The sequence below is a fragment of the Natronomonas sp. CBA1123 genome, assembly GCF_009741925.1.
Lineage (GTDB): Archaea > Halobacteriota > Halobacteria > Halobacteriales > Haloarculaceae > Natronomonas.
Map to the genome: position 1 here is coordinate 1 of NZ_WPCC01000026.1, position 46,856 is coordinate 46,856.

The 46,856-nt window shown below is 65.0% G+C and carries 52 protein-coding genes and 1 pseudogene; 33 read left to right on the plus strand and 20 right to left on the minus strand.

Features of this window, described 5'->3' with window-relative positions; genetic code table 11:
• A partial coding sequence (gene mvk / locus GJ631_RS11955; RefSeq protein ID WP_156709380.1) for a mevalonate kinase occupies nucleotides 1–883 on the plus strand: 883 nt, incomplete at its 5' end.
• Nucleotides 880–1,608, plus strand: a complete 729-nt coding sequence (locus tag GJ631_RS11960; protein ID WP_156709381.1) for an isopentenyl phosphate kinase — start codon at nucleotides 880–882, stop codon at nucleotides 1,606–1,608. The genes mvk and GJ631_RS11960, both read left to right, overlap by 4 nt.
• Before the next feature lie 109 nt (nucleotides 1,609–1,717).
• Here the strand turns inward: GJ631_RS11960 and GJ631_RS11965 are convergent, their stop codons facing one another.
• Complete coding sequence (locus GJ631_RS11965) at nucleotides 1,718–3,217, minus strand: class I adenylate-forming enzyme family protein (protein ID WP_156709382.1); 1,500 nt, start codon at nucleotides 3,215–3,217, stop codon at nucleotides 1,718–1,720.
• An 83-nt stretch (nucleotides 3,218–3,300) separates the two neighbouring features.
• Here GJ631_RS11965 and GJ631_RS11970 point away from each other — a divergent pair, with 83 nt between their 5' ends.
• Nucleotides 3,301–4,206, plus strand: coding sequence for an MBL fold metallo-hydrolase (locus GJ631_RS11970; protein WP_156709383.1), 906 nt, complete (start codon nucleotides 3,301–3,303; stop codon nucleotides 4,204–4,206).
• Here GJ631_RS11970 and GJ631_RS11975 read toward each other — a convergent pair whose 3' ends face one another.
• Complete coding sequence (locus GJ631_RS11975) at nucleotides 4,207–5,343, minus strand: acyl-CoA dehydrogenase family protein (protein WP_156709384.1); 1,137 nt, start codon at nucleotides 5,341–5,343, stop codon at nucleotides 4,207–4,209. It abuts the gene before it with no gap.
• A 107-nt stretch (nucleotides 5,344–5,450) separates the two neighbouring features.
• On the opposite strand from GJ631_RS11975, the gene GJ631_RS11980 reads away from it, so the two are divergent.
• The 14 genes from GJ631_RS11980 to arsN2 all read left to right on the plus strand — a co-directional run bounded on the left by GJ631_RS11980 (nucleotide 5,451) and on the right by arsN2 (nucleotide 21,342).
• The gene (locus tag GJ631_RS11980; protein WP_156709385.1) at nucleotides 5,451–6,953 is read left to right on the plus strand and encodes a class I adenylate-forming enzyme family protein; all 1,503 of its coding nucleotides are present in this window, start codon (nucleotides 5,451–5,453) and stop codon (nucleotides 6,951–6,953) included.
• 68 nt (nucleotides 6,954–7,021) lie between these two features.
• The gene (locus GJ631_RS11985; protein ID WP_156709386.1) at nucleotides 7,022–7,831 is read left to right on the plus strand and encodes an SDR family oxidoreductase; all 810 of its coding nucleotides are present in this window, start codon (nucleotides 7,022–7,024) and stop codon (nucleotides 7,829–7,831) included.
• Nucleotides 7,832–7,890: 59 nt separating this feature from the next.
• Nucleotides 7,891–8,679: a GIDE domain-containing protein gene (locus GJ631_RS11990; protein ID WP_197425019.1), complete on the plus strand. Its 789-nt coding sequence runs from the start codon at nucleotides 7,891–7,893 to the stop codon at nucleotides 8,677–8,679.
• A gap of 296 nt (nucleotides 8,680–8,975) precedes the next feature.
• Nucleotides 8,976–10,322 carry a ribonuclease J gene (locus GJ631_RS11995; protein ID WP_156709388.1) on the plus strand — a complete coding sequence of 449 codons (1,347 nt, stop codon included), beginning with the start codon at nucleotides 8,976–8,978 and terminating at the stop codon, nucleotides 10,320–10,322.
• On the plus strand, nucleotides 10,319–11,344 hold the full coding sequence (gene idsA3 / locus GJ631_RS12000; protein WP_156709389.1) for a geranylfarnesyl diphosphate synthase: 1,026 nt from the start codon (nucleotides 10,319–10,321) through the stop codon (nucleotides 11,342–11,344). The genes GJ631_RS11995 and idsA3 overlap by 4 nt, the downstream gene beginning before the upstream one ends.
• 256 nt (nucleotides 11,345–11,600) lie before the next feature.
• The gene (locus GJ631_RS12005; RefSeq protein ID WP_156709390.1) at nucleotides 11,601–13,202 is read left to right on the plus strand and encodes a long-chain-fatty-acid--CoA ligase; all 1,602 of its coding nucleotides are present in this window, start codon (nucleotides 11,601–11,603) and stop codon (nucleotides 13,200–13,202) included.
• A 75-nt stretch (nucleotides 13,203–13,277) separates the two neighbouring features.
• Nucleotides 13,278–14,993: a glutamate--tRNA ligase gene (locus tag GJ631_RS12010; RefSeq protein ID WP_156709391.1), complete on the plus strand. Its 1,716-nt coding sequence runs from the start codon at nucleotides 13,278–13,280 to the stop codon at nucleotides 14,991–14,993.
• A 46-nt stretch (nucleotides 14,994–15,039) separates the two neighbouring features.
• The gene (locus GJ631_RS12015; protein ID WP_156709392.1) at nucleotides 15,040–15,369 is read left to right on the plus strand and encodes a ferredoxin family protein; all 330 of its coding nucleotides are present in this window, start codon (nucleotides 15,040–15,042) and stop codon (nucleotides 15,367–15,369) included.
• A gap of 123 nt (nucleotides 15,370–15,492) precedes the next feature.
• Nucleotides 15,493–16,347, plus strand: coding sequence for an electron transfer flavoprotein subunit beta/FixA family protein (locus tag GJ631_RS12020; protein WP_156709393.1), 855 nt, complete (start codon nucleotides 15,493–15,495; stop codon nucleotides 16,345–16,347).
• Between the two features lie 2 nt (nucleotides 16,348–16,349).
• Nucleotides 16,350–17,978, plus strand: coding sequence for an electron transfer flavoprotein subunit alpha/FixB family protein (locus GJ631_RS12025; protein WP_156709394.1), 1,629 nt, complete (start codon nucleotides 16,350–16,352; stop codon nucleotides 17,976–17,978).
• Nucleotides 17,971–19,632 (plus strand): FAD-dependent monooxygenase, encoded by a 1,662-nt coding sequence (locus GJ631_RS12030; protein WP_156709395.1) that lies wholly within the window; start codon nucleotides 17,971–17,973, stop codon nucleotides 19,630–19,632. The genes GJ631_RS12025 and GJ631_RS12030 overlap by 8 nt, the downstream gene beginning before the upstream one ends.
• Nucleotides 19,633–20,037 carry a hypothetical protein gene (locus tag GJ631_RS12035; protein WP_156709396.1) on the plus strand — a complete coding sequence of 135 codons (405 nt, stop codon included), beginning with the start codon at nucleotides 19,633–19,635 and terminating at the stop codon, nucleotides 20,035–20,037.
• Between the two features lie 52 nt (nucleotides 20,038–20,089).
• The gene (locus GJ631_RS12040; protein ID WP_156709397.1) at nucleotides 20,090–20,827 is read left to right on the plus strand and encodes a bifunctional helix-turn-helix transcriptional regulator/GNAT family N-acetyltransferase; all 738 of its coding nucleotides are present in this window, start codon (nucleotides 20,090–20,092) and stop codon (nucleotides 20,825–20,827) included.
• Nucleotides 20,828–20,898: 71 nt separating this feature from the next.
• A complete protein-coding gene (gene arsN2, locus GJ631_RS12045) occupies nucleotides 20,899–21,342 on the plus strand; it encodes an arsenic resistance N-acetyltransferase ArsN2 (RefSeq protein WP_156709398.1) in 444 nt (147 codons plus the stop codon).
• A 13-nt stretch (nucleotides 21,343–21,355) separates the two neighbouring features.
• Here arsN2 and GJ631_RS18625 read toward each other — a convergent pair whose 3' ends face one another.
• Genes GJ631_RS18625 through tmcA form a run of 4 tightly spaced genes read right to left on the minus strand, consistent with a single transcriptional unit; the run spans nucleotide 21,356 to nucleotide 24,783 of the window.
• Nucleotides 21,356–21,517 carry a hypothetical protein gene (locus tag GJ631_RS18625; protein WP_197425021.1) on the minus strand — a complete coding sequence of 54 codons (162 nt, stop codon included), beginning with the start codon at nucleotides 21,515–21,517 and terminating at the stop codon, nucleotides 21,356–21,358.
• Between the two features lie 37 nt (nucleotides 21,518–21,554).
• On the minus strand, nucleotides 21,555–22,034 hold the full coding sequence (locus tag GJ631_RS12050) for a DUF456 domain-containing protein (protein WP_370518652.1): 480 nt from the start codon (nucleotides 22,032–22,034) through the stop codon (nucleotides 21,555–21,557).
• A gap of 42 nt (nucleotides 22,035–22,076) precedes the next feature.
• Nucleotides 22,077–22,490: a VOC family protein gene (locus GJ631_RS12055; protein WP_156709399.1), complete on the minus strand. Its 414-nt coding sequence runs from the start codon at nucleotides 22,488–22,490 to the stop codon at nucleotides 22,077–22,079.
• Between the two features lie 31 nt (nucleotides 22,491–22,521).
• Nucleotides 22,522–24,783, minus strand: a complete 2,262-nt coding sequence (gene tmcA, locus GJ631_RS12060) for a tRNA(Met) cytidine acetyltransferase TmcA (RefSeq protein WP_156709400.1) — start codon at nucleotides 24,781–24,783, stop codon at nucleotides 22,522–22,524.
• Nucleotides 24,784–24,861: 78 nt separating this feature from the next.
• Between tmcA and GJ631_RS12065 the strand changes: the two genes are divergently transcribed.
• The 12 genes from GJ631_RS12065 (at nucleotide 24,862) to GJ631_RS12120 (ending at nucleotide 33,386) form a co-directional block, all read left to right on the plus strand.
• Complete coding sequence (locus GJ631_RS12065; RefSeq protein WP_156709401.1) at nucleotides 24,862–25,875, plus strand: NADP-dependent oxidoreductase; 1,014 nt, start codon at nucleotides 24,862–24,864, stop codon at nucleotides 25,873–25,875.
• Nucleotide 25,876: 1 nt separating this feature from the next.
• Nucleotides 25,877–26,485 (plus strand): bifunctional 2-polyprenyl-6-hydroxyphenol methylase/3-demethylubiquinol 3-O-methyltransferase UbiG, encoded by a 609-nt coding sequence (locus GJ631_RS12070; RefSeq protein ID WP_156709402.1) that lies wholly within the window; start codon nucleotides 25,877–25,879, stop codon nucleotides 26,483–26,485.
• Between the two features lie 65 nt (nucleotides 26,486–26,550).
• Nucleotides 26,551–26,733: an HVO_2753 family zinc finger protein gene (locus GJ631_RS12075; protein ID WP_156709403.1), complete on the plus strand. Its 183-nt coding sequence runs from the start codon at nucleotides 26,551–26,553 to the stop codon at nucleotides 26,731–26,733.
• Nucleotides 26,734–26,735: 2 nt separating this feature from the next.
• Nucleotides 26,736–27,002, plus strand: coding sequence for an elongation factor 1-beta (locus GJ631_RS12080; protein ID WP_156709404.1), 267 nt, complete (start codon nucleotides 26,736–26,738; stop codon nucleotides 27,000–27,002).
• A 120-nt stretch (nucleotides 27,003–27,122) separates the two neighbouring features.
• Nucleotides 27,123–27,416: a 50S ribosomal protein L21e gene (locus GJ631_RS12085; RefSeq protein WP_156709405.1), complete on the plus strand. Its 294-nt coding sequence runs from the start codon at nucleotides 27,123–27,125 to the stop codon at nucleotides 27,414–27,416.
• On the plus strand, nucleotides 27,413–27,769 hold the full coding sequence (locus GJ631_RS12090) for an RNA polymerase Rpb4 family protein (RefSeq protein WP_156709406.1): 357 nt from the start codon (nucleotides 27,413–27,415) through the stop codon (nucleotides 27,767–27,769). Before GJ631_RS12085 ends, GJ631_RS12090 begins: the two co-directional genes overlap by 4 nt.
• Before the next feature lie 46 nt (nucleotides 27,770–27,815).
• Complete coding sequence (locus GJ631_RS12095) at nucleotides 27,816–28,394, plus strand: DUF655 domain-containing protein (RefSeq protein WP_156709407.1); 579 nt, start codon at nucleotides 27,816–27,818, stop codon at nucleotides 28,392–28,394.
• 58 nt (nucleotides 28,395–28,452) lie between these two features.
• On the plus strand, nucleotides 28,453–29,289 hold the full coding sequence (locus tag GJ631_RS12100; protein ID WP_156709408.1) for a 16S ribosomal RNA methyltransferase A: 837 nt from the start codon (nucleotides 28,453–28,455) through the stop codon (nucleotides 29,287–29,289).
• Nucleotides 29,286–30,728: a mechanosensitive ion channel family protein gene (locus GJ631_RS12105; RefSeq protein ID WP_156709409.1), complete on the plus strand. Its 1,443-nt coding sequence runs from the start codon at nucleotides 29,286–29,288 to the stop codon at nucleotides 30,726–30,728. The genes GJ631_RS12100 and GJ631_RS12105 overlap by 4 nt, the downstream gene beginning before the upstream one ends.
• Nucleotides 30,725–31,306: a HemK2/MTQ2 family protein methyltransferase gene (locus tag GJ631_RS12110; RefSeq protein WP_156709410.1), complete on the plus strand. Its 582-nt coding sequence runs from the start codon at nucleotides 30,725–30,727 to the stop codon at nucleotides 31,304–31,306. Before GJ631_RS12105 ends, GJ631_RS12110 begins: the two co-directional genes overlap by 4 nt.
• A gap of 35 nt (nucleotides 31,307–31,341) precedes the next feature.
• The gene (locus GJ631_RS12115) at nucleotides 31,342–32,319 is read left to right on the plus strand and encodes a methionine synthase (RefSeq protein WP_156709411.1); all 978 of its coding nucleotides are present in this window, start codon (nucleotides 31,342–31,344) and stop codon (nucleotides 32,317–32,319) included.
• Entirely contained in the window at nucleotides 32,316–33,386 is a 1,071-nt protein-coding gene (locus tag GJ631_RS12120) for a methionine synthase (RefSeq protein ID WP_156709412.1), read from the plus strand. The genes GJ631_RS12115 and GJ631_RS12120 overlap by 4 nt, the downstream gene beginning before the upstream one ends.
• On the opposite strand, the gene GJ631_RS12125 is transcribed toward GJ631_RS12120, so the two are convergent.
• Nucleotides 33,383–33,565 (minus strand): hypothetical protein, encoded by a 183-nt coding sequence (locus GJ631_RS12125; RefSeq protein ID WP_156709413.1) that lies wholly within the window; start codon nucleotides 33,563–33,565, stop codon nucleotides 33,383–33,385. The two genes, GJ631_RS12120 and GJ631_RS12125, sit on opposite strands and share 4 nt — an antisense overlap.
• 77 nt (nucleotides 33,566–33,642) lie before the next feature.
• On the opposite strand from GJ631_RS12125, the gene GJ631_RS12130 reads away from it, so the two are divergent.
• Complete coding sequence (locus tag GJ631_RS12130) at nucleotides 33,643–34,044, plus strand: hypothetical protein (protein ID WP_156709414.1); 402 nt, start codon at nucleotides 33,643–33,645, stop codon at nucleotides 34,042–34,044.
• A 17-nt stretch (nucleotides 34,045–34,061) separates the two neighbouring features.
• Here GJ631_RS12130 and GJ631_RS12135 read toward each other — a convergent pair whose 3' ends face one another.
• The 4 genes and pseudogenes from GJ631_RS12135 to GJ631_RS12150 form a co-directional block, all read right to left on the minus strand.
• On the minus strand, nucleotides 34,062–35,075 hold the full coding sequence (locus GJ631_RS12135; RefSeq protein WP_156709415.1) for a cytochrome b/b6 domain-containing protein: 1,014 nt from the start codon (nucleotides 35,073–35,075) through the stop codon (nucleotides 34,062–34,064).
• A 34-nt stretch (nucleotides 35,076–35,109) separates the two neighbouring features.
• Complete coding sequence (locus GJ631_RS12140; RefSeq protein WP_231753972.1) at nucleotides 35,110–35,460, minus strand: hypothetical protein; 351 nt, start codon at nucleotides 35,458–35,460, stop codon at nucleotides 35,110–35,112.
• The gene (locus GJ631_RS12145; RefSeq protein WP_156709416.1) at nucleotides 35,457–36,113 is read right to left on the minus strand and encodes a 4Fe-4S dicluster domain-containing protein; all 657 of its coding nucleotides are present in this window, start codon (nucleotides 36,111–36,113) and stop codon (nucleotides 35,457–35,459) included. Before GJ631_RS12145 ends, GJ631_RS12140 begins: the two co-directional genes overlap by 4 nt.
• Before the next feature lie 11 nt (nucleotides 36,114–36,124).
• Nucleotides 36,125–39,513, minus strand: a pseudogene (locus GJ631_RS12150) (molybdopterin-dependent oxidoreductase).
• A 200-nt stretch (nucleotides 39,514–39,713) separates the two neighbouring features.
• On the opposite strand from GJ631_RS12150, the gene GJ631_RS12155 reads away from it, so the two are divergent.
• Together GJ631_RS12155 and GJ631_RS12160 are read left to right on the plus strand one after the other, a co-directional pair.
• Nucleotides 39,714–41,861 carry a 4Fe-4S dicluster domain-containing protein gene (locus tag GJ631_RS12155; protein ID WP_156709417.1) on the plus strand — a complete coding sequence of 716 codons (2,148 nt, stop codon included), beginning with the start codon at nucleotides 39,714–39,716 and terminating at the stop codon, nucleotides 41,859–41,861.
• Nucleotides 41,861–42,508 (plus strand): molecular chaperone, encoded by a 648-nt coding sequence (locus GJ631_RS12160; protein WP_156709418.1) that lies wholly within the window; start codon nucleotides 41,861–41,863, stop codon nucleotides 42,506–42,508. Before GJ631_RS12155 ends, GJ631_RS12160 begins: the two co-directional genes overlap by 1 nt.
• On the opposite strand, the gene GJ631_RS12165 is transcribed toward GJ631_RS12160, so the two are convergent.
• Genes GJ631_RS12165 through GJ631_RS19265 form a run of 3 tightly spaced genes read right to left on the minus strand, consistent with a single transcriptional unit; the run spans nucleotide 42,501 to nucleotide 43,121 of the window.
• Entirely contained in the window at nucleotides 42,501–42,710 is a 210-nt protein-coding gene (locus GJ631_RS12165; protein WP_156709419.1) for a hypothetical protein, read from the minus strand. The genes GJ631_RS12160 and GJ631_RS12165 overlap by 8 nt on opposite strands.
• A gap of 1 nt (nucleotide 42,711) precedes the next feature.
• Nucleotides 42,712–42,990, minus strand: coding sequence for a hypothetical protein (locus GJ631_RS12170; protein ID WP_156709420.1), 279 nt, complete (start codon nucleotides 42,988–42,990; stop codon nucleotides 42,712–42,714).
• A gap of 2 nt (nucleotides 42,991–42,992) precedes the next feature.
• The gene (locus tag GJ631_RS19265) at nucleotides 42,993–43,121 is read right to left on the minus strand and encodes a hypothetical protein (RefSeq protein WP_255453948.1); all 129 of its coding nucleotides are present in this window, start codon (nucleotides 43,119–43,121) and stop codon (nucleotides 42,993–42,995) included.
• A 124-nt stretch (nucleotides 43,122–43,245) separates the two neighbouring features.
• Between GJ631_RS19265 and GJ631_RS12175 the strand changes: the two genes are divergently transcribed.
• On the plus strand, nucleotides 43,246–44,478 hold the full coding sequence (locus GJ631_RS12175; protein WP_156709421.1) for a hypothetical protein: 1,233 nt from the start codon (nucleotides 43,246–43,248) through the stop codon (nucleotides 44,476–44,478).
• 3 nt (nucleotides 44,479–44,481) lie between these two features.
• Here GJ631_RS12175 and GJ631_RS18630 read toward each other — a convergent pair whose 3' ends face one another.
• From GJ631_RS18630 to GJ631_RS12195, 6 genes are all read right to left on the minus strand, one after another.
• Nucleotides 44,482–44,619: a hypothetical protein gene (locus tag GJ631_RS18630; RefSeq protein ID WP_197425023.1), complete on the minus strand. Its 138-nt coding sequence runs from the start codon at nucleotides 44,617–44,619 to the stop codon at nucleotides 44,482–44,484.
• A gap of 54 nt (nucleotides 44,620–44,673) precedes the next feature.
• Nucleotides 44,674–45,009, minus strand: a complete 336-nt coding sequence (locus GJ631_RS12180; RefSeq protein WP_156709422.1) for a hypothetical protein — start codon at nucleotides 45,007–45,009, stop codon at nucleotides 44,674–44,676.
• Nucleotides 45,006–45,152: a hypothetical protein gene (locus GJ631_RS18635; protein ID WP_178916949.1), complete on the minus strand. Its 147-nt coding sequence runs from the start codon at nucleotides 45,150–45,152 to the stop codon at nucleotides 45,006–45,008. The genes GJ631_RS12180 and GJ631_RS18635 overlap by 4 nt, the downstream gene beginning before the upstream one ends.
• The gene (locus GJ631_RS12185; protein ID WP_156709423.1) at nucleotides 45,149–45,403 is read right to left on the minus strand and encodes a hypothetical protein; all 255 of its coding nucleotides are present in this window, start codon (nucleotides 45,401–45,403) and stop codon (nucleotides 45,149–45,151) included. Before GJ631_RS12185 ends, GJ631_RS18635 begins: the two co-directional genes overlap by 4 nt.
• Before the next feature lie 43 nt (nucleotides 45,404–45,446).
• The gene (locus GJ631_RS12190) at nucleotides 45,447–46,088 is read right to left on the minus strand and encodes a hypothetical protein (protein WP_231753975.1); all 642 of its coding nucleotides are present in this window, start codon (nucleotides 46,086–46,088) and stop codon (nucleotides 45,447–45,449) included.
• Between the two features lie 56 nt (nucleotides 46,089–46,144).
• A partial coding sequence (locus GJ631_RS12195) for an aldehyde ferredoxin oxidoreductase C-terminal domain-containing protein (protein WP_197425024.1) occupies nucleotides 46,145–46,856 on the minus strand: 712 nt, incomplete at its 5' end.

The following is a 46,856-nucleotide window of genomic DNA, read 5'->3' on the forward strand; positions in this document are numbered from 1 at the left end:
CCCCCGCGACGACGACCGCCTCCGCGTGCAGGCCAAGGACCTGACGCTCGACGGCTTCACGGTGACGTGGGGCGGCGACGCCGACGACCGACCGGACGTGAACGTTCCGACGCCGCTCGTGGAGGCGGCGATGGGCTACATCGATGGCGCCGTCGAACAGGCCCGAGAGGTCGCCGACGCGCCCGAAACGGGCTTCGACATCACCGTCGAGAGCGACATTCCGCTCGGTGCCGGATTGGGGTCCTCTGCTGCCGTCGTCGTCGCCGGCATCGACGCTGCGACGCGGGCGCTGGGGACCGACCTCGCTCCCGAGGAACTGGCAGACCGTGCCTATCAAGTCGAACACGAGGTACAGGACGGCGAAGCCTCCCGTGCCGACACGTTCTGTTCGGCGATGGGCGGGGCCGTCCGCGTGCAGGGCGACGACTGCCGACGGCTGGAGGACCCACCCAATCTCCCCTTCGTCATCGGCTACGACGGCGGAACCGGTGACACCGGCGAACTCGTCGCCGGCGTCCGGGCCCTCAAAGAGGAGTACGGCTTCGCCGCCGACACGGTCGAGGCCATCGGCGACATCGTTCGGAACGGCGAGGGCGCGCTCCGGAACGGCGACATCGAGGAACTCGGTCGACTGATGGACTTCAACCACGGTCTACTGTCGGCACTCGGCGTCTCGGCACGGACGCTGGACACGATGGTGTGGGCCGCACGAGAGGCCGATGCTCTCGGAGCGAAACTCACGGGCGCCGGTGGCGGTGGCTGTATCGTTGCCCTGGACCGCACCGAACAGACCCACACCGCCCTCGAGTACACCCCTGGCTGTGAGGAGGCGTTCCGGGCGGAGTTGGACACCGAAGGTGTCAGAGCGGAACCCGAATCATGACCACGGTACTGAAACTCGGCGGGAGCGTCATCACCGAAAAGGACGGCACGGAAGCCGTCGACGTGGCGAACCTCGGCGTCGCCGTCGAGGCCCTCGCGGGACGGGAAGACATCGTCGTCGTCCACGGCGGGGGGAGTTTCGGCCACCATCACGCCGCCGAACACGGCGTCTCGACGACCGACGGGACGCACGACGACGAAGCGGTTCGAGCCATCCACGGGGCGATGAAGCGGCTGAACGCGGCCGTCGTGGAAGGTCTCTCGGGGGAGGGGACGCCCGCACTACCGGTACATCCGTTATCGGTCGCCTCACGGGACGCCAACGGGCGCCTTGATGCACCCACGGGCCACGTCGAAACGATGCTCGCGGAAGGGTTCGTCCCGGTTCTCCACGGCGATGTCATCGCCCATGACGAGAAAGGGGCGACCATCCTCTCGGGTGACGAACTGGTCGTCGCTCTTGCCTCTGCGCTCGATGCCGACCGCGTCGGCGTGTGTTCGGCGGTGCCGGGCGTCTACGACGAATCCGGCGAGGTCATCGCACACATCGACTCGTTCGAAGCCGTTGCCGACGCCCTCGGCGGGAGCGACGAGACGGACGTGACCGGCGGTATGGCCGGAAAAGTCCGCCAACTGCTCGAACTCGACGCCGAGGCCTACGTCTTCGGCATCGACGGTCTCGAGGCGTTCCTCGACGGACGGCAACCGGGCACTCGAATCGGCTGAAGGTTTTTATTCGAAGCCGGTACCAAACGCCCCGTGCCCGAGTGAACGGCCCCGGCGCCGTCGGATACCGTGCGGTGTGGCGTCGGGGAGCGGCGACACCGCCTGTTAGCTATCCAAACCGTTCGGCCAGTTCCGTCTTGTCGATTTTCTGGCTTCCGGTCCGCGGGAAGGAGTCGACGAACTCGATGCGTCGTGGCTTCTCGTAGCCGGCGAGTCCCGGGTGGTCGTCACAGAAGGACTCGACGGCGTCGGCTGTCAGTTCGTCGCCCCCGACGATTGCAGCGGTCACGGCTTCACCGAGGCGTTCGTCCGGCGTGCCTAACACGGCGACGGCGTCGATGGTGTCCATCTCGGAGAGGACGCTCTCGACGCGGGAGGGTGCGACCTTCTCCCCGCCCGAAAGGACGATATCGTCGAGACGGTCGACGAAGTACAGTGTCCCGTCTTCCCGTCGGACCACGTCGCCGGAGCGGAACCACTCGCCGTCGAAGGCCCGGTCGGTCCGGTTGGGAGCCTCCCAGTAGCGCGGCATGACGCTGTCGCCGCGGAGCCACAGCTCGCCGTCCTCGCCCTCGTCACAGTCCTCGCCGGTTTCGGGGTCGACCACCCGTGTCTCGACGGTCGGGACCGGCCGTCCGAGTGCGCCCTCTGTCCGAGGCGTCTCGGGTGTCCCTGCGACGGTCAGGCCCGCTGCCTCGGTCTGGCCGTAGTAGTTCAGCAGTTCGTCGACGCCGAAGGCCGACTCGAACTCTTGCAGCGTCGCTTCGGCGGCGGGGCTCCCGCCGTAGAAACACATCCGAAGCGACGAGGTGTCGTGTTCGCGGGCGGACTCGTCGCCGAGTGCGTCGACCATCATCGCCGGTACCAGCCCCGAGATGGTCGCTTCGCTTTCCGCGACGAGCCGTGCCCACTCGGCGGCGCCCCACGCCGGATGGATGACGACGGACCCACCGGTGAACAGCCCCATCAGCGTCGCGCCGTGGAACCCGCCGACGTGGAACAGCGGCACGGAGACGACGGCGGTGTCATCGGGCGTCACGTCGTACGTCGAGATGCCGGCGTCGACCTGCGCACCGACGTTGCGGTGGGTCTGGACGACGCCCTTCGGGTCGCCCGTCGTGCCCGAGGTGTGCATGACGATGGCGGTGTCGTCGTCCAGCCGCGTCGTCGGGTCGGGGGCGTCTTCGGGGGCACCGAACGCTTCGGAGCGGAACGCACCGGCGTGACCCTGCAGGACGGTCGGTTCGACGGTGGCGGCTTCCAGAGCGTCCTCGGCCGTGCTGGCGAAGACGGCGTCGTGGACGACGATTTCCGGAGCCACGTCGTCGAGGACGTACGCCACCTCCTCCGCCCCGAAGCGGTAGTTGGCCGGCGTGAACACACAGCCGGCGCGCCACGCTCCGAGCGCGACAGCGACGACCGTCGGATTGTCGAGCATGTAGGCTGCCACGCGGTCGCCGGGTTCCGTCCGACTATCGAGAAACGCGGCGACGGACTTGGCCCGTTCGTCGAGGGCAGCGTAGGTGATGTCCTCGCCGTCTGGGTCGACGACCGCGGAGACGTTGGGGTTGCTTCGTGCCTGTCGTGCGAAGCGCTCGTAGAGGTTCATAGCCGTTGCTGTGTGCGCCTCGGCATAAGTGTGGGTCCCGATACCAGAGAGCACTTTTCGGTCCCGGCGCCGTTGACCGGACGATGGAGTACGAACGCTTCGAGTTCACACAACCGCTGTACGGCGGGGTCAACGTCCTCCGAATCGGCAATACGCTCGTCGACACCGGCCACGTCGACCCCGTCTCGCGAGAGGCCGTCGTCGCCGCCCTCGACGACGAACTGGCCGGTATCGAGCGCGTGTTGATTACACATCCCCACATCGACCACGTCGGGGGCTCCCAGACCATCGACGCGCTGTCGGAGTTGCCTCACATAGTCCCCGAAGAGTCGGTCGATATCCTCCACGACTACGCCGGCTACCTGGAGCGTGCCCGCGAGGAGATGACGCGACTGCTCGGTGGATTCGATGCCGACGATTCGACGTGGGATGTGTACTTTCCAATCCGCGACGACTACGCTGAGGAACGGATTCGCGTCGAACGCCGACTGAGCGACGGCGACACGGTACGCTGTGGCGACTACGAACTGACGGCCGTCTCGACGCCGGGCCACGCCGACCCACACCTCGCCTTTCATCACGAGCCGAGCGGAACGCTGTTTTCGGGGGACCTCGTCGACCCCGACGGCCGCTTCCAGTACGGTCCGCTGTTGGGTGACGTAGGCGACTACAAGCAGTCGCTACGGCGGATTCGGGACCTCGACCCCGAAACGCTGGTGCCGATGCACGGCCCACCGATGGACGACCCGGTGGCGCGAATCGAAGCCTCGCTTTCGAACGCCGAGGCGACAGAACGCCGACTGCTCGATTTTCTCGACGGGCATGGCCCGTGTTACGCACGGGAGTTCGTCGCCCGAGAACTCGGTGTCGACGGGGCGCGGGCGCCGTTCTTGACGCTCGTCGTCTACGAGTACCTGCGACACCTGGAAGCGGAGGGACGAGTCAGTATCGACGTGACGGTGGAGGGAATCGAGATGTCTGCCGCGTGACTACAAGTCGAGCAGTTCCTTGGCGATGATGTTGCGCTGAATCTCGCTTGCACCCTCGCCGATTTGGTAGATTTTCGTGTGCCGATAGTGGCGTTCGACCGGATAGTCGGTCGTGTAGCCGTTGCCGCCGTGGAGTTGGATGGCGTCGCTGGCGACTTCTTCGGCGATTTCGCTGGCGTACAGTTTCGCCATCGAGGCGAGTTTGGTCGGCTTCTCGCCGTCGTCGACGCGCTGGGCGGCGTCGTAGACGAGCCGACGAGCGAGTTCGACTTTCATCCCCATGTCAGCGACCTTATGCTGGACGGCCTGGAACTCCCGGAGTTCGCGGTCGAACTGTTCGCGCTGGGAGACGTAATCGATGGTCTCCTCGAGACAGCCCTGTGCGATACCGAGGGCCTGTGCGGCGATGCCGACGCGCTCCTCCTCGAAGAATTCCATGAGTTGGTAGAACCCGGCGTCCTCGTAGCCGACGAGGTTCTCCTCTGGGACGCGCACGCCGTCGTAGCGGAGTTGCGCCGTCTCGCTCGCGTTCCAGCCGAGTTTGTGAATCTCGCTTTCGACCTCGAAACCGTCGCGGTCGGTCTCGACGATGAACGCCGAGATGCCGCCGTGGCTCTCACCACCAGTACGGGCCATCGTCAACACGTAGTCCGCGATGGTGCCGTGAGTGATGAACGTCTTCACGCCGTCGATGACGTACTCGTCTCCATCCTTCTCGGCGGTGGTTTCGATGCCGGCGGCGTTCGAGCCGTGGTTCGGTTCGGTGTTGCCGAGCGCGCCGATGAGGTCGCCCTCGGCGACGCCGCGGAGAATCCACTCCTTCTGCTCGTCGGTGCCGTACTCCCGAATCATCCGGGTGCCGAACTCCGTGCCGATGGCAGCGAGCATGCCCGCGTCGACGCGGCAAATCTCCTCCATGAACAGACACGTCTCGACCTGCGAGAGGCCGGCACCACCGTACTCCTCCGGGATGGTGCCACCGACGAGTCCCGCATCGACCGCCTTCTCCCAGACCTCCTCGGGCCACTCGCCGGTCTCCTCGTGGTGACGTGCGACGGGGGCAATCTCGTTCTCGGCGAACTCGCGGGCGGTCTGCCTGACGGCGCGTTCCTGTTCGGAAAAGCCGAAGTTAACCATGAAACTACCAACGAGTATTAGAGTTTAATCCTGCCGACGTTCGCAGGTACTGCCGGAAGATGTGGTGGCGTAACACTAATCAATAATGATGTATACTAGCACACAGCATGAATTTTGCCACCCACGTCGATGCGATAGCTCGCAGTGCACCCGACCGACTGGCGATGACCGACCACACGCGGGAAGTCACCTACGCGGAGTTGGCCGGAGAAACCAATGCCTTCGCGAACGCCTTAGAATCGCTCGGCGTCGAGGCGGGCGACCGGGTCGCGCTGTACCTGCCGAACAGTATCGGCTTCATGACCGCGTATCTGGGCGCGATGAAACGCGGTGCGATTCCGTTCCCCATCAACATGCGCTTTCAGGGCGAGGAGATACAGTACGTACTGGAGGATTCGGGGGCGGTCGCGGCGGTGACACACGGCCAGTTCGAGGACGTGCTCGCCGGATTGGACGTGCCGTCGCTGGAACACCTCATCGTCGCCGACGGCGAACAGGGTCACAGTTACCGCGAACTCGTCGGAGCCGCCGACACCGAGTACGACGCCTATCCGCGGAAGGAGGACGAACTCGCGGAGTTGATGTACACCAGCGGAACGACCGGTCGGCCGAAGGGCGTCAAACACACCCACCGGAACCTCGGAACGAACGCCCGCGGCCTCGTCGAGGCGATGGGGTGGTCGAAGGACACGACGACGCTGACGGTGTGTCCGCTGTTCCACGTCTCGGGGCTGAACGTCTCGACGACGCCGCTTTTGACCGTCGGCGCGGAGAACCACTTCCTGCCGGAGTGGGACCCCGACGCCGCCCTCGCGACGATGGCCGAACACGACGCCACCTACGCCTTCTTCATTCCGACGATGGTCATCGACTTACTGGAGCGGGACGTGTCCAACTACGACCTCTCTTCGCTGGAATTGATTGGCGTCGGCGGGTCGCCGATGCCGAAAGAGCGCATCGAGACCGTCGAGGAGACCTTCGGCGTGACGCTCTTGGAGGGGTACGGCATGACCGAAACGACACCGCTGGCAGCTATCAACCGACCCGGACAAGACGTTCGGAAAGCAGGCAGCATCGGCCCGCCGGCGACGGAGGTCGTCGACGTACGCATCGAGAACCCCGAGACGGGCGAGGCCGTCGGCACCGACGAGAAGGGCGAACTGCTGTGGCACGGCGACACCGTCACGCCGGGGTACTTCCGGATGCCCGAAAAGAACGAGGAGGCCTTCGTTCGGCGGGAGGGCAAACGGTGGCTCCGCTCGGGCGACATCGCCCGGATGGACGAGGACGGCCACCTCTTCGTCGAGGACCGCATCGACGACATGATTATCACCGGCGGCGAGAACGTCTATCCCCGCGAAATCGAGGACGTAATCTACGAACTCGACGGCGTCGTCGAGGTAGCCGTCATCGGGACGCCACACGACCGACTCGGCGAGACGGTCACCGCCGTCGTCGTCGGGGACGGACTCTCGGCCGACGATGTCGAAGAGCACTGTCGTGGCCGGTTGACCGACTACAAGGTCCCCCGCCGCATCGAGTTCGTCGAGGCGTTGCCGAAGACCTCCACGCGGAAAATCGACAAGGTGTCGCTTCGGGACGATTTCTGACGCCCGTATTAATCCCCCGGTAGTGGGAGACGACGGATTAATACTGGCTCCCTGCGGGGGTTGTTCGCATGCCGAACGATTGGCCGGAGACGCCACCGAGTACCGACATCTTCGCTGACGACTTGCTGGACGGAGAGACCGCGCTCATCACGGGCGGCGGAACCGGTATCGGCGAGGAGATGGCGCTGGCCTTCGCCGACCACGGCGCCGACGTGGCCGTCGCCTCTCGGGACATGGACCACCTCGAACCCGTCGCCGAAGCCGTCGAGGAGAAGGGCCAGAACGCCTGTGCGACGACCGTCGACATCCGCGAGAAAGACGAGGTCGACGCGATGCGTGATACGGTTCTCGACGAACTGGGCGACATCTCGATTCTCGTCAACAACGCCGGCGCGAACTTCCTGACGCCACTTGAGGACCTCTCGGCGAACGGGTGGCGGGCCGTCGTCGGCACCATCCTCGACGGGACGGCCTACTGTACGATGAGCGTCGGCGATTACATGATAGACAACGGCGGCGGCTCCATCATCGCGATGGGGGCGACGAACTCCGTCCACGGCGCGCCGTTCCACGGCCACTCCGGGGCCGGGAAGGCCGGCGTCCACAACCTGATGCAGACGGTCGCGAGCGAATGGGCGAAGTACAACGTCCGCGCGAACACCATCGCACCGGGTATCATCGAGACGGAGGGCGTCACCGAAGCGGCCGGCGGCGCGCTCCCGGAGCAGATACTCGACACCGTCCCGGCCGACCGCTTCGGGACCGCGGGCGACTGCGTACCGCTCGCGGTGTTCCTCGCGTCGGATGCCTCGGCGTACGTCACCGGCAGTTACTATGCCGTCGACGGCGGGCACCTGCTGTTGCCGTCGCCGTACTAGGGTTTGATTTCCCTCCCGCTCCGACCGCCATCTATGCCCTCCATCCGTGGTGGTTCGGCGTGAGCCTCGTCGTCGGTGTTCTCGGCTCGCTGTTGTTCGCCGTGGGCGTTCTCGGCGTCGGATACGGCTGGCGCCGGCGCCGACAGCGAAGCGTCATCGCGGGCACCGAGACGACGGACGTGTTGCGGTTGACTCCAGGGCCGGCCGAAGTGGTCGGGACTGCAGAACGGAGCGACGATGGCCCGCTCCCGGCACCGTTTTCCGAGGAATCGTGTCTCCTCGCCGAGTGGGAAATCGAGGAGTGGGACGAGTCGGGGAAACACTCCAGTTGGCGAACCGAGGGACAGGGGACCGTGACGACGCCCTTCTACGTCGACGACGGCACCGACCGCGTGTTGGTTCGACCGGGCGAGGCGACGGTCGAACTCTCCGGTCCTCGTGGGACAACTCACGTTGGCGTCGACGAGAATCCACCCGAGGCGATACAGCGGTTTCTCGACCTCGATTCGACGCCCGGTGACCCCGACGAGGCACTCATCAAGGCCCTCGACTGGGGAACGCAGGTCGGTGACCGAAAATATCATCAACGACTCCTGAACCCCGGCGACGAAGTGTACGTCCACGGAACTGCGACCCGAGTCGGCGCGGAGACGTTCGGAGCCAACGACTTCGAGTTGGTCGAGTCGGCCGACGACGGCCACCCCGACGCGGAGCTGTTCCTCGTCGCCGACAGCACCGAGTCGGAGCTCGTCGCGGATAGACGGGATTGGCTGCTGTACGCCGGGGCAGGCGGACTCGTCGCCCTCGTCGGTCTCGGAGTGGTGGCAGCGACGGCGCTTCCACCGTAATCGCCGGCGGAGAGACGCTACAGCGTGAGTTCGTCCGACCCACGTACTTTTTAACCCCAGAGATAGAAGCTTCGGATAACCGAGCAACGGTCGCCCCGGACACGTATGGGCGACCGGCAGACGCTGGCGGGAGACGGTCGACTGGGCAGGAACGTGGCGGCGTTGCCGCGACGGTTGCCTCGTCGGTTCCGACCGCCGGCCCACCGAATCGGTCGGTGTCGCGTCCGTCATAGACGGCCCTGCGGAAGCCGGTCGCTCGTTCGTGAGTCCGGAGAGCGGTCTCTCGGCTCTCAACTATGGAAGTAGAAATCGCGACAATCGGCGGCTACGAGGAAGTCGGACGACAGATGACGGCGGTACGGGCAGGCGACAACGTGGTCATCTTCGACATGGGTCTGAACCTCTCGAAGGTGCTCATCCACGACAACGTCGAGACCGAACGGATGCACAGTCTGGACCTCATCGACATGGGGGCCATCCCGGACGACCGCGTGATGAGCGACATCGAGGGCGACGTACAGGCCATTGTACCGACCCACGGCCACCTCGACCACATCGGCGCCATCTCGAAGCTCGCCCACCGCTACGACGCACCTATCGTCGCCACGCCGTTCACTATCGCACTGGTCGAACAGCAAATCGAGAGCGAGGAGAAGTTCGGCGTCCAGAACGACCTCGTCGAGATGGAAGCCGGCAGCACGATGTCCATCGGCGAGAAGTGCGAACTCGAGTTCGTCAACGTCACCCACTCCATCATCGACGCCATCAACCCCGTGCTCCACACGCCGGAGGGCGCGGTCGTCTACGGTCTCGACAAGCGGATGGACCACTCGCCCGTGTTGGGCGACCCCATCGACATGAAGCGGTTCCGGGAAATCGGTCGCGAGGGCGAGGGCGTCCTCTGTTACATCGAGGACTGTACCAACGCCGGCAAGAAGGGCAAGACGCCCTCCGAGTCCGTCGCCCGCGAGCAACTGAAGGACGTGCTGTACTCCCTCGAGGACTACGACGGCGGCATCGTCGCCACCACGTTCAGTTCCCACATCGCACGCGTGAAGTCCCTCGTCGAGTTCGCCGAGGACATCGGCCGCCAACCGGTTCTGTTGGGCCGCTCGATGGAGAAGTACTCCGGGACTGCCGAACGGCTGGACTTCGTGGACTTCCCGAGTGACCTCGGGATGTACGGCCACCGGAAGTCCGTCGACCGAACGTTCAAGCGCATCATGAACGAGGGCAAGGAGAACTACCTCCCCGTCGTGACGGGCCACCAGGGCGAACCACGAGCGATGCTCACCCGGATGGCCCGCGGCGAGACGCCGTACGAACTGGACAACGGCGACAAAGTCGTCTTCTCGGCACGGGTCATCCCCGAGCCGACCAACGAAGGCCAGCGCTACCAGGCCGAGAAACTGCTCGGCATGCAGGGCGCCCGCATCTACGACGACATCCACGTCTCCGGGCACCTCAACACCGAGGGCCACTTCCAGATGCTCGAAGCGCTCCAGCCCCAGAACATCATCCCGGCCCACCAAGACATGAAGGGCTTCTCGCCGTACGTCGACCTCGCGCGGAATCAGGGCTACAGCGTCGGTCGAGACCTCCACATCACCGAGAACGGGAACACGATTCAGCTGACGGAATGAGCTCTTCAGACCGCGTCGAATCGGCGATTGCGGAGCGACGAGAAATCGTCAACGAGGCGATTACCGAGCAGTTGCCGGTTCAAAAACCCGAGCGACTGTACGCCGCTTCCCGATACCTGCTGGACGCGGGCGGAAAGCGACTCCGGCCGACCATCTTACTGCTCACTGCTGAGGCCATCTCCGGCGTGGAACCGTTCGACGCCGAGTACCGCGAGTTCCCGTCGCCCGCCGGTGAGGAAGTGGACGTACTTTCAGCAGCCGTATCCATCGAGGTCATCCAGTCGTTCACCCTCATCCACGACGACATCATGGACGACGACGACCTTCGGCGCGGTGTCCCCGCGGTCCACCGCGAGTACGACCTCGAAACCGCAATCCTCGCCGGGGACACGCTGTATTCGAAGGCCTTCGAATACATGCTCGACACCGGTGCACCGGCCGAGCGGAGCGTCGAGGCGCTCGACGAACTCGCCACCACCTGTACCGAAATCTGTGAGGGGCAGGCGCTGGACGTTGACTTCGAGAACCGTGGGGACGTGACGACAGATGAGTACCTCGAGATGGTGGAGTTCAAAACCGCCGTCCTCTATGCGGCGGCGGCGTCGATACCCGCCATTCTGTTGGGTTCCGACGACGAGACTGTCGACGCGCTCCACGGCTACGGCCTCGACATCGGTCGGGCGTTCCAGATTCAGGACGACCTCCTCGATTTGACCGTCCCCAGCGACACGTTGGGGAAACAGCGTGGGTCGGACCTCATCGAGGGCAAGCGGACGATTATCACGCTGCACGCTCGCGACCAGGGCATCGACGTGGAGAGCCTCGTTTCCGAGGACCCGACCGAGGCCGAAATCGAAGCCGCCGTCGAGACGCTGGAAAACGCCGGCAGCATCGACTTCGCCCGCGATATGGCACAGGACCTCGTCGAGAGCGGCAAGGAGCGACTCGAAGTGCTTCCCGACGGTGAGTCCCGCGAACTGCTCGAATCCATCGCGGATTACCTCGTCGAGCGCGGGTACTAAGACCCCTTTTTCCACGGTTGCTCACCGACGGTGACTCTCGAACCACCTCGATGAAAAAGACACGCCGCCCGACTTTTTATAAAAGATAGCGCGACCAGAGGGCCCATGCCCTGACGATTCGCCGGCTATCCGCCGAGACGGGAGTGTGGAATACGGATAGTCGAAAGGGTGCGGTTCGTTCCGCCTGTTCGCCATCTGCTGACAGGTTCGTGACAAGAGCTTTGAGGTTCGTGATTGATATTGACCGACAAGGCTCATGAAGCGAGAGATGCGCACCACGGACTTCCTAGACCGGGCCGTCGACATCTACGACGACGTGACTGGAGTCGTCGCTCACGACGGGAGCGAATACACCTACGCGGAGGTCAACGACCGCGTCAACCGGTTGGCCCACGCCCTCGAGGAGCGCGGAGTCGAAAAGGGCGACCGTGTGGCGCTTTTGGCGCCGAACACCCACTACTTCATCGAGACGCTCTACGCGACGAACAAACTCGGCGGCGTCTTCGTCCCGATGAATTACCGGCTGACCGCCGGCGAACTGGAGTACATCCTCAACGACTGTGCGGCCGACGTCGTCATCGCGGATTACGACTTCGCCGAGGAGGTCGAACCCATCCGTGAGGACGTAGCCGCCGACCACTTCATCGGCTACGAGGCCGGCCGCATCGACGGGGAGTGGGACGACTACGAGGACCAACTCTCGGGGCAACCGACCGCCGAACCCGACCGCCCGGATATCGCCGAGGACGACGACGCGAGCATCAACTACACCTCGGGTACCACCGGCGACCCGAAGGGCGTCGTTCGGACCCACCGGACCGAACACTGGCATGCACTGGTCCTCAACCAGCACATGGAGATTCGCGACGACGACACCTACCTGTGGACGCTGCCGATGTTCCACTGCAACGGCTGGGGCCACACCTACGCCATCACGGGCACCGGCGGGACCCACGTCTGCCAGCGCACCTTCGACGCCGCCGACACCTTCCATCGCATCCAGGAGTACGACGTTAGCTTCCTCTGTGGGGCGCCGACGGTGCTGAACAACCTCATCCAGTTTCACGAGGACAACGACGGGGATGTCGTGACGACCGGTGACCGTGACGTGCGCATCGCGACGGCCGGGAGCGCCCCCGCGACGGCGACCATAGAGACCGTCGAAGACGAGTTCGGCTGGCGCATCATCCACATCTACGGCCTCACCGAGACCGCGCCCATCATCACGACCAGCAACTCGCCCCGACGGCTGGCCGAACGCGGTCGTGACCTGAAGGTCAAACAGGGCTCGGAGACCCTCTGTACCGATGTTCGGGTCGTCGACGAGGACGGCAACGACGTCCCCCGAGACGGGACGACCATCGGCGAAATCGTCGTCAACGGCAACCAGGTCATGGACCGCTATCTCAACAAGCCCGAAGCGACGGAGCAGGCGTTCAGCGACCGCATCGAGGGGTATTTTCACACCGGCGACCTCGCGACCATCGACGAGGACGGCATGGTCGCCATCCAGGACCGCCGCAAGGACATAATCATCTCCGGCGGCGAGAACATCTCCTCCATCGAAGTCGAGGACGCCCTCTACGACCACGAGGACGTGATGAAGGCCGCCGTCATCCCCGTCCCCAGCGAGAAGTGGGGCGAGACGCCGAAAGCCATCGTCGTCGAACGACCCGGAGCCGACCTGGCCGAAGACGGGCTCATCGATTTCGTCAAGGAGCGGTTGGCGAACTACAAGGCGCCGACCAGCGTCGATTTCGTCGACGACTTCCCGGAGACGGCGACCGGCAAGGTCCAGAAGTACGAACTCCGAGAGCGGTACTGGGACGACGAGGAGCGTCGGGTCGGCCAGGAGTAGTCGACGGCCTGCCCCGACCGCTCCCCCCGGTCGGAATCCACGATGTTTTGGTGCTGCCCGGGGAAGTCGTCGTCAATGGACGACGACCTCCGAGAGCGGGTCGAACGCGAGGCCGAGACGGCCGCGCTGTTCAACGCGCTCAAACACGACAGCGACGCACAGGTCGGCGCGATAATGGGGCCGCTGATGGGCGAGAACCCCGAGTTCCGTGAACACAGCGACGAGATTCCCGGCGTCATCGCACCCGTCATAGAGCGGGTCAACGGCCGCTCGACCGAGGAGCAACGCGAGCGACTCGCCGAACTCGCTCCCGAACGGCTCGAGGAACTCGATGCCGACGACGAGGAAGACGACCAGCCGTTGCCGGACCTGCCGAACGTCGAAGCGTACGACGAAGTCAGGATGCGGCTGGCGCCGAACCCGAACGGTCCGTGGCATCTCGGTAGCGCCCGGATGCCCGCCGTCATCGGGACCTACAAGGAGATGTACGACGGCTGGATGCTGTGTCGCTTCGACGATACCGACCCCGAGACGAAGCGACCGGACCTCGACGCCTACGACGAGATTCTCGACGCCATCGACTACCTCGGCTTCGAACCCGACGAGGTCGTCAAAGCCTCCGACCGCGTCGAAACGTACTACGACTACGCGCGGGACCTCATCGACGAAGGAGGCGCCTACACCTGCAGTTGCAGCGGCGAGACGTTCTCGGAGTTGAAAAACGACGCCGAGGCGTGTCCCCACCGCGAGAAGGACGCCGAGACGACCCACGAGGAGTTCGAGGCGATGATAGACGGCGAGTACGCCGCCGGCGAGATGGTCCTCCGCGTTCGGACCGACATCGAACACAAGAACCCGGCGCTGCGCGACTGGGTCGCCTTCCGGATGGTCGATACGCCGCACCCGCGAGAAGAAGCGTCGGAGTACCGCTGTTGGCCGATGCTGGACTTCCAGTCCGGCATCGACGACCACCTCTTCGGCATCACCCACATCATCCGGGGAATCGACCTGCAGGACTCGGCGAAGCGACAGGGGTTCGTCTACGACTACTTCGACTGGGAGTACCCCGAGGTGCTTCACTGGGGACACGTCCAGATAGACGCCTACGACGTGCAGATGTCGACGTCGACCATCAAGGAACTCGTCGATTCGGGCGAACTCGACGGCTGGGACGACCCCCGGGCGCCGACCGTCGCGAGTTTACGGCGGCGCGGCATCCGCGGTGAGGCCATCGTCGCGGCGATGACGGAACTCGGCACGTCCACCTCGAACGTCGACCTCGCGATGTCGTCGGTGTACGCGAAGAACCGCGAGCTGATAGACGACGAATCCGACCGTGCCTTCTTCGTCCGCGACGGCGTCGAAAAGACAGTCCTCGGCGGCCCCGATGTCGGCGAACCGCCGATTCATCCCGACCACGAGGACCGCGGGAACCGGTCGATTCCGGTCGGCGGCGCCGTCCTCGTCGAACCGGAGGACGTGCCGCCGAACGGCAAGCGAGTCTGGCTGAAGGGGCTCGGTCCGGTCCGTCACACTCGCGACGCCTTCGAGTTCACCGGCGAGGACCTCGATATCGTCCGGGAGGAGGGCGTCGACGTGGTCCACTGGGTGCCGGCCGACGAGAACGTCCCGCTCCGACTGCGGACGATGGAGGGCGACGAGACCGGCCACGCCGAACCCGGGCTCGCCGACTACGACACGGACGACGTCGTCCAGTTCGAGCGCATCGGCTTCGCGCGAGTGGACGACCATGCCGACGAGGAGACCGTCGCCTACTTCGCACATCCCTGAACGTCGGGAACGTTTAAGTCCCGCCCAGTGTTGGTGATAGGTAGCAATGGCCATCGACCCGAACTTCGAGCAAAATCGAGAAAACGAGGGGCAGGAACACGACGTCGACGTGTGGGGGCCGACCGACCCGCCTGAGCAGTTGGGGATTCGGGGCACGCACGTCGCCGTCGATTTCGACATCTGCATCGCCGACGGCGCCTGCCTCGAGGACTGTCCAGTCGACGTATTCGAGTGGGTCGACTCCCCGGACCACCCCGAGAGCGAAATCAAGGCCAATCCGACCAACGAGGACCAGTGTATCGACTGCATGCTGTGTGTCGACGTCTGTCCGGTCGACGCCATCGACGTCGACCCCGGTCGTGCAGGCCGAACCTGATAGCCTCGCCGCACTCCTCGGGTAGCCCCTCTCTATAGCCTTCTATCGCGTTTTTCGCTTCCGTTCCGCACTAACAACTATTAGGGAGCGGTAGCAGTATTTGCCACAGGTGATGAGGTACCAATGAACACACTCGTGTTGACGAAAGGCGTTCCCGACTTCCGGGAAGGGCAAGTGTCCTTCGACGAGGACGGCCACCTCGAACGAGGGAAGACGCCGACGGTGATGAATCCGAACGACAAGTTCGCGCTGCGGGCGGCACTACAGACGAAGGTACGTCACGGCGGGACGGTCTCGCTTATGAGCATGGGCCCGCCGGGCTACAAGGAAATCCTCCAGGAGGGGATGCGGGACGTGTACGCCGACGACCTGTATCTGCTCTCCGACCGCGAGATGGGCGCCGCCGACACGTGGGCGACGGCCATGACCGTCGCGACCGGCATCGAGAAACTCGAGGAGACGCCGGACCTAGTGTTCGCGGGTTTCAAGAGTGCCGACGGGGAGACCGGCCACACCGGCCCCCAGACGAACTGGTGTCTCGGCTGGCCGCTTGTCACCCACGTCATCGCTCTAGACATCGACGAGGAGGCAGGTCGGCTCCGGGCGAAGCGACTGGTCAAGGGTGACGTCGAGGAGATAGAGACCGTCGAAGCCGACCTCCCGGCGTTCGTCGTCACCGACCCGGAGTTCGAGCCGACTTATCGGAAGGCCGAACACCGGCTCAAACACAAGGAACTCCGCGAGAAGACCCAACGGCGCGCGGAGGACTACGAGGACATCGTGACGGTGTGGGACCACGAGGACCTCAATCTCGACCCCGACTACATCGGACTCGATGGCTCGCCGACTATCGTCTCCGGCGTCGACCCGATTCCGAAGGCACCCTCCGAACGCGAGGCGACGACGGTCACACCGGACGACGAGGAAGGTATGCGAAACGTACTCGAGGAGATGGAGCCGTTCGCGGCAGGTGACTGACCATGGTATCTGTAGACCCGACCGAACACGAAATCGCGGAACTGGGACCGAAAATCAAGGACGTCGAGGACCTCGATGAGTTGGAGGAGATGCTCGAACTCGAAGAAGGCGGGGAGGACCGCGACCCGGTGAAGACGCTCATCGAGGGCCGAATCGAGAAACTCTCGGCGGACGACGAGGAGCCCGACCCGAGCGAGGCTGATTTGACCGAACTGACCGTCGCGGACATCGCGAACCTCGTTCGAGGCATCGAAGACGTCGACGTTCTCGAGGACATCTTGGAACGCGAACGGGACGGAAAGGAACGGAAATCCGCCATCTCTCAAATCGAGAATCGAATCGAGGACCTGACACAGGACGACGACGGCGAGGCGGCGGAAGTCGAGTACGTCCCGCCGGAGGAGAAGTACCCCGAACTCGACCACCCCACGTCGGAAAAGCGGTGGGTCGAGGGAACCGTCGACGGCGACTACCGGGATATGTGGGTGTACTGTGAGACCCAACAGGGCGAGTTGATAGACGCCTCCAAGGAGATTCTCGGGAAGGCCAGCGAACTGATGGCCGGCTACAACGAGGAGTACGACGAAGACGAGGCCGTCGTCGCGGTACTCATCGGCGAAGACGTCTCGGAGTTGGCCGAAGAGGCCGTCGCCTACGGCGCCGACCGCGTCGTCTATCAAGAGGACGAACGTCTCGAACGGTTCCGACACAAGCCCTACACCGAGATTTTCTGTTCGATGTGTCGGGACAGCGACTTCGAGTGGCGCGACTATCACGAACCGCGATACACCGTCTTCCCGGCGACGAACAACGGCCGGGACCTCTCGGCGTTGGTGCAGGCCGAACTCGATTCGGGGCTGGCATCGGACTGCTCGGACCTCTACATCGATTCGGCCACCATCTCGAATCCGGCGAAGACGGGGACGCCGGGCGACAACAAGGTGTTCGAGCGCGTCCTCCACATGCCGCGACCGGACTTCTCGGGCTTCGAGTACTCGACGATTCTCTGTATCGACAAACCCCACCGGGACTTCCACCCACAGGGTGCGAGCGTCATTCCCGGAACGTTCGATTTGCCCGACCCCGACCCGGAACGGGAGGGCGAAATAGTCGAACACGAACTCGAGTTGTCCGAGGAATGGTTCCACGTCGAGGTGACGGATTACGACCAACTGGAGGGCGGTGTCGACCTGACGGGCAACGAGGTCGTCGTCGCACTCGGCCGCGGCATCGGCGAGGACCCGACGAAGGGAATGGAGCTGGGTCTCGAACTCGCCGACGCCTTCGAGGAAGCCGACCTCGGTCTCTCCCGAGGGGTCATCACGGCCTCCTATCAGTTCGACGGCCACGTCGAGGACTACGTCGCCGAGGAACGGCAAATCGGCGAGTCCGGACAGGTCGTCGAACCCGACCTCTACATCGCCGCCGGCATCTCCGGAGCGGTCCAGCACAAGGTCGGCATGGACGAATCCGACACCATCGTGGCCATCAACACCGACCCCGACGCCGACATCCGAGGGTTCTCCGATTACTACATCGAGGGCGACCTCTTCGAGGTGTTACCGCGGCTGACAGAGGCACTCAAGGAGGGCGAGTTCTCCCGTGCGGTCGCGGAGGTGAGCGATGACTGACGACTACGAGCACTTCGAGGCGGTCGTCGTCGGTGCCGGCCCCGGCGGAGCGGCGGCAGCGGCGACGCTGGCCGAAGCAGGCGTCGAAACGCTCGTCCTCGAACGCGGCGTCGACGCCGGGTCGAAGAACGTCTCGGGCGGCCTCATCTACGCCGAGGAATCGGCGCCCTACACCATCGACAGCATCTTCGATGGGTTCCGCGAGGAAGCCGCCGAGCGACCCATCTCGGAGTACTACATTCACAACCTCGCCGGCGAGAAGGTCAAGACGTTCGACCTCTCGGATATCCACCACCACGACACCGAGTGGTGTGACGCGGTACTCCGACGGCAGATGGACTCGTGGCTCGCCGAACGCGTCCACGAGAAGTGCCGAGACACCGGTGGTGGACTGTTGACCGAGGTGCGGGTCAACGGGCTGCTCCGAGAGGAGGGAGAAATCGTCGGCGTCACCTGCGACGAAATCGACCCGATTACGGCCGATGTCATCATCGCGGCCGACGGCGTCAACTCCGAGTTGGCACGCGACGCCGGCTTGATGGACTGGGAGGAACCCGACGAGTGGTTCCAGGGCGTCAAGGCCGTCGTCGATATGGACCCCGGAGCCGTCAACGACCGGTTCGGTGTCGAATCGGACGACGGCGTCGCCCACCTGTTTTCGGGGGACCTCTTCCAGGGCGTCCGCGGCGGTGGCTTCCTCTATACGAACGAGGATTCGCTGTCCATCGGGACGGTGTTCCACCTCGATTCGCTGACCGAGGAGGAGGCCGAACCGCACGAACTGCTCGATTCGCTGCTCACACATCCGCTGTTGGACCAGTGGCTCGACGGCGAGTACCACGAGCGGGAGTACTCCGCGAAACTGGTCCCGGACTCGAAGAAGGCGGCCAACCCCTCGCCGCATCAGGGTCGGCTACTGCTGGTCGGTGACGCCGCCGGACAGATGCAGGCACAGGGCCCGATAATCAAGGGAATGAACCACGCGGTCACCGCCGGCGGCTTGGCCGCCGAAGCGTTCGCGGAGGCGAAATCCCGTGGCAATCCCGACAGTGCGGGCGACCTCTACGAGAAGAAACTCGTCGACGAGGGCGTGATGGCCAAGCTCCGCCCCCAGCGGTACCGGATGACTCGAACCCTCTCGGAGAGCGACCTGGTGACGAAAGTAGCCGGCGGAGTCCTCGACTCGGCGGTCGGCCGGGCCGGCGTGAAACTCTTCGACGGCGCCATCGAGCGGGCGTTCAACTCCCCGTTCCTGTTGGGGATGATACCGGACACCCGGACCTCCTACGTGACGGTTCCGCGGGTGGTAGGGGAGGTGCTCGGGGAACGCATCGACGCCGAAAACACCATCGAACCGCCGGAACTCGACGACCGAATCGGCGATTTGACCTACGACGTCGGGGACCCCCACATCGAGTTGGTCGACAACAGTTTCGCGGCCAGCGGCGCCGCCGTGGCCGCCTGTCCGGTCAGCGCGAAGGACTTCGGCGGCGGCTGTTACCGTGAGGAGACCGTCAAGACCAACGGCAGCGAGGAGAAGGTCGTCAGCCTCGACACCCAACCCTGCGTCGAGTGCGGTACCTGCGCGGTCGTCGCCGACACGGAGTGGGAACACCCGGCCGGCGGCAAGGGCGTGGAGTTCAAGGACGGATAGATGGACGACCTCAGCGACCGCATCGCCGAACTGTCCGAGCGGGCCAGACGGGACCGCGAGTCGTTCGAACCGCCGGTAGACCCGCCCGACGAGGAGACCGCACTCGAGTACCTCGTCGACGGCGTCGGCGATGTCGTGGGGCTGTACATCGAAGCCCGGACCGGCGAGCTGGTCCGATTCGACGACGCCGAGTTCGCCATGCTGGAGCGGGCGCTCAACGACTGGCTCGACCTGTATGCGGCCTGCTACGGCGTCGACCTCGAGGCGTCGTTCACCGTCCGAGAGGCCGCAGAACTGGTCGTCGACACCCACAGCATCCGTGAAACCGCGATACTGCTGACGAACGTCCCGGACAGAGACCGCAGAAAGCCGTGGTCACAGAGCGCATCGAAAACCGACATATAACTAGTTCGACTCCGGCAACAATTTTATATGCTGGTTCGTGCTACCAACCCTCATGCAGTTCTCCGACGAGCTCGAATTCAGCCACCGGGACCGCAAGGACATCTACGAGTACGTCGAGCGGTACGGGACGGCCGACTACGACGAGACGCGTCGGGCACTGAACATGAGTCCGGAGGCGTTCGGCCACCACATCGCCGTCCTTCGGCGTGACGGCATCGTTTCCAAAACTGACGAGGGCGACCTTCGAATCGCCTTCGAGGACGACAGCGAGGAGACCTACGTCGACGATGGACTCGAAGTCACCATCCGAGCGGCCCGCGAGGACGACCTGACCGGGTTGGTCGGCGCGATTCGAGAGGCGCTGGGCGATAAGACCTACATCGAGGGCGAGACGGTCGCCGACGTGGTCGAAAGCGAAGACGTCCTGTTGCGACACAACGAACTCCAAAAACGGATGTTCTTCGTCGCGACCGTCCACGGTGACGTGGTCGGGTGGGTCCACCTCAACGCCCCCGAACTGGAGAAACTCGAGCACACCGCGCAGTTGACCGTCGGCGTCATCGACGAGTACCGCGGCCACGGCATCGGGACGAAACTGCTCGACCACGGCGTCGACTGGGCGCTCGACAACGGCTTCGAGAAACTGTACAACAGCGTCCCTTCCTCGAACGAGGCCGCCATCGATTTCCTCGAGGCTCGCGGGTGGGAGACGGAGGCAATCCGGAAGAAACACTACAAAATCGACGACGAGTACCTCGACGAAGTGATGATGGCGAAACTGCTGGCGTAACGGTAGTGGAGGCCACAGCGACCGCCGTTTTTGCCGATACCGTATTACACCCTCTGCCCAAACAATCGCGTATGAGCGAGAGCGGCCTGCGACTTCGAGGCGCCGACGCCGAGGCACTCGAGTATGTCGAAACCCTGCTGACAGCGGCTGACCTGCCGGTCGAGGACGTTCGGTCGAACCAGGAGTGGTTCTACGTCGCTTTCGACGGCGACGACCGAGTCGGAGTCGGCGGCATCGAATCAGCCGGCGACGACGCCCTCCTTCGGTCGGTCGTCGTCGAAACGAGCGTTCGAGGACGGGGCTACGGCGAGGCGCTCCGGGCGGCGTTGGAGGCGAAGGCCCGCGCCGACGGCGTCGACACGCTGTACCTGCTCACGACGACCGCCGCCGACTTCTTCGCCGAAGGAGGCTACACGAAAATCGACCGCGAATCGGCGCCCGATGCCGTCCGAAAGACACGCGAGTTCGAGGAGTTCTGTCCCTCGACGGCTACCTGCATGAAGAAGTCGCTGTAGCGACACCAATCGGTCAGGGCCACTCGTCGCCGGCGTCCGGCAGCGGGTCTGCGACGACGCCGTCCTGCCGGGCGAGAACGCGGGCGTGTCCCGGACACACCACCCTGTTTTCGGCCCACGGGATGTGGAGCTCGACGGCTGCCGTCTCCTCACAGTCCGGTTCCGTACACTCCATGCCCATCGTAGGACCCCCCGGCTAACAGCCGTTGTGGTCAGACGAACACGGCGAGGAGGAATCCGACGAGGACGACCCCGGACAACAGCGCCTGCATCACTGACGAGGCGAGCATCCCGACCGTGGCGTACGCCGCCGTCCGAAGTCCACGCTCGACGTCGCCGTGCCGGTAGTACTCGGCGACGAAGACGGTGCCGCCGACGCCCACGACGACGCCGAGCGGGCCGAGGACGAACAGCAACAGGAACCCGGTGACGGCGGCGATGGCCGTCGTCCGAAGTGAGGCGCCGCCGTATCGGGCCGACAGCGCCCCGGCCAGCCAGTCGACGGCGAGCGTCAGCAGGCCGATTGAGACGAGGAGTGCGACGACGAGGAGGTTCGGCTCGCCGGTGGCGTACCAGTAGTAGCCGACGCCGGCGATAGAGAGCGCGCCGCCGGGGACGAAGGGGACGAAACTGGCGGCGACGGCTGCAACGAGCAGCACGACGGCGACGTACAGCGGGTCGACGGGGAGCACGTTCGGATGTTTGGCGGCGAGTGGATAACGCTACTGGGCCGATTACTCGGGGGCGACGACTTCGAGCTTTACGCCCTCCGGTCCCTCACAGTACAGCGCGTAGTAGCCGCCGGCGAAGGGATGGCGGTCCTCGTACAGTACCGTCGCGTCCTCGCGGTCCCGGACGGCCTCGGTGAGTGCATCGACCCGCTCGCGGGAGGCGGCATGGAAGGCGAGGTGGTTCAGTCCGGGCGTAGTCCGGTCGAAAGGGTGGTTGTCGGTGTCGGCCGACACGAGAACGATGTACGTCGGGTCGTTTTTCCACGAACGGCCGTCCGCCCAGTCGTTCTTCAGTTCGTAGCCGAGTTCGCCGAGGAACCACTCCCAGAAATCGACGGCGGCGTCGAAATCGGCCGCGTACAGTTCGACGTGGTGGAGTTGGCCCGCGCTGTCGGGGTCGGCGTGGTCGTGCTCCATCGGTCGAGTGTCGGTTCGCCAGTTGAAAAAGTCACTCCCGGTAGCGGTCGGCCTCCTCGCGGGCGGCCGCGGTGCCGTAGCGGTCGACGAGCGGCCGGTAGGCGTCACCCAACGCGCGCATACACTCCCGACGGGAGACGTAGCCGAGGCGGTCGGCCGTCTGCTCCCACGGCGTCGCTTGCAGGACTTTCACGACGAGGAGTCGCTCGGCGTCGGGGTCCTCGAGTGCCCCGTCGACGAGCGCCCGGAGTGCCACCTGTCGGAAGGGACCGGGAGCCACGTCGTACAGTCCCGGCCCGTAGGCGGCGCTTGCGAGGACGCGCCACTCGGTGTCGGTCAGTTCCAATCGGACGGGTCCCGACGCCGCGGCGAGGGCGCCGCGGACGACATCGGGGTCGGTGTCGTCGAGTGCGTCCGCGAGAACGTCGGAGATGCGACGCCGGAACCACCCCCCGTGTCGGTCGGCAAGGGATTTGCCGGAGTCCGACAGCGGGCGAACCATCAGCGCCGAGTACTCGCCGCTCGTGTCGTTGCGGGTCGTCGAGAGGTGGACCGTCCTGTAGCCGTTGTCGTCCCAGAACGACAGCAACTCCGGCGTCGCGCCGTAGCCGACGCCGAGGTAGTCGACGGCCTCGAATCGGCCCGAGAGAGGCCGGTCGCCCTCGGCGTCGAACTCGGCCTCGATTGCCGACAGCAGCCGTGAACCGAACCCACGGGAGCGGACGGCGTGATGTGTCGCGATTCGCATCACGCGCAATCCGACCGGGCGGGCGGCCTCGATGTCCCGGAGTTGACTCGTAAGCACGTCGGGGAGCATGTTCCCGCGGACGCGGGCCCCCTCGTACATCTCGCGTCTGGTCTCCGCTGAGAGGTCCCCTTCGCGAGCGAGCAGTGCGACCGCGACGACGTGGCTGTCGACGGTCAGCGCCCGCAACGCGATGTTCGGCGCGTCGAGCAGGCGAGCGAGGTCGTCGGGTTCGGTGCGGTAGTGGGCGTTGACGAGGAGGCCGAACGTCTCCCGGAGGCGATTCTCGTCGTCGGCCAATGCCACGGGGTCGAGGCGTTCGTAGGTCGCGTCGTCGGGCGTTGCATCGGCGACGAGTGGCTCCACCGCGGGTCGGGCGTCGAGCAACAGCGCCCGGAACAGCCACACCTCGATTGGGTCGGCCGCGGCGTAGCGAATCGGGTCCCCGAGCGTCACAGTGTCGACCGCCCGCTCGTCGTCGAGGGTATCCCGGAAGCGAACGTCGAAGCCACGGCCGGCGCCCTCGTAGCCGTGAACCGTCGTCGCGAAGCAGACGCTCGGGGCGACCGACAGCAGGGATTCGAGCACGCGAACAGGGAGTGCCGCAGCCTCATCGACGACGAGTACGTCGGCTGTCTCCGTTTTGGCGTCGGTAGGTGGGGCGAACCGAACCCGGCCGCCGCCCTCGGCCCGGAGTTCGTGGGCGGCGTCATCGCTTCGACCGTCGGAGACGAGGGCGTTGAGTTCTCCCAGCATCTCGGCGGCGCGGTCGAACAGTTCGGCAGCGTTGCGGTAGTTCGGCGCCGTCACGAGTACGTCCCGGCCGTCGGCGGCGAGGGCGGCGGCCGCCAGTCCAGCGGCGCTGGATTTCCCGCGGCCGCGGTCGGCCTCGAGGACGACCGCCTTGCCCGGTTCGGAGAGCGCCTCACAGGCCAGGACGGCGTCGCGCTGGTCGGCTGTGAGACAGGCCTCGTAAACGGACTTCGGGAAGGCGGCGTCATCGGGTGGCGAAAACGGGGCTTCGGCAAACTTCGGCGAGGGGTCGGTTCGTCCGTCGGCTTCGACCGTTCCGGCGTCGACATCGACGATAGCGATGCCGCGGTGTTCTCGGAGCGTCCGGACGAGTCGGCGGCGGAACGTTCCGGCCACGTCGTCGAGGCCGAACGGGGGGACGGCGAGGGTTTCGTCGAACCCGTCGCGTTCGTCGGGCCAGCGGTCGAGCGGCGGCACCACGAGGACGAGCAGTCCACTGCCGTCGACTGCGCCGGCGGCGCGGCCGAGGGCGTTCGGCCGGCAGGCGTCGTGGCAGTCGACGACGACGCAGTCGTGGGTCTCCCCGAGGAGTTCGTCGGCGCGAGCGGGGGAGAGTCGACGACCGACGATATCGCGTTCCGACAGCGCGATGGTGTCGAGGTCGGCCGCTTCACAAGCGGCTTGGGCGGCGGTGTAGCCGGCCTCACGGCTGCCGGTACAGACGAGCAGCCGTCGCTCTTTGGTCGCTTCGGCCTCCGAGCGCAGGGCGAGGACCGTCTCTCGAACCGCGTCCATGCCCGGCGGAAGGGGACGGTACCGGAAGGCTCCACCGGTTGGGCGAAACCCTTTCACCGGTGGGGCTGACCTCCGAGCATGGCAACTCAAACCAGACAGTGGATACTCGACAGCCGACCCGTCGGCGAGCCGACGATGGAGAACTTCGAGCTAATCGAAACGGAACTTCCCGACCCGGAGCGGGGCGAAGTACTCGTCCGGACGCTGTACATGTCCGTCGACCCCTACATGCGCGGGCGGATGCGTGACGCCGAATCCTACGCCGAACCGTGGGACGTTGGCGACCCGATGCAGGCGGGCGTCGTCGGCGAAGTCGAGGCCTCCGAACACCCTGACTTCGAGCCCGGCGACGTGGTGACCGGTGACCTCCAGTGGGCCGACTACGCCATTGCCGACGGCCGGGACCTCCGAGGGGTCAACCCCGAACACGGCCCCATCTCGACGGCGCTCGGGGTGTTGGGGATGCCCGGCGTCACCGCCTACTTCGGAACGACTGACGTGGCCGAACCGACGCCCGGCGACACCGTCGTCGTCAGCGCCGCCGCCGGCGCCGTCGGCAGCGTCGTCGGCCAACTCGCCGACCTCACCGGCTGTCACGTCGTCGGCATCGCGGGCGCCGAGGAGAAACTCGAGTGGCTCGAATCCGTCGGCTTCGACGAGGGCATCAATTACAAGGAAGAGGACGTGAGCGCGGCGCTCCGGGAAGCTTGTCCCGACGGCATCGACGTGTACTTCGACAACGTCGGCGGCCCCGTCACCGACGCCGTCTGGCCGCTGTTGAACGTCCGGGCGCGGGTGGCCATCTGCGGACAGATAGCGCTGTACAACGCCACCGAGGTGCCGACTGGGCCGCGCAAACTCGGGAAACTCATCGAGTCACGCGCCCGCGTCGAGGGGCTGCTCGTCCGCGACTACGAGGACCGGTGGGGAGAGGCGCTGAAGCGGCTCTCCGGATGGGTCGCCTCGGGCGACATCGAGTACCGCGAGAACGTCGTCGAGGGACTGGAGAACGCACCCGACGCCTTCCTCGGACTGTTCGAGGGGACGAAAATCGGGAAACAGCTCGTGCAGGTGGGCGAACGGGAGGCCTGAGATGCCCACGTGGGACGAACGGTTCGCCGCCGGCGAGTATCCCCAGAACCCAGAGCCATCGGCGGTGTTGCGTGAGTACGTCTCGTCGTTTCCCGACGGTCGCGCCCTCGACGTGGCGACCGGAACGGGTCGGAACGCGGTGTTCCTCGCGGAATCCGGATACGAGGTCGACGCCCTCGACCAGTCCCGGGAGGGGCTGAAGGTTACTCGCGAAAACGCCGCCGAGGCGGGCGTCGAGAAGCGAATCGAGCCGATTCAGGCGGACGCGGACACCTACGAGTTCCCCGCGGACCGATACGCCGTCATCACCATCAGCTACTACCGAGTTCTCGACCGGTTTCCGGACATCAAGGAAGCGCTCGTCGACGGCGGCGTCCTGTTCGTCGAACACCACCTGCGGTCGACGGACGGTCCGCTTTCGGGGCCGAGTACGGACCGCTACCGGTTCGCCTCGAACGAACTCCTCCACGCCTGTCTCGACATGACGGTGTTGTACTACGACGAGACAACGACGCCTCACGAGGGGAAACACAGCGCGACGGCGCGCATCGTCGCCCGAAACACGACCGGAGGGCGACAGTCCTATCCCGCCGTCGAACGAGGCGACTGACGGCCCGTCGGCGGGGGCGAACGCGCTTGATAAGGGTTAAATGTCGCCGCGCCGGACCAGTTGATATGAGTAGCGAGAGTACCCAACGGAGGGAACGGAAGTGCATCTCCTGTGGGATAAACATCTCCGGGACGAGCGCGGCGAAGTTCGACTGCCCCGACTGTGGGCACCAGATTTACCGCTGCTCGAAGTGTCGCAAGCAGAGCAACCTCTACGAATGCCCGGATTGTGGGTTCATGGGGCCGTAACGATGGGGAAAGTCGCAGCCAAGATGAAGGTCATGCCGCAGAGCCCCGAGGTGGACCTCGACGAACTGCAGGACCGCCTCGAGAACTCCCTGCCCGAGGGCGCGAAAATCAGCCGCGTCGACCGCGAGGACGTGGCGTTCGGACTCATCGCGCTGTTCCCGACCGTTCTCATCCCCGACGAGGCCGGCGGCACCGACGCCGTCGAGGAGGCCTTCGGCGGCGTCGAGGGCGTCGAGAGCGTCGACGTCGACGAAGTCGGACGAATATAGTCGGTCGTTTCTCTCCGATTTCGACGCACCACCGAGACGAATCGCCGACCGTCGGGCGACCGACTGGGCGTCGCCGGAACGCACGTTTTATGTGTCGGAGTTGATTAGGACTCATCAACAATGCCGAGTTCCAACGGTCCGCGGAAGGCGACCCGAAACAAGCTGAAGAACAAACCCCGAGAGCGCGGGGCATCCCCGCCGCAGCGCTCCGTCGAAGAGTACGAAAACGGCGAGAAGGTCCACCTCAAGGTTGACCCCTCGGTGCCGAAAGGCCAGTTCCACCCCCGATTCAACGGCCGAACCGGAACGGTCGCCGGCAAGCAGGGCCGTGCGTTCAAGGTCGAAATCAAGGACGGCAGCGTCACGAAGACGCTCATCGTCGCGCCGGCCCACCTCCAACGCCAGCAGGAATGACGATCTTCAAGGAGGTCGTCGACGAGGAGTTCCTCACCGTCTCCGAGGCGAAGGAACTGCTCGCCGACATCGAAGCCGAACGCGCACTCGACGAGGACCGCGAGATGCGCTACGAGTTGGCGCGCGCCATCGAGCACGTCAACCGTTTCGCGGTCCTCGACGCCGAGGAGTCCCGCGAACTCGTCGCGGAGCTGACCGAACTGGAGAAGGTCGACGAGGCGACGGCGTACAAAATCGCCGACCTCCTTCCGCAGGACCGCAACGAACTCCGCTCGGTGTTCTCACAGGGGCGGTACACGATGTCCGGTGACGAACTCGACGACGTGCTCGACATCGTCGTCAAGTACGCCTGATACGGACCGGCACCTGTTTTAAATATCGCCTCCCCGTACCGTATGTATGAGCGACAGCGACGCCGGAGACCCCACTACCGCAGTCGTCTTGGATTTCCTACCCCGAGGCCGTCCCGACGACGACCGGCCACAGTATCAGAAGTCGCCGGTCGCCTACGCCCTCGGCGAGTCGGATTTCCGGCTGGTCGAACTCGCCCTCACCGACGACGCGGGCGTCAACATCGGTGACCGGGTCGAAATCGACCCGCCCGGCGAGAACGTCAAGGACTGTCGAGCGATAGCGTACGGTGACCTCTCCAGTACGGCCGAATCCGAACTGGAGTACGCCCTCAACGAAATCATCGACGCGAACGAGAAGCGCTTCGTCGACTTCTACAACGACGCCCAGCCGATTACGACTCGGCTGCACGTGCTCAATCTGCTGCCCGGTATCGGGAAGAAACTCCGCAACAACATCCTCGATGCGCGCAAGCGCAAGCCCTTCGAGAGCTTCGAGGATATCGAACAGCGCGTCTCGGGACTGCACGACCCCCGAGGCGTCCTCCTGGAACGAATCGAGGAGGAACTCGGCGAAGAGGACCTCAAGTACCGTATCTTCGCCCGGCGGGAGAGCGACGAGGAGTAACCGCTCGCGACGCCAAAGAGTGAACGATATACGGGGCGCGGGCATACGGCGGGACAACATGCGGGACCCCGACGCGCTTATCGCTCGTGCTGGCGTCCGCGGCGACCCCGACCGCGACCAGCACTTCCTCGTCGACGACCGCGTCCTCGACAGACTCCCAGGCTACCTCCCCGAGGACGCCGACACGACCCACATTCTTGAGGTCGGCGGCGGAACTGGCGCGCTCACCGACCGGCTCCTCGCCGTCGCAGACCACGTGACGGTCGTCGAGCGCGACCCGGAACTCGCGTCGTTTCTGCGCGAGGAGTTCGAGACCGAAATCGCCGACGGTGACCTCACGGTCATCGAGGGCGACGCGTTGGAGGTCGAGTTACCCGAGTTCACCGCCTCGGTGTCGAATCTCCCCTACGGCGTCTCCTCGGAAATCACGTTCCGACTCCTCCCGGAGAAGCGGCCGACGGTGTTGATGTTCCAGAAGGAGTTCGCCGAGCGGATGGCCGCGGAACCGGGGACCGACGCCTACGGCCGGCTATCGGTGACTGCGGGCCACTACGCCGACATCGAGGTCGTCGAACCGGTTCCGAAGGAGGCGTTCTCGCCGGCGCCGGCCGTCGAGAGCGCGGTCGTCCGGACGACGCCACGGGAGCCGACGTACGAAGTGCCCGACGACGAGCAGTTCATGTCGCTGGTTCGGGCGGTGTTCACCCAGCGTCGGAAGACGATGCGGAACGCGGTCCGGAACACGACACACATCTCGGGTATCGACGACGCCGACGCCGTCGTCGAGGCGGCCGGTGAGGAACTGATGAGCAAGCGGGCCGGGAACGTGCCGCCGGAGGCGTTCGCCCGACTGGCCCGAATCGCAGACGAGACCGGCGGAGGTGACGGCGGATGAAATCGATCGTCCTCCAGAGCCTTCCGTGGTGGACCGACCTCCAGTTCGAGTTCTACCGGACGTTCTCGACGACCGAACGGTACTACCTGACGGCGCTCGCACTCGGGGTGTTCGGTCTCCTGATGGCGATAGCGTACTTCAGCGGGAAGCTGCTGAAACGGCGGGTTCGGAGCGACGCGGTACAGGCCATACAGGGGGTGTTCGTGACGGTCGGCAGCATCGTCCTCAGTGGATTGCTCGTCGTCGTCTGGGGACTCACCGGGACGGTCGTCCAGTCGCTGTCGTTCCTCGCCATCGGCCCCGAAGTAGGAGTGAAACTCCTGTTGACGTTCATCGTCTTCGCGGGCGCGTTCACCGTCACGCGGCTGACGAAACGCTCAATCAAGTTCGGCGCGGGCCGGAACGTCATCACGGCCCACCAGCGCGAGGTCGCCCACCACATCGTCCAGTTGGCCGTCTTCATCCCGGCGATACTGTTCACCATCGCGCTGTGGGGGGTCCCGGTCCAGAGCCTCTTTCTCGGCGCCGGTGCACTCGGCATCGTCCTCGGGTTCGCCGCGAGACAGACCCTCTCGGGGGCGCTGTCGGGCTTCGTCATCCTCTTCGCCCGACCCTTCGAGGTCGGCGACTGGATTTCGGTCCACGACCGGCAGGGCATCGTCACCGACATCACGCTGTACAACACTCAGATTCGGACCTTCGACGAGGAACACGTTCTCGTCCCCAACGACCAGGTGACCGGCAGCGAGATAATCAACTACTCCAAGACCGACCGGCTTCGCATCACGACCGACGTTGGCATCGACTACGACGCAGACGTGGCGACGGCGGCGAGCGTCGCCAGGGACGCGATGGAACGCTGTGAGTCGGTGTCCGACTCCCCGTCACCGGACGTCGTCCGGACGGCCTTCGACGATTCCGCCGTCGCGCTTCGGCTCCGCTACTGGATAGACAAGCCGACCATACAGCACAAGTGGCGCGCCCAAAACGAAGTCATCGAGGCGGTGAAAGGGGCCTTCGAATCCGAGGGCATCAAGATACCGTTCCCACAGCGGGAGTTGATGGGACGCGAAGAGACCGGCGGCTTACAGGTCGCCGAAGCCGAGCGGGAACGGCTCTCCGCCGACAAACGGACCGTCGCGAACCGGGGTTCGGACGACCGAGACAGTCGTTCTCAGGGGCGTTCCGCGACCGACGTGTCCGAACCGGTCGAGGAGGATTACGGCGGCGACCCCTCCGGGGACCCCGTCGACGAGGACGAAACCGAGAGCGGGGGCGAAGAGACGGCGAGCGAGGAACCGGCCGACGTGAGCGAACCCGTCAGCGAGGAACACAGCCACGACCCCGACGACCCGATGGCCGTCGACGGCTTCGAGCGCGACCCCGACCCGGTGCGTGACGGCCCAGAGAACGAGGACGAGGAGAGGGACGACGAATGACGCTTTCGGACCGTCGGGAGATGCCGACGGTGTACGAGGCCGCCGAGGACTCGCGACTGCTTGCCGAAACGGCCGTCGAGACGGTGGACGATGCGGATTTCGTCCTCGAAGTCGGAACCGGGTCGGGACACGTCGCCGAGTATGTCGCCGAGGAGACGGGTGCCCGGGTCGTCGGCAGCGACATCAACCCGGAGGCCTGCCGACAGGCCCGCGAGCGCGGCGTGCCAGCCGTCCGCGGGAACCTGACCGACCCCTTCGGCGCCGATACCTTCGATTGGGTGCTGTTCAATCCGCCCTACCTCCCGACGCCCCCCGAACGGGAGTGGGACGACCCGCTGGAACACGCGCTCTCGGGCGGCGAAGACGGCCGCCGCGTGATTCGACCGTTCCTCGCGGACGTTGCCCGAGTGCTCGCTCCCGGCGGCGGAGTCCTGCTGTTGGTCTCCTCGCTGACCGATATCGAGGCCGTGACCGACCTCGCCGCCGACGCCGGATTGACGAGTCGAGAGGTCGCCGAGGAGGCGTTCCCCTTCGAGCGGTTGGTCGTGTTGGAATTACTCTTAGACATACGTGAGTAGGAAATATTAAACGCCGTCATTACGTAGCGCCGGTAATGACGGAGGTAATCGCTACGACACCGGGACTGTTCCCGCTGCCCGACTGGGCGAAGGACGACCTCTCGGATTTGAAGGGTCACCAGAAGGACGACCTCATTTCCGGCGACGAGGGCGACGACGTCCTCGAGGCCTACGAGCGCGCACGGACGGAGGTCATCGACCGACAACTCGAGGCCGGAATCGACGGCGTCGTCGAGGGGCAACTCCGCTGGGACGACATGCTCGCCCACCCGCTGTGTGTCCACGACAGCGTCGACACCCGCGGTATCGTCCGCTACTACGACAACAACAACTTCTATCGGGAGCCGGTCGTCACCGGCGACCTCGACTTCGACGGCGACGTGGCCGAGGAGTTGGCCGGCCAACCGGACGTGAATCAGGCCGTCCTCCCCGGTCCCTACTCGCTTGCTGACCTCGCGACCGACGAACACTACGGCGACGACGCCGCGTTCCTCGACGCCATCGCCGAGTTCCTCGCCGGCGAAGCCGCCGAGTTCGACACCGAGACGCTGTTCCTTCTAGAACCGTCGCTCGTCGAGAACGCCCCCGACGATGGCGAAGACGAACGCGCAAGCGAGGCCATCGACCGCGTGGCGACGGCAGTCGACGCCGACGTGGTGGTTCACACCTACTGGGGGGCGATTCCCGAGAAGCCCTACGCTCACCTGATGGACGCCGACATCGACGCCGTCGGCTTCGACTTCGTCTCCGACCACGAGCAGAACGTCTACAACATCCAGGAGTACGGCACGAAAGACAGCATCGCGTTGGGTGTCGTCGACGGCCAGAACACCCTCGTCGAGACGCCCGAGGAAATCGCCGAGCGTATCGAGTGGGTCGACGACAGCGTTCCCGCCCAGACGTTCGACACCGTCTACGCGACGAGCAACACCGAACTGTTCTACCTCCCACAGAACAAGTTCGAGGCCAAACTGGACGCTCTTGCCGACGGCGTCGAGGAGGTGTCCCTATGAGCCCCACGAACCAGACCAACACCCGCGAGCAGTTCCGCCCCGAGGACCACCCGACCGAACACTTCCTGCTGACGACCGTCGTCGGCTCGTATCCCAAGCCCAAGTGGCTCAACCGCGCGAAGGAACTCCACGAGGACGACGACCGCGATTTCGACGAGGAGAACCTCCAGGAGGCCCTCGACGACGCCGCCCGCCTCATCACCCACGAACACGAGCGTTCGGGCCTCGACGTGGTGTGTGACGGCGAGATGCGGCGCAACGAGATGGTCGAGTACTTCGCCGACCGCATCGACGGCTACGAGTTCAACGGCCCCGTGAAGGTGTGGGGACACAACTACTTCGACAAGCCCTCGGTCGCCGACGAGGTGGCCTACGACGAACCGTGGCTCGTCGACGAGTTCGAGTTCACCGCCGGCGCGACGACCCGGCCCGTGAAGGTTCCCATCACCGGCCCCTACACGCTGGCGTCGTGGTCGTTCAACGAACACTACGACAGCGAGGCGGAGCTGGCCTACGAACTCGCCGGCCTCGTCAACGAGGAAATCGAGCGCCTCGTCGACGCTGGCTGTCGATACATCCAAATCGACGAACCTGCCCTCGCGACGACGCCCGACGACCACGCCATCGTCGGCGAGTGTCTCGAACACATCGCCGACGGCATCCCGGAGCACGTCCGACTCGGCCTCCACGTCTGCTACGGAGACTACTCGCGCATCTACCCCGAAATCCTCGACATGCCCGTCCACGAGTACGACCTCGAACTCGCCAACGGCGACTACGAGCAGTTGGACGTGTTCACCGCCGACGAGTTCACCAAAGACCTCGCGCTGGGCGTCGTCGACGTCCACACGACCGACGTGGAATCCGTCGAGGAAATCAAGGAGAACATCAAGAAGGGCTTCGAAATCGTTCCGCCGGAGCGCCTGACGGTCTCGCCGGACTGTGGCGTCAAACTCCTACCGCGCGAGGTGGCCTACCAGAAGATGGAGAACATGGTGCAGGCCGCTCGCGAGGTCGAGGCCGAACTCGACGCCGGCGAAGTCGACGCGGCCTACGTCGGCGACTAAAACACAGTCGTCCACAACAGCCCGACCACGAACAGCGCGACGGCCGCTATCGTGCCCCAGTCACTCCACCGCGTCTCTTTGCCCGTACCGTCATCGGACTGCGTCAACACGTAGGCGTAGCCGGCGATTGCGACCAGCGCGATGACGACCCCGTACACGACGTTCAATGCACTTGCCATATGTTACCATACTTCTCGATTGCATAAAAACGTTGGCGGCACAACCGTCTTTACTGGTCCAACCGATACAGTGACCCATGCGAATCGAGTTGCGGGTGTGCAAGCACTGCCACGAGGGAGACCACGGGAACCAACAGAAAACGGCGGTGACGAGGGACATGGTGGACTGCGCCGAGCGCGTCCGCGAGTACAAGGACCTCATCGGTCTCGACTCCGTCTACATCACCAAAGTCGAAGAGGGCGACCCCGGGGGCGCCGAGGCGCTTCCGGCCATCGTCGCCAGCATCGAAAACGACCAGGTGACCCTCTCGGACACCCAGTTGGTCATGGAGGACGAAGACGGCAACATGCTGGTGTATCCGGAGCCGAAGGACATCCTCGAAGTGCTCACGCGCAACATCGACCAGATTCAAGAGCAGACTCGACAGGACGTCACCGTCGAGTTATCCGAGGAAGGAGCAAAACTGCTAACGGCCTGAATACGAAATCGGAGGCCTCAGTCGTCGGTCTGTGGCTCCCCGCCGTCGGCGACCGTCTCGCCCTCGCGTTGCCGCTGTTGCATCTCCTTCTCCCAGCGGACCCGCATGACGTTGCCGTACATCGAGAGGACGATACCGACGAACAGCACGAACATCCCGATGTTGATGCCGATGGTGAGAAGCAAATTGGTCACGTCGCCGCTGACGACCAACTCCCTCGGGACGGGATACCCCTCCCGAACGATGCTTCCCATCAGCACCGACACGATTCCAACCACGACGAGCGAGCCGAATATCGTCGACACGGAGTGCCAACTCGGCGCGAGTTCCAGCGCCTCGATGCCGGTTCCCTCGTGGTCGTCGTCTTCGCCGTGGGACTCCGGAATCATGCTCCGGGGAATGAACGCCTTCGTCTCTACCGGGTAGAACGCCGGGTGCATCCCGTGTTCGAAGATGTGGAACATTACCCCCATGACCATGATGACCCCCAACAGACCGTGGAAGATGACGAACGCCATCGCCGCGGTCCGCGTCGCGAAGTACTGCATCAGTCCGGTTTTCGACCAGATGAGCAGCCCCGAGATGGTGAGCAACAGCAGTTCGACGGCGAAGATGAAGACGACCCCCTTGCCGACGTAGGACAGAAGCGGCACCTCGTCGGACTCGTAGCCGGCGAACTGCCGGGCGTGGGGATGACGTTCGTCCGTCCGCCCGAGCATGAACTGGACGTCCTGCAGGAACGCGTCGACGTCCGCTTTCCGCGGGAGGATTTCACGGAAGTTGCTTCGGCCGGTCGGACTGATGACCATCAGCACCATCCAGAAGACGATGAGCGCGACGAGTCCGAGCCCCGCGGCGCGGTGGAGTGCGGTGACGCCGGTCGCACCGCCCATCAGCGTCACCATCCACCACAACTCGGAGTTGAACATGATGGCGTAGCCGGTGAAGAACAACAGGAACACGTCCAGCGCCAGAAGCGAATGGAACAGCGTCGTCACCCGCGTAAACTTCCCGTGGTCGAGATTGGTCATTCCGTCTCACCCCCCGAACCGGAGCCGTCGGCCATCACGCTTCGCCCGACTCGCTCTCCTCGGGGTGACGCATCCGCGCGGCGAGGCGACGGAAACTCGCCCAGTGGAGGAACACCATAAACAGGATGAACACCCCCATGATGACGTCTGCGGCGTGAACCAGCGCGATGAGGAAATCCAGCGAGGGGATGGTGTTGCCCGCGACCCAGTCGCTGCCGACGCCGCCGCCCTCGACGGTCGGGCTGACGCGGAACAGCGTCTCGTAGAACGGCCCGAAGCCGCTGGCCCACCACACCGACAGGAGCGCGACAGCAATCCCGACGACCGCCGAGACGAGGACGGAAATCGGGGAGTAGCCGTCTACCTCCGGCGTCTCGTAGCTCATCGGAACTCACCGGCGTCCTCGCCGAAGACGATGTCCATCGCCACATCGTTGAAGAACGTACCCTCGTCGCGTTTGTCGAGTTCGTCCGCGATTTGGGAGGGTTGCCCGACGAGGATAGCGTCGGTCGAACACTCCTCGGCACAGGCCGGCCCCTTCCCGATGTCCTGGCGTTCCTCACACATCGTACACTTGTCCATCGTGCCGCCGGTTCCGAACACCTGCGCGGCGCCGTCGTCGGATTCGGGGAACTGCGGTGCGCCGAACGGACACGCCGACAAACAGTACTGACAGCCGACACAGAGGTCCTCACGGACGTCGACGAACTCCTCGTCGGTCTTGATGAGGGAATCGGTCGGACACACCGAAACGCAGGGTGCGTTCTCGCAGTGGTAACACTGCATCGGGATGGACGTCTCGCCGGGGGATTCCCCCTGTGCGAGTGCGGCCGCGCCGGACATCCCGGACCCCTCTTGGCCCTCCAGCATCGTCGAGATGCTGATACGCTGTTCGTCCTGTGGGACGTCCCACGTGCGTTTGCAGGCGACGACACAGCCGCCACAGTCGATGCAGGCGCCGACGTCCGGGAAGATTCGCGTTCCCTCCCCGACGCTCATCACGCCGTCGCCCATTACCTCTTTGTTCGATTGGGACATGGATTATCACCTCATTGAACTGTTTCGCTGTCACGGACGTCGAAGTTCTTCTGTGAACCGATGTCGTTGCGGTCCTGCGGGAACTCGAGGTCCGTGTCCATCCCGAGCTCCTCGAGTAGCTCCTGTGTCGCCGGTCGGACGGCGACCATCGACACCTTCGTCTCCTGCATCTGCGTCTCGACGTCGTAGCCGCGCGACGTAATCGCGTTCGCGGAGTCGCCGATGGCGTAGGGGACGGTCCCCTCCGGGTATTTGTCCTCCTGACTGTTCCCCTTAAACACGCCGCCCCAGTGGAACGGCAGGAACACCTCGCCGTCGTTCGGCCGGTCGGTCACGCGTGCCTTCACCAACACCGACCCCCGGTCCGTCGAGGAGACGACGACGAGGTCGCCGCCGTCGACGCCGAGTTCCTCTGCTTTCGCGGGCGTAATCTCGGCGTACATGTGGGGCTGGAGGTCGGCCGTATGGATGTTCGACCGCGTCTCCGAGCCGCCACCCTGGTGTTCGACCTGCCGGCCGGTCGTCATGATGGTGTCGAGCTCCGGCCCGTCGCTTTCGCCGTGGATGATGTCCATCGCCTGCTGTTGCTCGGTGGCGTTGTTCTGGTCGAGTCGGTAGAAGTTCTGCTGTTGACCGTTCGCCGGCCACTCCTCGACGAGGTCCGGCCGCGGACTCTCGATGGGTTCGCGGTGCACCGGCACCTTGTCGAGGAAGCTCCAGACCACCGCCCGCGCCCGCCCGCGACCGGTCGGGGCGTCGGGTTGGCTGTAGTCGTATTCCTCGTAGAACGACGGGTCGACGTCCTTGGTCCGTTCGAGGTACTCGTCGAAGGTCGTACTTCCGGTGTTCGGGGAGTCAATCGCCTGTGCGGCGGTGTACACCGACTCTTGGCTGTCGAGTGCGTACTGCTGTGGAATCGTCAACTCGTCGGACTGCGTCGACTGCGTCGGGTCGATGAGGCTCCGTGGTGGCGTCGTCTTCCAGCCGGATACTCCGGAACGCCGTGTATCTGGCCGTCGTCGGCCAACTCCCTGTCGCTGGCCCAGTCGGGCACGTAGGGGTCCCGAATCAGACTCAGCGCGTCCTCCTGACTGTCGTATCTGTCGCCGACGGCGTCGACGGTTTCCTGGAGCGGGTAGTCCGCGTCGGTCGGCATCGCGTCCCACTCCTCCGGTGTCGGCGCCTGGACGCCCCACCGGGTCCGGAAGTCCTGACCCCCATCGTTGGGGTTCATGTCGTCGTTCCAGATGATGGGTGTTCCCGGATGCCCCTCGCCCCAGCAGGGCCACGGGAGCATCCAGTACTCGCCCTCGACAGGCGTTCCCTCGGCGCCTTTGAGGTCCTCACTGGAGAAGGCGTAGTCGTACTCCAGGTGCTGTTGGAGCCGTTCGGGCGTCTGGCGGTAGCCGATGGTGTTCGTTCCGAGGTTGAACTCCCGGATGACGTTCTCGTAGGACGATTTCCCGTTGTGCATCTCGGGGCCCGAGCCCCAGTCGAAGTGCTCGCCGAACCCGAGTGCGTCGGCGAGTTCCTGCATGATTCGCAGGTCGGGTCGGGAGTTGTGTGCGGGCTCTGCGACCGGTTCCGACCACTGCACCGACCGGTTCGTGTTCGTCAGCGAGCGGTAGTGCTCGTACTGACTCGACGCCGGCAGCAACAGCACCGGCGGGCCATCCTCGTAGTCCGGAAGGACGCTCGCGACCGACGGGAACACGTCGATGACGACCAGCAGGTCGAGGTTCTCCATGCCCTCTTTCATCTGCTCCATCTCGCTGATGGAGTTCGCGGAGTGCCCCCAAAACACCGCGATTTTCACCTGGTCGGGTTGGTAAATCGGCGTCTCCTGATAGCGGTCCTCCTGGTCGAGAGCGCCTTCGAACCAGCGGGCCACCGTGAGCCCGTTCTGGAACATCATCGAGTTCTCGGCGGGTTCCTCCGGACTGTGTCCGGGGTCGTCCCGATTCGCCGGGAGGTCCGCCTCGTCGTTGCCTTCGTACACCGGATGCTGGCGGACGTACTTGTCCGGCGGCATCAACTCAAAGCGGTCGTACATGTCCGCGAACGAGGTCGAACCGCTGGTGTAGGGGTTCTTGTCCCAGATTTCGGCCCACCACGACCAGCCGCCGGGGGTGAGCCCGTAGTACCCCGGCAGGATGTGACTCGCCACCGCGAGGTCGGTCGCACCCTGGACGTTGGCGTGGCCGCGCATGACCTGCAGGCCGCCGCCGCTCCGGGCGGAACTCCCGGAAGCGAGGCTCAACGCGGCGTACGAGCGGATGTTCTGGGTGCCGTTGTTGTGCTGGGTGCCGCCCATCGCCCACTCGATTTGGACGTGGGGTCGGTTCTCATCGACCATCTCCGCGATGCGCTCGATGTCCTCCTCGGAGACCCACGTGATGTCCGACACCGTCTCCTTGTCGTACTGGTCGAGTTCCACGTCGACGTCCTCCCAGCCCTGAACGCGGTCCGTAAGCATGTTCTGACCGCTGTCGTCGGCCTCCGGGTCCATCGCCAGCCCGTACTCGTCGCGGAGTTCCTTGATGACACCCATCATCAGCGCCACGTCGGTCCCGGGCCGGAACCGGACGAACTCGTCGGCGTGGGCCGCGGTCTTCGTGAACCGCGGGTCTAAAACGAGTATGTCCCCGCCGCGTTTCTGCCCCTCGAGGATGTGTTGCATCGCGATGGGGTGGGCTTCGGCTGGGTTCTGCCCGACGATGATGTTCAACTCGAAGTTCCGGTAGTCCGGAACCGTGTTCGTCATCGCGCCGTAGCCCCAGGTGTTCGCCAGTCCTGCAACCGTCGTCGAGTGACAGATGCGCGCCTGATGGTCGATGTTGTTCGTCCCCATGAACGCCGCGAGCTTTCGGATGGCGTAGGACTCCTCGTTGGAGTGGTGGGCACTCCCGAGTAACATTACGCTCTCGCGGCTGTGTTCTTCGTCGACGTCGACCGCATCGCTCGGCGATACGTCCGAGTCGGGCCACAGCGCCCGGATGTCGGTAGCGAGGCGGTCGTAGGCGGTGTCCCACGAGAGCTTCTGCCACTCGCCGTCTTCCCGAATCATCGGGTGTTTGAGGCGCTTTTCGGAGTGTTCGGTCTCGTAGATGCCCGCCCCTTTCGAGCAGAGCGAGCCGTTGTTTATCGGGTGGTCTTCCCACGGCTCCATGCCGACGAAGGAGTTACCCTTGCGCTCGCCGTGGAAGCCACAGCCGACCGAACAGTAGTTGCAGATGGTCTTTGTCAACTCACCTTCCGTGTCCTGTCCGTCGACCTCGTCGTCGTTTTGGGCGAGTACCTGCCCGGCCGTACCGCCACCGAGTGCCGCCACGCCTGCCAGCGCGCTCGCCTTCATGAACGACCGCCGGTCGAGGTCGAGGGAGACTGGTTCTGTGCTCATTCCATTAGTTGGCTCTCTGCCTCGTCTTTGCTTGCGATTCCCTAGCACGTTAGGAATCATCCTATATTAAAATACGGGGCCAGTCGTGGACATATTTTTAAATTAGTGGTCTGCTATCGAGAGTATTCAATCTATTTTCGTTTCTTTTCTGAAATGAATCGTCGCAAGGCATATATCCGTGGTAGCATTGAACACACTCGATGAATGTAGGGGCGTTCGTCTGCGGCTGTGGTGGAACGTGTGGTGTCGACCTCGAGGAGGTCCGCGAGGGCGTCCGCGACGTCGATGTCGTCGCCTCCTCGGAGTTGCTCTGTGAGGGTGGCCTCGACGGCGTCGAGCACGTCATCGACGAGTACGACCTCGACCAACTCATCGTGACGGCCCCCGACGACCGCTGTCGAAAGACGTTCCGTGAGGTACTCGACCGGAAGGGGCTACACCCGGAGGCCGCGGCGTTCGTCGACCACAGGGAACGCAACGCGTGGGTCCACGACGATTCGGCCGCTACCGACAAGACCGCACGCCTGCTCAACGCGACCCACGCCGGTCTACAGGAAGAGGCCGTCTCGCGGACGGTCTCCCGAGAGGCCGGCGACGAGGTCGCCGTCATCGGCGACGTCGAGGCAGCGGCGGCCCTCGCCGACTCCGCCGACGTAACCCTCGTCGCCGACGGTAAGGAGTTCGCGAACGTCGATGTCGACCTCGAAGCCGTCGATATCGCTCGCGGGGAGGTCGTCGGCGTCGATGGGTCGTTCGGCGAGTTCGAACTCACGCTCGGGTCGCGAGTCACCGACGCCTGCATCGACTGCATGGAGTGTGTTCGGGAGGGACCCGACAGCGTCACGGCCAGACCCGTACAGATTCCCGCCGACGCCCCAGACGGCGAGTGGACCGACGTGTGTCCCACCGACGCCATCGAGATGGAGGGAACGACCCGTCGAATCGTCGTCGACCAGGTTGTCTACCCGGACGCCGACCCCGACACCCGCGGCGGCCGCGTCGGCTACTACACCGGCCCCGTCGACGCCGCCACGATAGCGGCCGTCGAAACCCATCTCGGCGGCATCGAGAAGCCAGCCTTCCTCGACCTCGAGATGGACGTGTGTGCCGCGGGGGAGTCCTCCCAACAGGGCTGTACCGCCTGTACCGACGCCTGTCCGCACGACGCGGTCCAGCGACCGACCATCGACTCCGTGGAGTTCGACGAGGTGGCCTGTCAGAACTGTGGCGCCTGCACGTCGGCGTGTCCCACGGGTGCGACGAAGCTTCGTGAACCCTCCAACCGACGCATCGCCCGCGAAGTCGAGGCACTTCTCACCGCCGAGAACGACGACGGTGGCTGGCTGTTTGCCCGCGGGACCGGCGGCATCGAGCGACCCGTCGTCGCTTTCGTCTGCTCGGAGCGGGCCGCCGACCGCCTGCGGGAGTACGGCCGCCGGGCCGCACTCGATGAAGACGTTTCCTACCCGCCGGTGTTGCCCGTGGAGGTCAACTGCACCGACACGGTCGGCGAGGCCCACGCCCTTCACGCGCTGGCCGCCGGCGCCGACGGCGTCGCGGTCGTCGGCTGTGGAGAGGCCTGTCTCCACTCCGGCCCCGACCCGAAGGCCGAACTCGTCGAGCGACTGAACCGCGCCAGTTCGGACCTCGGATTGGGCGAGCGCGTGACGTTTCTCGCACCGGGAGCCGACCATGAGACGTTCTGTGCGGAGTTGGAGTCGTTCGTCGACGGCCTCGACGAGTCGCCGGTTCCCACCGGCGAACACGAGGCGACGGGCACTATCGACGGCGACATCGACCGTCCGGCCTTCGCCTCCCACGCGTGGACGCTCGAATCCGTTCGCGTGCTCCTCGAACACGTCGAGCCCGAGCGCGAAATCGTTCGTGGGCTGAAGGACTTCGGACGGATGGAGGTGTCGGATGCTTGCAACCTGACGCCGACGTGTACGAACCTCTGTCCAACCGACGCCATTCAGCGAACCAACGACGGCGACCTACTGTTCAACCACGAGCGCTGTGTCAACTGTGGCCTCTGTGAGGAGGGCTGTCCGGAGACGGCGATTACGATGCAGGACGGGTTGGAGCTGTCGCTGTTGCCGGAACACCGCGAGGAACCCCCCGACGGCGTCCCGGAGGAACTCGGGACCGCGTGGACCCGCGTCTACGACGGCGAGATGCAGGAGTGTGTCCGCTGTGGCAAACCCTTTGCCTCCGCCGGGACCATCGAGACGGTTCGCGGGGAAGTCGGCGACGCCGTCGAAGGTATCGCTCCCGACTCCCCGCATTCGGTGTTCGAGTACTGCGGGGACTGCCGGACGCACCTGCTGTTCGAACGAGGTGAGAACTGATGGACGATAACAGAATCTACGAGGCCCGACTGGAAGTGATAGATTTCCTCGTCGAGGTGTTCTACGACGCCCCGAGCGAGGAGTTCCTCGGACGGCTGTTCTCCGGCGACGTGGCCGTCCCCGACGACGAAATCAACGAGCGGATGGACCGCGGCTTCGAGCGCCTCGAGGCGTTCATCGAGGCCAACCGGTCCCGTCCGGTCGAGGAAGTCGCCGACGAACTCCGGACGGAGTACACCCGGCTGTTCGTGGGGCCGCGACCGCCGGCGTTGCCCCACGAGACGTACTTCCGTGAGGACACCGAACTCATCGGCGAGGGACTGACGGCGCTCGAAGCCGCCTACTCCGCGGCCGAGTGGGCTCCGCCGGATGATTACCCCGAGGAAAACGACCACGTCGCCATCGAACTCGCGTTCCTTCGAAACCTCGTCGACCGCCAGCGCCGCGGCGAGAAGGCCGCCTTCAACTACGAACGCGTGTTCATCGACGAGCATCTCCGGACGTGGGACGAGCAGTTCCTCGAAACGATAGCGTCCGAACTCGACGAAGGCGACGCCGAGACCGACCTCTTTCTCGCCGGCGCGGAAGTGCTCGTCGGGTTCGTCGACTTCGAGGACGAACTCGTCGCCCAGCAGGTGCCTACCTAGCGCCGTAGACGACGACGAATCCCGACAGCAGAGCCAGCACCGCAAGGACCGCAGCGAGGGGCGCACCGGCCGCAATCGTCCGTTCCATCAGGAAGTAACTGCTCCAGACGCCCCGCCACTCGGCGAACAGCGAGACGACGCCGACGCCGGCGACCACCGCGAAGAGGGCACCGACCGCGGCCGTCAGCGCTGCGGTACTCATCTCACCCATCGTACCACCGTCCGACGACGAGGACGCCGAACAACGGAACCAGCGCCGCGAGCAGATAGCTCACGAACGTCGACATGTATCTGATGGTCGATTCGAGGTGGATAGACCAGTGCCACGTTCCCTTCAGCCCGGCGATGATGGCGACGGTACCGACGACCAGAAGCGACAGTCCGATGAGCACCGCGACTACGTAGACGGTCGCACGAACGTAGCTCAAAACCCGTTCGACACCGAACTCGGCCGTCGCGTCGGAATCCGTTTCGACGGCCATCTTCAACACCAGTGTTCTCTGTAGGCGTCGTAGGCGACGACGGCGACGGCGACGAACCCGAGACCGAGAACGACGAACGAGGTCAACGACGCCTGAGGAGTCGTTCCGAGGTGTGCGATACCATTGACCATGGGCATAGTTGTGAATCACCAGTCTAAACCCTTGTGGAACCCCAATCGTTTCTGTCACGAAGTGGGTCGAACAGGTCATCGAGCCGCGAAAAACGCTTTTGACTGTCCAGACGTACTCCAGCGCATGCCCTCGCGACGCGGCCTCCTCGGACGGCTGGTGGCGCTCGGCGCCGCGACGATTCCGGGGTGTTCGGCGGTGCTGTCGCGGCGCCGTAACTCGCCGGTGTCGCTCCCGCCGAACCCTCACGAGGTGCCCGACCGCCAGCACGCGTGGGACGCCGTGTTGCACACCGACGAACACGGCAACCGCCACCCGCCGCGTCATCACCGCGTGCTCCTCTTGGAGTTGGATGTCGAGCCCTCGGTCGAGGCCGCCGACACCGTCGAGACGGCGATGCGCGAGGTGGAGGCCACCTACGAATGGTCGCCGGAGGGACTCCTCCACGCGCTGGCGTGGGGGACCGACTACTTCGAGCGAATCGACGAGTTGGACACCTCGCCGATTCGCAAGCCGGAGGTGCTGTCGCGGACGGACGACCCCGACCTCCTCTCCTATGACGCCGCCCTCGTCCTCGCCACCGACGTGCCCTCACATCTGGTCCGCACGGAGACGGCGCTGTTCTCGGAGTCCGACCCACTCGAAGGCCGGGACCTCGACGCCCGATTCGGCGAGGTGTTCTCGATTGCCGCCCGTCGAACCGGGTTCCACGGGGCAGGGCTTCCAGCCGAACACACCGACGCCGAGGGCGTTCCGAACGATATTCCCCAGGACGCACCCATGTTCACCGGGTTCATGTCGATGCGCCGAGGCACACAACCGAGCGAGGACCGCATCACCATCGACGGCGGGGCCCTCGACGACAGCCGCTTCGACGGTGGCACGACGATGCATCTCTCACATCTCTCGGAGTCACTCGACGACTGGTGGGCGATGGCCGACGAAGAGCGCGTCGCTCGGATGTTCTCACCCGACTTCTCCCCCTCGGACGTGGACTCACTGACCGACACCGTGCCGTTTGCCGACAGCGCCTTCGACCACGCCGCGGAGTTCGGCGTCGTCGGCCACCACGAGAAGGTTGCTCGGACGCGTGAGGACGGCCAGCCGGTCATCCTGCGCCGGGACTTCAACACGACGGACGGCGGCCGGGCTGGCGTCCACTTCCTGTCGTTTCAGGCGTCGCTCGACGACTTCGTCGCCACGCGGAAGGCGATGAACGGGTGGTTCCTGCGGAACGAACACGAGCAAGTGACCGACAGGAAAAACAACGGCCTGCTGAACTTCATCGAGGTGGAGTCGCGGGCGAACTTCTACGTGCCGCCGCGTTCCGACCGGGCGTTTCCGGCGTTCTCGCCGTAGCCATTACTCCTCGAGGGAAACGTCGCCGTCGACTTCGCCGGTGGGGAGTTCGTTCGGCCAGACCCCGTGGTCCCACACCTCGAAGCCGTTGAACGTCTCGGTTGCGCCTTTGGGACGCCATTCGCCGTCCTTGTGTGCCATATCGTGACATACTCCTGAGACGGTATTAAGTTTTGTGCGGTGTCCTCTCGAGGGCTACCCGGTCGGCGGTGCGTTGGACGGTCGGTCGGCCTCGTCGAGGAACACCCGCGCGAACAGGTCGACGTACATCGCGAGTACGTCCGACGCCTCGATGTCGGCCGAGGCGGCCTGCGTTTCGAGGAACGCCGCCAATTCGTCGGTCGGTTCGTGGTGGACGGTTCTGCCCTCGAGTTCGAACGTCACCTCGTGGGCCCCCGAGACGAGGTGTTCGACCTCCAGCAGCGCCTGTTCGACCTTGGTCTCGAGGGCGTCGTCGATATCCTCCAGACGTGCCTCACCCCACTGTTCGGCGGCGTCGTACAGCCGGTCGCTGACCTCGAAGGATATCAAAACGACGCTCCCTCCTCGGCCTCGAAGGCGGTCGTCCAGACGGTCTCCTCCTCACACACCGGACACTGCTGGCGGAGTTCCGACCGCTCCATCCGGGCGAAGTTGCCCATCTGCCCGCAGTCGGTACACTCGAAGTACGTCATTCGGGTGGCCAACTCTCCGGCGACGGCTCTTCTTCGCCCAGTTCGCCGAACAGGGCGACGAGCAACGCGAGGAAGGCCGCGAGGACGACCAACCCGACGACCCCACTGGGGGCGGACCGGCCGATGTAGTCCATCGACGCCCACTGTATCGACCCGAACACCTCGAACCAGACGACGACCGACCAAATCGCGACTGCGAGCGCCGCGAACGTTATCCACCGCGTCCGTTGAAGCGCAGTTCTGAGACCCATGGTAACTCACCACACGACTGTTGTGGGGCCGAGGATGAAAAGGTTACTCCACCTGCCACTCTGCTTTCTCCGCGGCGTCCTCCAGCGGGAGGAACTCCCAGCCATCCGGTGCCCACCCCGCCTCCTCGGGGACGCCGACGAGGACGAATCGCTCGGCGTAGAACATCGAGTGGCGGTCTATCTCCGCGAGACGTTCGGTGGGTCCGGTCCCGCTTCCGCTGAAGAAATCCACGTCTATGGTGTGCTCTCGCTGGAATCGGTTGATGACGTGAGCCGGTACCTCGCCGACCAGACCGAGCCAGTCGGCCCACTCCGCCGCGTCCGCGAAGACGTAGGCGGGGTTCGCCAGCCGTTTCGCGGCTTCGTAGGTGAGCGCGAGCGTCATGTCGTCGGCGTCGCCGCCGTGTGGACCGGACGCCTGCTGGCCGTCGGCCTCCGACGCCTCCGGTTGCGCGGACTCGGAGTCCGCACTCCGGCCGGCACCGCCCCCCGGAACCGCCGCCTTCGACGGGAATGCCCGCCGGCCTGTCTTTATTCTCGTGAGGGACGTGTGGGACCGCCCCGGAACCACCGTCAGCGACGTTTCCGTCCTCCGGGTCCGCGCTCCGAGCGGCCCCGGTATCGGCTTCCGCGGAGTCTTGCTCCGGCGGGGACTGGTCGGTATCGTCACGCCAGAGCCAGTCACCGTCGTTTCCGGGCTCCGATTCGGATTCGGTCTCGATGTCGTCGAGGTCGATTTCGTCAGTCATCGTCGAGAGTCAGTGGTGTCGACGCCACGGGCGTCTCCTCGTCGACCGCTTCGAGCAGGTCCAGCCGGTCGAGCGTCTCTCGGGCCGGGATGCCGGCTTCGCTCCAGCCACGGGCCGCATAGTAGCGGTCGAGCGTCGCCTCGAACTCGACCGACAACTCCTCGGAATCGACGACCTCGGGAAGCGCGTCGTCGGTGCGGTCGAACCCCTCTCGGACGTTGAACAGCCGAACGAGGTTCCAGATGCGTTCGCCCGTTCGGTCGAGGTCGTCGTACGGGGCGCCGACCGAGTCGAGCCACTCGGCGCCGTCGTCGGCCAGCACCTCGCCGACGAAGTCGTCGGCGACGAGCGACCACCGCACCGAGCGGGTGTCCTGTGCTGCGGCGACCGACCGAACGACACGGTCGGGACTCCACGGGCCGTCGAAGGCTTCCTCCTCTACGGGGCGGGCTCGGCGGTGACACCCGCCGCGGTCGCTCGTCGCGTAGGCCAGCGCCATGCTCGCCGCGCCGCGGGGGTCGTAGGCCGGAAGCTCCATGTCCTTGACCGTCGGCACCAACTCGTCGCCGCCGTACTCGCGGGCCGCGGCGTCGACACCATCTGCCAGGGCGTCACCGAGTGGCGTCGAACGGGTCGCCACGGCTTCCAGTAGCTCTCGGGCACCTGCCGCGTCGCCGAAACGCACGTCGGCGTCCACCAACCCC

What these genes read in the sequence shown, in the direction of transcription:
- GJ631_RS11960 (WP_156709381.1), top strand. Translation starts at nt 880, where the DNA reads ATGACCACGGTACTGAAACTCGGCGGGAGCGTCATCACCGAAAAGGAC.
- GJ631_RS11965 (WP_156709382.1), bottom strand. Translation starts at nt 3,217, where the DNA reads ATGAACCTCTACGAGCGCTTCGCACGACAGGCACGAAGCAACCCCAAC.
- GJ631_RS11970 (WP_156709383.1), top strand. Translation starts at nt 3,301, where the DNA reads ATGGAGTACGAACGCTTCGAGTTCACACAACCGCTGTACGGCGGGGTC.
- GJ631_RS11975 (WP_156709384.1), bottom strand. Translation starts at nt 5,343, where the DNA reads ATGGTTAACTTCGGCTTTTCCGAACAGGAACGCGCCGTCAGGCAGACC.
- GJ631_RS11980 (WP_156709385.1), top strand. Translation starts at nt 5,451, where the DNA reads ATGAATTTTGCCACCCACGTCGATGCGATAGCTCGCAGTGCACCCGAC.
- GJ631_RS11985 (WP_156709386.1), top strand. Translation starts at nt 7,022, where the DNA reads ATGCCGAACGATTGGCCGGAGACGCCACCGAGTACCGACATCTTCGCT.
- GJ631_RS11995 (WP_156709388.1), top strand. Translation starts at nt 8,976, where the DNA reads ATGGAAGTAGAAATCGCGACAATCGGCGGCTACGAGGAAGTCGGACGA.
- idsA3 (WP_156709389.1), top strand. Translation starts at nt 10,319, where the DNA reads ATGAGCTCTTCAGACCGCGTCGAATCGGCGATTGCGGAGCGACGAGAA.
- GJ631_RS12005 (WP_156709390.1), top strand. Translation starts at nt 11,601, where the DNA reads ATGAAGCGAGAGATGCGCACCACGGACTTCCTAGACCGGGCCGTCGAC.
- GJ631_RS12010 (WP_156709391.1), top strand. Translation starts at nt 13,278, where the DNA reads ATGGACGACGACCTCCGAGAGCGGGTCGAACGCGAGGCCGAGACGGCC.
- GJ631_RS12015 (WP_156709392.1), top strand. Translation starts at nt 15,040, where the DNA reads ATGGCCATCGACCCGAACTTCGAGCAAAATCGAGAAAACGAGGGGCAG.
- GJ631_RS12020 (WP_156709393.1), top strand. Translation starts at nt 15,493, where the DNA reads ATGAACACACTCGTGTTGACGAAAGGCGTTCCCGACTTCCGGGAAGGG.
- GJ631_RS12025 (WP_156709394.1), top strand. Translation starts at nt 16,350, where the DNA reads ATGGTATCTGTAGACCCGACCGAACACGAAATCGCGGAACTGGGACCG.
- GJ631_RS12030 (WP_156709395.1), top strand. Translation starts at nt 17,971, where the DNA reads ATGACTGACGACTACGAGCACTTCGAGGCGGTCGTCGTCGGTGCCGGC.
- GJ631_RS12035 (WP_156709396.1), top strand. Translation starts at nt 19,633, where the DNA reads ATGGACGACCTCAGCGACCGCATCGCCGAACTGTCCGAGCGGGCCAGA.
- GJ631_RS12040 (WP_156709397.1), top strand. Translation starts at nt 20,090, where the DNA reads ATGCAGTTCTCCGACGAGCTCGAATTCAGCCACCGGGACCGCAAGGAC.
- arsN2 (WP_156709398.1), top strand. Translation starts at nt 20,899, where the DNA reads ATGAGCGAGAGCGGCCTGCGACTTCGAGGCGCCGACGCCGAGGCACTC.
- GJ631_RS18625 (WP_197425021.1), bottom strand. Translation starts at nt 21,517, where the DNA reads ATGGAGTGTACGGAACCGGACTGTGAGGAGACGGCAGCCGTCGAGCTC.
- GJ631_RS12055 (WP_156709399.1), bottom strand. Translation starts at nt 22,490, where the DNA reads ATGGAGCACGACCACGCCGACCCCGACAGCGCGGGCCAACTCCACCAC.
- tmcA (WP_156709400.1), bottom strand. Translation starts at nt 24,783, where the DNA reads ATGGACGCGGTTCGAGAGACGGTCCTCGCCCTGCGCTCGGAGGCCGAA.
- GJ631_RS12065 (WP_156709401.1), top strand. Translation starts at nt 24,862, where the DNA reads ATGGCAACTCAAACCAGACAGTGGATACTCGACAGCCGACCCGTCGGC.
- GJ631_RS12070 (WP_156709402.1), top strand. Translation starts at nt 25,877, where the DNA reads ATGCCCACGTGGGACGAACGGTTCGCCGCCGGCGAGTATCCCCAGAAC.
- GJ631_RS12075 (WP_156709403.1), top strand. Translation starts at nt 26,551, where the DNA reads ATGAGTAGCGAGAGTACCCAACGGAGGGAACGGAAGTGCATCTCCTGT.
- GJ631_RS12080 (WP_156709404.1), top strand. Translation starts at nt 26,736, where the DNA reads ATGGGGAAAGTCGCAGCCAAGATGAAGGTCATGCCGCAGAGCCCCGAG.
- GJ631_RS12085 (WP_156709405.1), top strand. Translation starts at nt 27,123, where the DNA reads ATGCCGAGTTCCAACGGTCCGCGGAAGGCGACCCGAAACAAGCTGAAG.
- GJ631_RS12090 (WP_156709406.1), top strand. Translation starts at nt 27,413, where the DNA reads ATGACGATCTTCAAGGAGGTCGTCGACGAGGAGTTCCTCACCGTCTCC.
- GJ631_RS12095 (WP_156709407.1), top strand. Translation starts at nt 27,816, where the DNA reads ATGAGCGACAGCGACGCCGGAGACCCCACTACCGCAGTCGTCTTGGAT.
- GJ631_RS12100 (WP_156709408.1), top strand. Translation starts at nt 28,453, where the DNA reads ATGCGGGACCCCGACGCGCTTATCGCTCGTGCTGGCGTCCGCGGCGAC.
- GJ631_RS12105 (WP_156709409.1), top strand. Translation starts at nt 29,286, where the DNA reads ATGAAATCGATCGTCCTCCAGAGCCTTCCGTGGTGGACCGACCTCCAG.
- GJ631_RS12110 (WP_156709410.1), top strand. Translation starts at nt 30,725, where the DNA reads ATGACGCTTTCGGACCGTCGGGAGATGCCGACGGTGTACGAGGCCGCC.
- GJ631_RS12115 (WP_156709411.1), top strand. Translation starts at nt 31,342, where the DNA reads ATGACGGAGGTAATCGCTACGACACCGGGACTGTTCCCGCTGCCCGAC.
- GJ631_RS12120 (WP_156709412.1), top strand. Translation starts at nt 32,316, where the DNA reads ATGAGCCCCACGAACCAGACCAACACCCGCGAGCAGTTCCGCCCCGAG.
- GJ631_RS12125 (WP_156709413.1), bottom strand. Translation starts at nt 33,565, where the DNA reads ATGGCAAGTGCATTGAACGTCGTGTACGGGGTCGTCATCGCGCTGGTC.
- GJ631_RS12130 (WP_156709414.1), top strand. Translation starts at nt 33,643, where the DNA reads ATGCGAATCGAGTTGCGGGTGTGCAAGCACTGCCACGAGGGAGACCAC.
- GJ631_RS12135 (WP_156709415.1), bottom strand. Translation starts at nt 35,075, where the DNA reads ATGACCAATCTCGACCACGGGAAGTTTACGCGGGTGACGACGCTGTTC.
- GJ631_RS12140 (WP_231753972.1), bottom strand. Translation starts at nt 35,460, where the DNA reads ATGAGCTACGAGACGCCGGAGGTAGACGGCTACTCCCCGATTTCCGTC.
- GJ631_RS12145 (WP_156709416.1), bottom strand. Translation starts at nt 36,113, where the DNA reads ATGTCCCAATCGAACAAAGAGGTAATGGGCGACGGCGTGATGAGCGTC.
- GJ631_RS12155 (WP_156709417.1), top strand. Translation starts at nt 39,714, where the DNA reads ATGAATGTAGGGGCGTTCGTCTGCGGCTGTGGTGGAACGTGTGGTGTC.
- GJ631_RS12160 (WP_156709418.1), top strand. Translation starts at nt 41,861, where the DNA reads ATGGACGATAACAGAATCTACGAGGCCCGACTGGAAGTGATAGATTTC.
- GJ631_RS12165 (WP_156709419.1), bottom strand. Translation starts at nt 42,710, where the DNA reads ATGAGTACCGCAGCGCTGACGGCCGCGGTCGGTGCCCTCTTCGCGGTG.
- GJ631_RS12170 (WP_156709420.1), bottom strand. Translation starts at nt 42,990, where the DNA reads ATGGCCGTCGAAACGGATTCCGACGCGACGGCCGAGTTCGGTGTCGAA.
- GJ631_RS19265 (WP_255453948.1), bottom strand. Translation starts at nt 43,121, where the DNA reads ATGGTCAATGGTATCGCACACCTCGGAACGACTCCTCAGGCGTCGTTG.
- GJ631_RS12175 (WP_156709421.1), top strand. Translation starts at nt 43,246, where the DNA reads ATGCCCTCGCGACGCGGCCTCCTCGGACGGCTGGTGGCGCTCGGCGCC.
- GJ631_RS18630 (WP_197425023.1), bottom strand. Translation starts at nt 44,619, where the DNA reads ATGGCACACAAGGACGGCGAATGGCGTCCCAAAGGCGCAACCGAGACG.
- GJ631_RS18635 (WP_178916949.1), bottom strand. Translation starts at nt 45,152, where the DNA reads ATGACGTACTTCGAGTGTACCGACTGCGGGCAGATGGGCAACTTCGCC.
- GJ631_RS12185 (WP_156709423.1), bottom strand. Translation starts at nt 45,403, where the DNA reads ATGGGTCTCAGAACTGCGCTTCAACGGACGCGGTGGATAACGTTCGCG.